The sequence below is a fragment of the Streptomyces sp. NPDC111656 genome (assembly GCF_055656965.1).
Map to the genome: position 1 here is coordinate 222,204 of NZ_JBVKCA010000016.1, position 48,427 is coordinate 270,630.

The following is a 48,427-nucleotide window of genomic DNA, read 5'->3' on the forward strand; positions in this document are numbered from 1 at the left end:
GTCGCCGACCGGGCCACCGGGCGTGCGATCACCACGACCGACCGGTTCCGCGTCGGCAGCGTCACCAAGAGCTTCTCCGCCGTGGTCCTGCTGCAACTGGTGGACGAGGGCAAGCTCGACCTGGACGCTTCGGTGAACACCTATCTGCCCGGGCTGCTGCCCGACGACCGGATCACCGTGCGTCAGGTGATGAGCCACCGCAGTGGGCTGTACGACTACACCAACGACATGTTCGCGCAGACGGTCCCGGGCTTCGAGTCCGTCCGCAACAAGGTCTTCAGCTACCAGGACCTGGTCACCCTGTCCCTCAAGCACGGGGTCACCAACGCACCGGGCGCGGCCTATTCGTACTCCAACACGAACTTCGTCGTCGCGGGCATGCTCATCGAGAAGCTCACCGGACGCTCCGTGGCCACGGAGTACCAGAACCGCATCTTCACGCCGCTGAACCTGACCGACACCTTCTACGTGCACCCCGACACCGCCATCCCGGGCACGCACGCCAACGGCTACCTCACGCCGGACGAGGCCGGCGGGGCCCTGGTGGACTCCACCGAACAGACGGTGTCCTGGGCGCAGAGCGCGGGCGCGATCATCTCCAGCACACAGGACCTGGACACGTTCTTCTCCGCGCTGATGAGCGGGCAGCTCATGTCCGCCACGCAGCTCGCGCAGATGCAGCAGTGGACGACGGTCAACAGCACCCAGGGGTACGGCCTCGGCCTGCGCCGCCGTGACCTGTCCTGCGGTATCTCGGTGTACGGGCACACGGGCACCGTGCAGGGCTACTACACGTACGCCTTCGCCTCGAAGGACGGCAAGCGCAGCGTCACCGCGCTCGCCAACACCTCGAACAACGTGAACGTGCTGAACACGATGGCCCGCACGCTGGAATCCGCGTTCTGCGGCAAGGCGACGACCGCGAAGCTGCGCAGTGCGACCTCCTCGGCGACCACCGTGGAGCGCCACGAGGACATCGCGCCGGGCATCGCCCGCGACTGACGCGCGAAGGTGCGGCCGGACCCACCCGTCCGGCCGCACCCCTCCGCGGACAGACCCTGGGCCTGGTTCATGACTTCTTCAGGTCCGCCCGGTAGGTCCGGTACAGGGCGCTGCCGTCGCCGCATCGCCGCGGGGGTTCGCTGCACTTCCGGCAGGCGAGCAGGTGGTCGAAATACGCCCGGTAGCTGTGGGGGGCGAGCGTAGGGCGTTGCTGCGGCATGACGTTCTCCCCGTGGACGGCGGCTGCGACGCCCGTTATTGACCAATATTCAACAGCTTGATGAGCATAGGCGGAATGACCGGTCCCAGACCCGAGGTCGCCGGAGCCTGGCCGAATCCGACTCTCGCAGCCTGATACTGGTGGCATGGGATTCGCCGTCTTCATGACCCTGCCGGGACTGGTCATCCTGCTGACTCCAGCGGCCTTCGCGGACCAGCTGTTGCTGCGCGCCGGACGGGCCGGCCTTCTGCCGTGGCGGAACGGCGTGCGCCAGGGCCAGATATCCGCGACCGGATTCGAGCAGTTGATCGACCTGGTGGGCAGGGCGGCCGTCGTGCGCAGGCCCGGCTCATGACCTTCGACGATCTCGTGGAGCGGGCCGCGGCGCTGGTGCGCCCCGGTCGGCGTGCGATTCTCGGGATCGCGGGAAGCCCTGGCGCGGGCAAGACGACGCTGGCCGAGCGCCTGGTCCGGGAGCTGAACGGCGACGCGCCCGGCCGGGTCGCGCACGTGCCGATGGACGGGTTCCATCTCGCGGACGTCGAGCTGGACAGGCTGGGCCGCCGAGACCGCAAGGGCGCTCCGGACACCTTCGACGCGGCGGGGTACGCGGCGCTGTTGGGCAGGCTGCATGACGAGGAAGAGGACGACATCGTCTACGCGCCCGGCTTCGAGCGGACCTCGGAGCAGCCGATCGCGGGCGCCGTCCCGGTCCTGCGCAGCGCCCGCCTGATCATCACCGAGGGCAACTACCTCCTGCTGGGGGACGGGGCGTGGGCGCGCGTACGGTCACGGCTGGACGAGGTGTGGTTCTGCGAGCTCGACGAGGAAGAGCGCGTACGTCGTCTCGTCGAGCGCCACGAGGAGTTCGGCAAGGACCACGACACGGCGGTGGCCTGGGTGCTCGGCACGGACCAGCGCAACGCCGACCTGGTCGCCGCGACACGGGACCGTGCCGACCTGGTCGTCGGCGCGGAGGTCACCGCCGCCGCAGTTCCAGCGCGGGTTCCCCTCGGTCATCACCCACGGGATTCCCGATCAGTGCGGTGAACGCCTCGGTGCGGATCGTCAGGCCCGCCGGTGTGTCCGCGAAGGTGGGGACGAGGGGGCCCGGGGAGCCGTAGCGCACGGCGAAGACGTGCAGGTCCTGCGGGGCGCCGGGAGCCGGTCCGGCTTCGAGTGCCGTGGAGGCGACGAGGTGGCGCCAGCCCTCGTCCGGGTTGCCGTAGCCGCGCGGGTCGGCGGCCAGGGCGAACGCCGCCAGCTCCTGGGTCGTCTCGGAGCGGGCGTCGAAGCGGTCGACGCCGTCCGCGCGTGGATGTGTCAGCGTGAGCGGGCCGGCGGAGGTCACGGCGGCCTCGGCGGTCCTGCGCACCCGATCCCCGTCGTCGGTGGCGTACGGCAGTCCGGCGAGCAGATACGGCGTCCCGTCGAGGCGTTCGACGGCGACCGTGGTCCACAGGCTCACGCCGTCGGTGACGTACAGCGACCGGACGTGGCGCAGCACGTGGTCGCGACCGACGACCGGCTTGGTGACGAGCTTGGCGCTCAGGCCGTCGCTCTCGACGTCGCGCACCCGTACCTCGCCCATGGGGCGGCTGAACACGAAGCCGTCGACGACCGGGCCGAAGCCGTGCTGTCGGTTGACCGCGGCGGGCAGGTAGTACGTGCCCGCCGCCTCGACCAGCGAAGGGGTCATCCGCTGGTCGAAGGCCACCGAGACCGTGCCCGCGCGCAGTTGATGCCGTGCGGGGTTCCTCGACGGCGTCCGGTGCCAGTGCGTGGCGTCCTGGATCTGCCAGACCAGCATGAACGCGAAGTGGCCGTCGAGCGCGCCGTCCGGCCCGACCGCGTGCCGGCCCCAGCGGGTGTCGCCCCGGTAGCGGCCGAGGTCGGCGCCGATCCGACGGCCGAAGTGGCGCAGGCCGAGCACGGCCTCGAAGCCGGAGTGCTGTTCGCTGTAGCGCGGCCCGCCGATGTCGAAGCCGCCCACCGTCAGACGAGCGTCGAGATACCGGGCGAGCGCGTCCCCGTCCTCGGCGAAGACCGGCTCCCCGCTGACCCTGTGGGCCTGGGCGAGGAAGGAGAGGGAGATCGGCCCGTAGTTGTTGTCGTACGCGCCCCCGTGCTCCGGGGGCAGCAGGGCACCCCGGTCGCGGACGCGGCGGGCGCGGATCTCGTCGGCGTACAGACGCATCGCCCGCGCACGGACCGACTCCCCTTCCTCCGTGGGGAGATGGCCTGCGAGCATCAGCCCACCGACGACACAGCCGATGGCCTGGTTGCCGGCCTCCTGCGGGTTGAAGAAGGTCGCGTCGGTCAGCCACAGCCAGTAACCGTGCGCCAACTCGACCAGTTCACGGCGGTCCTCGTCGGGGACGACCGGGGCGGCCGTGCCCAGGATGTTGAGCGCTTGGAGCAATGCCCACACCGTGCTCGGCCAGTCACCGATGGGGTGGGCGCCGTCCTCCAGTACGTAACGGGCGTACGGCAGTCCGGAGCCGCGCCTCCTCAGGTTCGGGTAGCCGGGGTTGTCCTCGGTGAAGACCCGCTCCCGCAGATGGAAGCGCAGACCGCGGCTGACGGCCTCCGGCAGGCGCGGGTCCTTCGTGCGCCGCCAGGCGAGCGCCAGCAGGGAGGTGACGCCGAGGGAGGTGTCGCCGACGTCGTCCACACAGTCGGGGTGTTCGAGATTGCCCTCGGGCGTGATGCGGGCCAGGGCCTGCTCCACAACGTCGGCGAGGACCGCGTCGTACGCGTCGGGGGTGGACGGCAGGTCGTGCAGCGGGCCGAGCTGGCGTGGCAGGTGCATGGGTGGATCGGCCCTTCATGCCGGAGGTGGCCATGGCGTGGTTCGTCGGAGTCAGACGACAGGCGAGGGACGGCGGGCGCGCAGTGCGACGGTCAGCGTGTGAGGGCCGTACCCACCGATGTAGACGCGGTTCCCGGTCGTCGCGTCGGTGCCGCCGACCACGGTCTGGTCCTGCCCCGGGTCGTACCGTAGTACGTCGCTCCGGTCCGGCCCCGCGAGCGGCTCGCCTGCCTCGACGCCGGCCTCGACCCGGATCTCGTCGTCGCCGACCCGGTAGGTCATCGACCCGGTCGTCAGGCACCAGCGTCCGTCGCCGATCGCTACGGCGCCCTCGGGCACGCCGCCCGGCCGGAAGGTCAGTTCGAGGGCCCAGGGCACCCTTGGTCCGCTGATGTCGATCCGCAGGTCGGCACCGTCCTCCCGCAGCTCCGCTTCGACGCGGGTCGTGTGGGAGACCTCGTCCCGAGGCCGGTCCGGGAAGGCCATCGCGGCGGAGAAGCGTCCCTCGTCCGCCATCCGGTAGGCGCCGTCGTCCCGCAGCAGGTCCGGCGGGAGCGGCTGGTAGTAGGCGGCCGTGAGGGTTTCGGTGAGCCGGTACCGGTTGTCGGCGAGCTGTTGCATGTCTGCGGCGCGGAACGGGCCCAGGTCGAAGAAGCCCCGTGAGAGGCGGACCGCGTCGAGGACGGCGTCACCGGCGAACAGGCGCAGGAAAGTGGGATTGCAGGCGAGGCCCGAGCGGATGCGCCGGTGCTCGGGCACGTCCGAGCCGCCGTACAGGACGCTGTGCGCGGTGGCGGAGGCACGTGAGGCGAGGCGGGCCGTGGTGATGTACCGGTCGCGGGGAAGGGCTTCCGGCGCCGGTTTCGGCAGCACACGGCACAGGTCGGGGGTGAGGAGGGTCGCGGCGAGCAGGTCGGGGTCGTCGATGCCGCCGGCTGCCGCCAGCCGCGCCGCCCGGCTGAAGTCGCCCCGGCCGGTGCGGATCGCGAGCAGCCGGTAGTGCGGCAGGTAGGGCGCCAGCGGGAACGGGTGGTTCTGGTCCTGCCGCCGCGAGTGGACGGTCTCCACCGTGCCGTCCGGTCTGATGAGGTCCAGGGTCGCGGTGAGGTTGCGTTCGACGGCGTCCCACAGGTCGGTGCGGCCGAGGACGTCGGCCAGGAGCAGCAGCGACGGGTTGGACACGTGGGCCGCGTAGTTGGCGCTCCGCTCCGAGTACAGGCCCTCCGCATCGATGTCGACGCCCTCGGCGAGCCACGCGTCGACACGGTCGAGCAGCCGGCTGTCCGGGAACGACCGGTGCAGCCGGGCCAGCGCCGCGCACAGCTCCCAGCGGTGGTTCGGGGTGTGCACCCCACCGGTCAGGAGACTGCCGGAGGCGGCCCCGGCGATCTCGGCGAGCGCGGCCGTGACGTCGCGCAGTTCCGGCCCCGCGCCCGCGGCGAGGACGTGCGCGTCGCACACGTCGTTGACGGTGAACGCGGAGTCCGGCGGTGACTGCACGTTGTCGCCGCCGGCGAAGAGGCCGGTGGTGGTCTGCGCGGCTCGGAGGGCGCCGAGGTGGGCCATCATGGCGGCGACGACCTGCCTGCTGCCGTGCAGTGCCGAGTCCGTGGAACGGTACGCCGCGACCAGGGTCTTCACCCGGCGTGCCAGAGCGCGGTGGGTCACACCGGCGGGTTCCTCGTCGGGGCCGGCCGCCGGCGGGGCGGCCAGCCGGTCGGCTGCGCCGGCCACCGCGCGGACGAACTCGTGGTCGAGCGGGGTGGGCACGGTCAGTCCTTCAGGCCGGCATTGATGTCGGCGCCCATGACGTAGCGCTGGAAGACCAGGAAGATGGCGATCAGAGGGATCATGGAGATGACCGATGCGCCGAGCAGGACCGACCAGTTGATGTTCTGCGCGCCGACGATGCTCTGGATGCCGATCTGCACGGTGAACTTGTTGGGGTCGTTCAGCATCAGCAGCGGCCAGATGTAGTCGTTCCACCGCCACTGGAAGGACAGGATGGCGAGGGTCAGCATGATGGGCCGGGAGAGCGGCACCATGATCCGCAGGAAGATCGACAGTTCGCGGGCGCCGTCGATGCGTGCGGCTTCCACGAGTTCGTCGGGAACCGTCAGGAAGAACTGGCGGAACATGAAGCATCCGGTCGCGGTGAGCACGGCCGGGAGGATGATGCCGGCGAACGAGTTGTAGAGGCCGAGGTTGCGGACCACCAGGAACTCCGGGGCGAGCATGACCTCGGACGGCAGCATCGTGGTGGCCAGGATGCAGATGAAGAAGACCTTGAGCCATTTGTTGTCGTACTTGGCCAGCGCGTACCCGGTGCAGCAGCTGACTCCCACCGTGAGGATCGTCGTGATCACGCACACGATGGCCGTGTTGATGAAGTACTGGGAGAAGTTGGCGCTTTCCCACGCTGCTTTGAAACCCGACAGGGTGGGGTTGTGCGGAACCAGTGTCAGCGGATAGGAGAACAGGTCGCTGGACGGCTTGAGGGAGCTGAGGATGAACCACAGCACTGGAAACCCGTACAGGCACGCCATGATCCACAGCAGTGTCGTCGGGGCCACCGCCCGCCGGAGCCCGCCACTGCCCGCCCCGCGGGGCCGCTTCTTGGCGACGGCTCGTTTGGGATCGGCGTCGACCGGACGTGGCAAATCTGTGGTTGTCATCGGTTCTCCACCCGCCGGTTGACGATCAGCTGGATGATCGCGACGGCCATCAGGATGAGCATGAGCACGAACGACGCGGCGCTCGCGTAGCCGATCTGGCCCCGTTTGAAGCCGGTCTCGTAGATGTACTGGACGAGCAGGTTGTTCGAGGTGCCGGGTCCGCCGTTGTTGAGGGCGACGAACACCGGGTATTCCTTCATCGCGTTGATCGTGTTGAGCAGGATGACGATGAACGAGGTGGGCGCGATGCTCGGCAGCGTGATGCTGAAGAACTGGCGCCATGGGCCTGCGCCGTCGAGCGAGGCCGCCTCGTAGTACGACACCGGTACGTTCTTGATGGCCGCGATGAACAGCAGCATCGAGAAGCCCGTCCAGGCCCAGGACGCCGCCATCACCACGACGATCAGCGACAGTTCCGCGTTCGACTGCCACGGAACGGCGCTGCCGCCGAACTTCTCGATGACGTAGTTGACCAGTCCGAAGTTCTCGCCGAACATCCACCGCCACAGGACGCCCACGACGATGGGCGACAGAAGCCATGGGATGAAGAAGATGACGCGCGCGACCGACCCGCCCTTGGCGTTCTTGCTCACCACCAGGTTGGCGGCGAGCAGCGAGACCGCGAAGTTCAGCGGTACGAACAGCACGGTGTACAGCAGCGTCCGGCTCAGCGCGTCGTAGAACGTGGAGTCCCCGAACAGGTTGTCGTAGTTGTCCAGTCCGATGAACTGGAACGCCCCCACGCCCGTGTAGTTCGTGAACGAGTAGACGAGCCCGATCACCGCCGGCCAGACGAAGAACAGCGAGAAGAGCACCACATTGGCCGCGATGAGGACGAGCGGCGCAAGGGTGTACTTACTGCGTCTCCTGGGCGGGCTCGCGGACACGTCCGAGGCGCGTTTTGTCATCTTCCTGACTCCGTGCTGGTGGAAGGGTTTGCTGTGGGCTCGGACCATGAGCCCCGGCTTCACGCGGGCGCCCGGGGCCGGGCGGCGGTGTCTCGAGCCCGCCGCCCGGCCCGTCGGCCTACGATCCGCCGCCGACCTGCTGGTTGTAGCCGGCCACGATGTTCTCCAGGGCCTTGTCGGCCGACTGCTGACCGTTGATCGCCTTGCCGAGCTCCGTCTTGGTCGGGTCCTCGGTGAGGCTCTTGCCCTTCAGCACCCAGTTCGTCTGCGCGCCGTTGAAGTAGCCCGAGATCGGGGCGTAGAGCGGGATCGACTCGTTGTACAGCTTGAACGCCGCCTGCGCCGCTTCGGACTTGAAGGGGTACGTCGGGTTCAGACCGCTCTCGACGGGCAGGAACCCGGACGCCTCACACAGCGCCTGGTAGTGAGCCGGCTCGTACAGCCAGGACAGGAACTTCGTCGCGGCGGTGGCCGCGTCGGCGTTGTTGTTGAAGCCCACCGTCATGCCGCCGCTGTTGACGTCGCTGGCCTGCACCGGCTGGGCGGGAGTCGGGACGCTCGCCCACTCGAACTTCTTGATGCTCTCCGCGAAGGCGGGAACCTGCCACACGCCGGACCAGTAGGCGACCACGTCACCGCTCTGGAACATGGCCGACGGGTCGGCGCCGCTGGTCCACACCGACTTCGGCATGGTCTTGTCGTCGTTCAGTCCGACGAAGTAGTTCACGGCCTTCTTGGTCGCCGCGTCCACCGAGAACTTGCCGGAGGAGTCCGCGTGGACGTACTGCCCGCCCATCTCGTACACCATGGCGCGGAGTCGGGACGGCGACTGGTCGAACGTCAGGGAGTACTTGGCGCCGGCCTTCTCCCGGACCTCGTCCGCCGCCTTGATGAAGTCGGTCCAGGTCCAGGTCTTGTCGGGCGAGGTCGGGAAGGAGACGCCGGCCTTCTCGAAGAGCGACTTGTTGATGTACAGGCCCGACGCGGTGACGTCCGAGGGGATGGACAGCACCTTCCCGGACGAGTCCTTGGCGAGGAAGTTGGCGTTGATCTTGTTGGCCTTGTTGTTGGCGATGGAGCTGAGGTCGATCAGCTTGCTCGACCAGATCGGGTCCAACGCCGGCACGGCCGCCACGTCGGGCAGGGAGTTCGCCTGCGCGGCGTTGTGCAGCTTCGTCGGGTAGCCGTCGTAGGGGATGTTGACGAGCTTGACGTTGACGCCGGTTTCCTTCTTGTACTGCGCCACCATCTTCTTCCAGCCCGCGTCCTGCCCCGGAACCGTGGAGATCCAGAACGTCAGCGACTTGGAGGTCCCGCCCGAGCCGGATCCCGACCCGCACGCGGAGAGCAGCAGGGCTCCTGCCGTGGCCACGGCAGCGAGAGGAACCAGGCGGCGCATGCCGCCGCGGCCGAGTCGGCGAGAGTGCCGCACACCCACACTGGTCATCTTCAATCCCTTTTCGTCGTAGCGGAAGAAGCACGGCGCCAGCCGAGGCGGCACGGGTGCGTTTTGAGGGAGATTTCGCTTTCCGGGGGCACGGCCTCGCCCGGCCGTGTCGCCTTGACGGGTGGGGTCCCCAGCCTCGAAGGCCGCCGCCCGCGAGCACGCCCTCGCCGGGCTGCCGTACGTCTGGGTACGGCCGGGACGCTCACCCCAAGTCGACGTCCCGGCCGACTTAGAAAGCGCTTGTCCGGACATTGGCAGACCGATAAGGAAGCCGTCAATCCTTCGCCTGCGCGCCTTCGGTCACGTTTTGGACTCCCTTGGCCACGGCGAGCCGGGCGGCACCCACGACGGTACCGAGATCCCCGATCTGGCTGCTGACCACCTCGGTGGGCCAGCTGAGCCGGCCCAGTTCGGCCCGCACCCCCGGCAGGAGCTGCGGATCGGCGCCCGTGCTGCCGCCCAGCACGATCAGCCCAGGGTCCAGTACGGCGGTCACGGCGGCGGCCAGCCGGCCCACGTCGGCGGCGTGCCGGGCAACGAGCCCACGGGCGGGTTCCCGGCCCGCGGCGGCCAGCGCGAAAAGCCGCTCGGCGGTACGGGGGCGCGGGCCGTCACCGGCCCGCCAGGCCCGGGCGGCCCGGCGCAGCAGGGCGTGCGAGCCGACATAAGCCTCCAGAGCCTCCTGACGCGGCTCCCGGTCGTCGTCCCAGGGATACGGCAGCCGGGCCAGCTCACCGGCCGCGCCGTTGGCGCCGCGCAGCACCTGGCCGGCGATGACGATGCCGAGACCGATACCGACGCCGATCCGCAGATAGACGAAGGTACGACGGCCCCGCGCGGCGCCCTCCTGCAGTTCGGCGAGGGCCGCGCAGTTGACGTTGTTCTCCAGGTGGACGGGCACGCCCTGCGGCAGCGCGACGGACACGGCGTCGAAGACGGGCCCGGCCTTGGCGGTCGCCGGGCGCATGCCGGTGCCGGCACGGTCGGGCTCGGTGACGTCACCGACGGCGACCACGATGGCCCGCAGCGGGGCGCCGGGGGGCAGCGCGGCCAGCGCCTCTCGGACGGCCTCGGCGGCCCGGGCCCGCGGGGTGGCCGCCTCGGCGAGCAGGGTGCCGTCCAGGGCGCAGCCGCGCACCCGGGTGCGGGCCGGGCCCAAGTCGACGGCGAGGACCGAGCCGGAGGCGGGCCCCAGGCCGTATACGGCCGCGGAGCGGCCGGTGCCGCTGGACGCGGTGCCGGAGTGGGTGGCCAGCCGGGCGCTCTCCAGTTCCGCGACGGCGGCGGAGACCGTCGGCTTGGACAGCCCCGCGAGGCTCGCCAGCTGCGGCCGGGTGGCGCTGCCGGCCTGGGCCAGGACGGCGAACACCGCGCTGGCGCTCTCGGTGAGGCGAGGGACTTCAGTCACGACGTGTTCCACAGTTCCCCCATGGGTCAGGGGCCGCGCTCCCCGGGTGACGGAATGCGGCGATGCGATGCCCTCGTGCCGCGCGGTCCCGCCCTCCGGCGGCGTCCCGTTGATCGACTGCGCGACAACTCTTGACGCACTGTACTTCGTTAGTTAACTTCCTAACGAAATCCGGTACTCGCCTGCCGCGCTCCGTAAGAAGCCCGTCCCGGGGCTTCCCGACTCGCTCAACTCCTCTTCGACCAGACACGGTTCGCCCGCCGTCTCAGCACAGTGCCATGTTCTTCGGCGCTCTTCGCCCAGACGACGAAAGAGGATCCGTGCAGGACACTCCTTCATCCCCGCTCGTGGTCGGTATCGACGTGGGTGGCACCAAGACCCATCTCCGCGCGCTCGTCGGCGCGGACCCGGTCGCCGATCACGTCCGGTCGAGCAGCGGCTGGCGGCCGCACGAACCGGCCGCCGCCGCCCGCTGGCTGACGGCACTGATCCACGAGGCCCTGCCCGTCGACACCCGCCCGGCCGCACTGGCCGTCGGCGGGCACGCCTGTGAGACCCCCCGTCAGTGCGCAGGCATCGCCGCCGCGCTGCGAGAGGTCCTCGACATGCCCATCCTGGTGGTGGGCGACGCCGAACTCCTCGTTCCCGCCGCGGGGCTGGACAAGGGGGTCGGTCTCGTGGCCGGCACCGGTTCGGTGGCGGTGGGGCGACTGACCGACGGGAGCGCCGTTCAGGTCGGCGGCTGGGGCGCGGCGCTCGGTGACGAGGGCGGCTCCGCCGGTCTCGTACGGGAAGCGGCGCGCGCCGTGTGGGCGGCGCACGACCGTGGTGAAGCCCCGGACGAACTCGCCCAGGGGCTCATCGCCGCGTTCGGGGTGAGTGAGGTGCCCGCCCTGGGCGCCGCGCTGGAGAGCGCCACGGACGTGTCGGCCGAGTGGGGCCGGCACGCGCCCGTCGTGTTCGCGGCCGCGGAGCGGGGTTCCCGGATCGCGCGGTCGGTGATCGCGGACGGCGGCCGGTCCCTCGCCGCGCTCGTCGCGCGGCTCGCCGAGCGCGGGGTCGCCGTCGACGACGTGGTGGTCGCCGGCAGCACCGTGCTCTCCCAACCCGCCCTGTACACCTCCTTCACGACGTCCCTCGCCGAGTCCCTCCCCGGGGCACGGCCCAGGCCGCTGCGGGCGGCGCCGGTCGAGGGGGCCGTGGCATTGGCACGTGCCCTCATATGAGGGGACGGGGTGGCGCGACGCTCGCGAGGCGACCGGCGCCCCGCGGGGCAGCGCGCGTCGCCGCGGTGTGGGCGCCGGACAAGTAGCTTGCGCCGGGGGCGCGTTCGCCCGCACAGCGGGCGCACAGGGTCAGCGCATTCGTCCGTACGACACTTCGCCGCCCCTCGCGCTTCGCAAGCGTGACATGAATCAGCCGTAGATCTTCGCTCGTATGACTCGTCCTCACCACAGGGGCACAGTCGCTTCACGACTTCACCCGGCTGTCGGAGGACCCCATTCCACTCAGGAGAGGCACATCCATGCCGTCACCAGCCGGGCAGCAGTCCGTCCCCTCGGTCCCCGTCCGTGAACGCGCCCTGAACCGACGGGTGTTCCTGCGCAACTCGCTCGGCGCCTCGGCGGGACTGCTGGCCGCTCCGACCGTCGTCACCTGGCTCGCCGCCGCGGACGCGAAGGCCGCGACGAGCCCCGCCGCCTTCGTGGACGACTACACCACCAACATCCTCGCCAATCTGACGCCCGAGACCAACGCGGTGGTCCGCATCCTCGGCGGCATGAGCAAGGTGTGGAAGACCGGCGGTGCCTGGAACACGGGCACGCCGCTCATGCCCGAGGTGCTGCGCGCCAACATGCGTTACTGCGCCCGCATCACACACGCCCGCACCGACGCACAGGCGAAGGAGGCGTTCATCTACGACCGGCAGCACCAGAGTTACGCGATGATCGCCGGCCTGGGTCCGCTGGCCGACCTGTACAAGACCGGCGCCAAGGCGGTCACCTCCATCACCAGCGCTCCTGACGGCACTCCTTCCGGCAAGATCAACGACGCCGTGCCGGCCGACGCTCCGGCGGGCTCCGCACAGGGCGCCGGTTCGCACGACTCGGCGCTCGGCAAGGTCGCCGAGCTGGTGGACACGGTGCGCGGCCCGTACGCCTCCGGCAACCCCGGCAAGTACGCCTTCCAGTACCCGCGTCCGTGGCGTATGAACGAGAACAGCGAGGTCGTCGACACCGGGAAGGTCGACGCGCTCGGCTTCCCGGTCTACGACTCCGACGTGATCGTCGCCCCGCAGCTGCTGTGGCAGCGCGGCACGACCGCGGTCGACGACGGCGGCTTCCCCAGCGGCCACACCAACGCCTTCCACCTGGCGGGGCTGGCGTACGCGTACGCGATGCCCGAGCGCTTCCAGGAGTTGGTGGCGCGCGCCTACGAGCTCAGCCACACCCGGATCATGGCGGGCATGCACTCCACCGTCGACGTCATCGGCGGCCGGATCATGGCCACGGCCCTGGCCGCCGCGACGCTGGCCGACCCGGCCAACGCCGCCCTCAAGGCCGCGGCGCGCGCCCAGGCCGCCGCGTACTTCCAGCAGCAGACCGGTTCGACGGCGGACACCCTGTACGCCTACGCGCACTCGGCGGGCGTCGCCACCGACTCGTACGCCGACCGGGCCGCCAACGTCCGCGCGCTCACGCCCCGGCTGACGTACGTCCTCACCCGGCACGGCCGCTCCGAGGGCATGCCCGTGCCCAAGGGCGCCGAGGTCCTGCTGGAGACGCGGCTGCCCTATCTCGACGCCGCCCAGCGCCGCGAGGTGCTCCGCACGACCGCCCTGCCTTCCGGGTACGTGCTGCTCGACGGCTTCGAGCAGTGGGGCCGGCTCAACCTGTTCGCCGCCGCGGACGGGTACGGGGCCTTCGAGTCCGACGTGAACGTCACCATGAACGCCGCCGACGGGGGCTTCAGCGCGGCCGACACCTGGCGCAACGACATCTCCGGGTGCGGCCGGCTGGTCAAGCGCGGTACCGGTGCGCTGACCCTGACGGGCCACAATGCCCACACGGGCGGCACCGTGCTGGCGGCGGGCGTGCTGACGGCCGGTTCGTCGGGTGCGCTGGGGTGCGGCGACGTGCGGGTGGACGGCGGGACCCTGCGGGTGAGTGCGGCGTCGTCCGTACGCGTGCGCGGCAGCTACACGCAGGCGTCCGGCGCGAGCCTGGAGGCGACGCTCCGTGCGGGCCGCGTGCCCGCGCTGACGGTGGAGCGACGGGTGGTACTGAGCCGGGACAGCGCGCTCACGCTGCGACTGGACGCCGACCGGCCGCCGGTCCCCGGCACCACCGTCCCGGTGCTCCGGACGTCGTCGCTGCGAGGCCAGTTCGCCCGTATCACGGTCGAGGCGGACGGATACCGGGCCGTGCCCGTGTACTCGGTGGACGGGCTGTCCGTACGACTCGTACGGCACTGATCCCCGCCCCGGGGACGAGCTGAGCGACAGGACCCGTGGACCGTGCGTGAACGGTCCACGGGTCCTCTTCGTTTCCGTGCGCCTTCGGTCCCGTGCGCTCTCGGTCCCGTGCGCCGCGTCCGATTTCCGCCAGCCAGGACGGCGGCCATGGCGCAGAGTGGGCAGCGGAGACACACTTCGAAAGGACAGGACCGATGCCGGTGTACACAATGTTCGACAGCCCTCTGGGCGAGCTGCTGCTGGTGGGCGAGGAGTCGGTCACCGCGAAGGGCGGCACGGCGCTGGTCTCGCTGTCCATGCCCGGCCAGAAGTCCGGCGCCGTCGTCCAGGACGGCTGGACCAGGGACGAGAAGGCGTTCGCCGAGATCGTCTCGCAGCTGCGCTCGTACTTCGACGGGGTGCTGACCGACTTCGACATCGAATACGTGAGCGGCGCGGGCAGCGACTTCCAGCAGCGGGTGTGGAAGGCGGTGGAGACCGTCCCGTACGGCATGACCGTCAGCTACGGAGAGATCGCCGCGCGGATCGGCGCGTCGAGGGCCGCCGTGCGCGCGGTGGGCACGGCGATCGGCGCGAACCCGCTGCTGCTCGTACGCCCCTGCCATCGCGTGATCGGCGCCAGCGGCTCTCTCACGGGGTACGCCGCCGGTCTGGAGCGCAAGCAGCAGCTCCTCGACCTGGAGCACGCGCGCCCGGCCACCACCTGAGGATCGCCACCATCATGAACACGCTCGACACCGCCCACCTGGCGGGTCCGGTCGCCGACCGCGTCGCGGCGAACGACTGGACCGCACTGACCGACGAGCTGAACGAGCACGGACACGCACTGACCACTCGACTGCTGACCCCCGACGCATGTCGCGGAATCAGGGCGCTCTACGACGAGACCGACCGCTTCCGCACCACCGTCGACATGGCCCGCCATCGCTTCGGCTCCGGCCAGTACCGCTACTTCACCCATGAACTGCCCGACTTGATAAGGGAGTTGCGCGAGTCGTTCTATCCGCGGCTGCTGCCCGTCGCCCGGGAATGGGCCGACAAGCTCCGGCAGCCCGCCCCCTGGCCCGAGGACCTGGAGGAGTGGTTGGCGATGTGCCACGCGGCCGGGCAGGCCAAGTCCGCTCAGATCCTGCTGCGTTACGGGCCCGGCGACTGGAACGCGCTGCACCGCGATGTGTTCGGCGCGATGGTGTTTCCGCTCCAGGTCGTCATCGGCCTCGACGCACCCGGAGTCGACTTCACCGGCGGCGAATTCATCATGACCGAGCAGCGGCCCCGGGCGCAGTCGCGGGGGTCGTCCACGACTCTCCCGCAGGGGCACGGGCTGATCTTCACCACCCGCGACCGGCCCGTCGCCTCCCGGCGCGGCTGGTCGACGGGACCGATGCGGCACGGCGTGAGCACCGTCCGTTCCGGGCGGCGTCACACACTGGGCCTGGTCTTCCACGACGCGGCGTGACCTCCGCGCCGAAGCGGCGGTGGCGGGTGACCGGACCGACACCCGGCGAGAGGCACGCTTTCGGCGAGCCCGTTCCGCACAGCGTGATGTTCAGCCGATGGCCGTCTCGCAAAAAACGCGGTGGTGCCCCACCGAACCCGCTGGTTAGGGTCGCCGGATGAGCACACGTACCTTCCGCGTCACCATCCGCGGCGTCTTCGACGGGCTCGGCGCGGAGCAACGCGCCGAGCTCCTTGCCCGCGCGTCCGAGCACGACGTGCTGCGTGCCGCCTTCACCCCCGAGGGGCACCTCAGCTACGACCTCGCAGCCCGGCCCGCCTTCACGTTCCGGTTCCTGGACTCGGGAGACGCGGAGGAGGACATCCTGGAGGCGACCGAGCGTGCCGAGACCGCCGCGCGGGCCTGGCTGACCGAGCGCGGCTACGGATACAAGAACCTCAGGTCGAAGGCCGAGGACCTGTCCCAGGCCCCCCTCGGCAAACGGCAGCGCCGCGCCGCCGCACACGGCTCCTAGGACGCGTTCGGCCGATCTTCGACGCGCCTCGTGACCACGGGGCCGGTTTTGCCGAATCGGCAACAGGCTTGGCTCGCGCCACACCGACCGCCGCATGATCGTCGGTAGTACCGGAGGCCGCATGCCGAACGGGCCGCTCCGGCCCCTTCACCGCAGCGGCCCCGCGTCGAGCCCTCTGGGAGGATCCGTGCCGCAGCCGTCCGCAACAGACCGCGTCCACCGTCTTGTCCCCTCGCCCGCCGGGCGGATCCACCTGGTGGAGCAGGGGACCGGCCCGCTGGTCCTGCTCGTCCACGGTTTTCCGGAGTCCTGGTACTCCTGGCGCCACCAGCTTCCGGCACTCGCCGCGGCCGGCTACCGGGCGGTCGCCATCGACGTCCGCGGCTACGGCCGCTCCTCCAGGCCCGAGGCGCTCACCGCGTACCGGATCCTCGAGCTGGTGGAGGACATCGTCGCCGTGGTGAAAGCCCTGGGTGAGGAGTCCGCGATCGTCGTCGGACACGACTGGGGTGCGAACATCGCCGCCGTCTCCGCCCTCGTCCGCCCCCACGTGTTCCGCGCGGTCGGACTGCTCAGCGTGCCCTACGCCCCGCGCGGCGGCCCGCGCCCCAGTGAGATCTTCGCGCAGCTGGGCGGGGACGAGGAGTTCTACGTCTCCTACTTCCAGGAGCCCGGCCGGGCCGAGGCCGAGATCGAGCCCGACGTCCGCGGCTGGCTCGCGGGCCTGTACGCGGCGCTGTCCGCCGACACCATGCCCGCGCCCGGCGCGCCGGACCCGCACTTCGTGAGCCCCGGGGGCGCGCAGCGCGACCGCTTTCCCACGGGGCGGCTCCCCCACTGGCTCGACGAGCACGACCTCGATCTGTACGCGGGAGAGTTCGAGCGGACCGGGATGACGGGGGCCCTGAACCGCTATCGGAACATGGACCGGGACTGGGAGGACCTGGCCGACCACGACGGTGCGCCCATCGCACAGCCCTCGCTGTTCATCGGCGGCGGTCGGGACGCGTCCACCACCTGGCTGGCCGACGCGATCGCGGCCTACCCCACCACCCTGCCCGGGCTGCTCTCCTCCCACCTCCTTGACGACTGCGGCCACTGGATCCAGCAGGAACGGCCCGAGGACGTCAACCGCATCCTGATCGACTGGCTCACCCGGGTCACGGGCGACAAGTGACGTTCCCGACCGGGGCAATCCCTCGATCGGGTGACTCACCTCGGGCGAGTAGACCGAACGCCACACCACGACCGCATCACCCAACGCCCCCTGGGCCCAAATGCGGGGCACCGAGGTGGGGGCATGACCGACTCGAATCCACTGCCGGGTCGAAGACACTGCCAGGCTCGAAGACACTTCCCGACGCCGTGCACGCGTGGGCCGAGAGCGCCCTCGGCTCATTCACCGTCGTACGCGATGCCTCACGCCCCCGGCCCGGATCCCGGGTGTGGGCCTGACTCCGGAAGGCAAGCCAGGCCCCGCCTGCTTCGGACTCGGCCTGAAGTCCGTCCCGCTGCCGGACGGCACCGAGCTCCGGGGCAAGGCCGGACACGACCGCCTTCTCCTCGCCGTGGTCGCACCGACCTCCACGTAACGGCCACGGGCGGAGAGGTGCGGCGGTGAGTGCGCCGAGCGCGGCGTCGCTAGGCGCGGGTCGATGCCCTGACGGTCAGTGCGACGGGCAGGGTGCGCACGGTTCCCGGTGGCGTCCGGCCGGACAGGATCTCGCAGAGCAGGCGGGCGCATTCGGCTCCCATCGAGCGGGGGCGCAGGTCGATCGCGGTGATCGCCGGCTCCGCCGTCCGCATCGCCGAGCAGTCCACGCAGGACGCCAGCAGCAGATCCCCGCCCACCGTGCGGCCCGCCGCGCGCAGTTCGGGCAGCACGGCCGCGGCGGCGCCGTCGGGAGCGCACACGACGGCGTCGGTCCCGGGTTCCTTGGCGAGCAGGTCCCGCGCGATACCTCGCAGTACCTCGGGGGTGGCACCGACGGGCGCCCTGCGCAGGACGCGGGGTACGCCGTGGTCGGCGCACCAACGGGCGTGGGTCCGTTGGAGGGTGAGGGACCAGTCGGAGGTGGCCTCGGAGGCGACGAGCGCGGGCCGCCGGGCACCGGAGTCACGCAGATGGTCGAGCAGTTCGGTCATCGACACCTCGTGGTCGGAACGGACCACCCCGGTCGGCTGCTCATCACCGGCGTACCGCTCGGCCGTCACGACCGGCAGCCCGGTGTTCATCAGGTGCCGGACCACCGGATCCTCGGGGGCCGGGTCGCACAGCACCAGCCCGTCCACCTGGGGGGACGCCGTGCCGTGCTGCGGCAGATGGCCGGAGGACAGCAGGGTGACATTCAGGCCCGCGCCCGCGGCACGCTCGACCACTCCGAACACGAACGCCATGGAGTACTCGGCGCTGGTCAGGAACTCCGGGAGGTAGAGCGCGACGGTGTCCGTGACGGAGGTGCGCAGGCTGCGGGCGCTGCGGTTGGGCGCGTAGCCCAGCCTCCGGGCCGCCGCCAGCACGGCATCCCGGGTCGCTCCCGACACCCGGCCGTGACCGCGCAGGGCGTCCGAGGCCGTGGTCTTGGAGACCGCGGCCGCCCGTGCCACGTCGGCGATCGTGGGCGGGGTGCCGGGGCGGGGCGCCGGCACGGCCGCGGATCCGGGGGTCGGCATCTCCCGTGTCACCAGCCGTGCGTCAGTACGTCGTCCAGCGCGTCGGCGAACACGTCGGCGCTCCGCCGGGTCAGACACAGCGGCGGCTTGATCTTCAGTACGCACTGCCGGTCCGAGGTCGGCTGGACGATCACCCCGAGTTCCCGCAGCCGGTCGCAGATCGCGGCCGTCTCCTCGGTCGCCGGTTGCAGGCTCTCGCGGTCCCGGACGAACTCGACGCCCAGATACAGCCCCGAGCCGTGCACCGCGCCGATCAGTGCGTGCCGCTCGGCCAGTTCGAGGAGCCGGTCCTTCAGGTGGGCGCCGATCTCACGGGCGTTGGTCTGAAGGTCCTCGTCGCGCAGGGCGTCCAGGACGGTGAGCCCGACCACCGAACTGACCGGGCTGCCGCCCGCGGAGGAGAAGAAGTAGCCCTGCGTACGGTAGGCGTCGGCGATCTCGCGTCGGGTGATCACCGCGCCCAGCGGATGCCCGTTGCCCATCGCCTTGGCGACGGTGACGATGTCCGGCACCACGCCCTGCTGTTCGAATCCCCAGAAGTGCGAGCCGAGTCGGCCGTAGCCGACCTGGACCTCGTCGGCGACGCACAGCCCGCCGACGTCGCGGGTGGCCTCGTACACCTGCCGGAGATATCCGTCGGGGAGGGCCATGCCGCCCGCGTTGCCGTAGTACGGCTCGCACACGAAGGCGGCCAAGGGGTGCCCCTGGGCGGCCAGTTCGCGGATCCTGGCGGCGGCTTCGGGAGCGTACCGCCGCGACTGCGGTCCCCGGTGGCGGCCCCGGTAGGAGTTGGGTGCCGCGACGGTGTGCACCCACGGGGGCCGTGAGGCGAGCGCGTTCGGGTTGTCGGCGATCGAGGTCGACACCGCGTCGCTCGCGTAGGTCCAGCCGTGGTACGCCTCCTCCACCGCGACCACGTCCTGTCGTCCGGTCGCCGCCCAGGCGAGCCGGAGCGCGAGGTCCACGGCCTCGGAACCGCTGTTGACCAGGAACACCGTGTCCAACTCGGCCGGAAGGAGTCCGGTGAGTCGCTCGGAGAGCTCGACCACCGAGGCGTAGTGGAAACGGGAGTTGGTGTTCAGCCGCTGCCACTGCCGGTGCACGGCTTCGCCGAGCCCGGGGTGGCCGTGGCCGAGGATGGTCACGTTGTTCAGCATGTCGAGGTAGCCGCGGCCCCGGGTGTCCACCAGGTGGTGCCGCCAGCCGCGTTCGATCTGGGGCGGCGTCTCGAAGTAGTGCTCCTGGACGGTGGCGAAGGAGTGCTCGCGCCGCTCCAGCAACTCCGCTTCCGTGGAGGCCTGTTGGGTGTCGCGGGCGGAGAGCGACGCGTCGTCGGGAGCGGAGGGCGGCGCGTCAGGGGCGTCAGGAACGTCAGGGGCGAGGAAGAGGCGGGTCGGGTCGGGGCACACCGCCAGCCATCCGGCGGCCAGTTCCGGCGGCGCGAACCGTGGCGGTCGGCCCCCGGTGGCGCACGGCCGGAAGAGCTGGATGCCCAGCACCCGTACGCCCTCGCGGGCGGCCACCGTCCCGAGCTGCTGACCGGAGACGACGGGACCCGGCTGGACCTCCGCGTCGACGCCGTCCAGCAGCAGGTCCAGGCCTCCGGTGTGCAGCGTCACGCCGGTGTCGCCGTGCCGGGTGACCGTGCCCGCCCAGGGTGCCCGTATCTCCGCCGGACCGGCGAGGTGGAGCTCCACGCCGAGTGCGCAGGTCGCGGCGGGGACGGGGTCGTCGACGGTGGTGCGGGTCAGCCGGAACTCGCCGTGCCGGGTCCGTACCGCCGCGTGGCCCGCCGTCAGGGCGGTCCGGGCCAGGGCGGTTTCGGCGTCGGGCGCCAGCCAGCGTCCCGTGTGCAGCTCCTCGCTCGACACGGACAGGTCGAGGCTCGCCACGTCGTCCGGCAGGCCGGGCAGCAGCGGATGTTCGGCCACCGGCAGGAGCTGCGCCGACGGGCGGCCGAGGGCGTGCCGCAGCTGGGCCGTCATCACCTCGGCCGGAACGGACACCGCGGCCTCGAACATCGCCCACTCGCGGTCCAGCGCCACCGAGGCGTAACTGTTGCCGGGGTCCAACAGGGTGTCGTACTGGCCGCTCACCACCATGACGGAGGTCCGCAGCACGACCAGCGGCCACAGCGCGTCCACCTCCTCGTTCGCGAGAGGTCGCACCGCGTGGAAGGCGTGCACGGCGGGCAGCACGGATGCCGGTCCGGCCCCGTGATGATGGAGCACGGAGGCGCAGGTGACCGCCAGTTCGGCCACCGTCCAGCCGAGGCCGAGGTCACCGAAGTCGATCACGCCGACCGGCATCCGGCGGCCGTCCGGAGCCGGTTCGCAGACCACGTTGTTGTCGGTGACGTCACCGTGGATCACCTGCGCCGGCAGGCGGTCCACGAACGGTTCCAGCAGGGTGTGCGCGGCCCGGGACGCCCGCAGTACCCGAGCGGCCCGTTCCTGGTCGGGCAGGTGGGGAGCGAGCGTCTCGACGACGGTGAGCGCGTTGCGCAGATCCCACAACAGGGGCCGTTCCTGCTCCACGCCCGCGAAGTCGGCGAGCCCGGCCACGACCCGTCCGGCGAGTTCGCCGAGCCTGGCCACGACCGGTGGTGCGAGATAGCGGCTGTCCATGATCGGCTCACCGGGTACGTAGTCCAGCAGACGGCATACGAGATCCACGCCGCCCGCACTCAGTCGCTGCACCATCTCGCCGTCGACGCCGGCGTGGGCTCGCGGCAGCCTCAGCCCGGACATCACGTCGGACAGGCGCTCCACGGCCGCGCACTGGGCGCGCAGCGCGGCCGGGTCCGAGGCCGGGTTCGCGATCTTGAGGACGTAGTCCCCCGTCCCCGTACGCACGCGGTAGTTGCGGTCCTGCTGGCTGCCCAGGTCGTGGACGGTTCCCGTCACCCCGAACCGCTTCGCGAGCACCGCCGACACCTCGGCCTCGTCGACAGGACCGATCGGCCGCACCAGCCAGTCGGCGGACGGGATGCCCATGGGGTCGCTCGCTTCCGTTCGGCACGCCGCACGCGCGCGGGGGCCCGGCGCAGGGGGTGCCGGAACGTTCCGGCAACCGTAGATTCGTCCGCTGAGGTGTGTCAACGGTCCCGTGGGCGATCGCATATCCGCCCCGTAGCCGCCCCCAAGGCTGCCCCGTAGCCGCCCCCATGACTGCTCCGTGGCCGCCCCCGCAGTCACCCCGTGCAGAACGGCCGGGAAGCGTAGCCCGGCCTCTCGGCGGGATGCCTTAGCCTGCGCGACTGAACCGGTTCAGCTTCCTCACCGGCATCACTGGGAACCCGGCAGCACGGGGAACAGGGAGGGCGCACATCCATGAATCGAAGATCGTCGATCGTGAGCCTGGTGGTCACGGGGTTGCTGGCGGCCGCCTTCGTGGTCGCCTCGCCCGCCGTGCGGGCGGCGGACGCCGGCCTCGGGTCGTCTCGCCCCACTGAAACGCATCAGCCGTCGATCGGGCATTGGGTGAACACCTGGGTCTCCATGCCACAGCTCACCGAACCCGCCAACATGCCGCCCGCGCCGTTCACGCAGGACGGCCGGGTACTCGCCGACGCGACCCTGCGGCAGACCGTCCATGTGTCGGTCGGCGGACGGCATGTGCGGCTGCGCTTCTCCAACGCGTTCGGCGGCGCGGCGCTGCCGATCACCTCGGTCTCCGTGGCGCTGCCGCTCGACGGGCAGGCGGGCGTCAGCGCGATCCGGCCCGGCAGCTCCCGGCCGGTGACCTTCGGCGGCCGCTCCTCGGTAGTGGTTCCGGTGGGAGCCCCCACGGTCTCCGACCCCTGGACTTCGCGCTCGCCCCGGGGGCCAACCTCACCGTGACGGCCTACCTGGCCGAGGGCCAGGCGTCCACCAGCATCACCTCCCACCCCGGATCCCGGACCACCTCCTACCTCCTGTCCGGCAACCACGTCGGAGACGAGGACCTGCCCGGAGCCACCCCCACCGACCACTGGTACTTCCTCAGCGGCGTCGAGACCTGGTCGCCTCGCACCGGCGCGGCGGCCGTGATGCTGGGCGACTCGCTGACCGACGGCCGCGGCTCCACGACCAACCTCAACAACCGCTGGCCGGACCAGCTGCTCAGGCGGTTGCAGGCCGAGGAGGGTTCGGCCGGGGTCGCGATCCTCAACCAGGCGGCCGGCGGCAACCGCGTGCTCCACGACGGTCTCGGGCCCAGTGCTCTCGCCCGACTCGACCGTGACGTCCTCGCGCAGAGTGGTGTCGCGTGGCTGCTGGTCTTCGAGGGCGTCAACGACATCGGCACCGCCGAGCCCACCGAAGCCGCTCAGAAACAGGTCACGGCGGATCTGATCGCGGCCTACGAACAGATCGTCGTGAGGGCGCACGCACAGGGCATCCGGGTGTACGGAGCGACCTTGACGCCTTTCGCGGGCAACACCGGGTACGAAGACGCGGCCGGGTACCGGGAGGCCTCCCGGCAGGCGGTCAACCGGTGGATCCGCACGAGCGGCCGCTTCGACGCCGTCGTCGACTTCGACCGGGCTGCCCGGGACCCCCGGCAACCGGCCCGTCTGCGGACCGCGATCGACGTCGGCGACCACCTCCACCTCAATCCGGCCGGTTACCGGCTCCTCGCCGACGCCGTCCCCGCTCGACTCTTCCAACTCGCCCCACTTACTGGGAACTTCGGCTTCAAATAGCACCCGGTTGGAATGTGGACGAGCGTTCTCGGGCCCGATGTCAGGGGCCGGCCAGCAGCGCCTCCAATGCCAGCGCCGTGTCCGGATGAAGACTGAGCAGCGCCGCCCCGGACGAGACGGGGGCCGCCGTCCGCCACGTACCGTCGCAACCCAGCAGACTCGCCACCGCGTCGCACGTCGCGGGGTGGGCGCCGAGCAGCACGGCACCGGGGCCGTCGTCCGCGCCGCGCGCCGAGGGCGGGGCCTCCGGCAGCGACTGCGCCCGCCACGGCGGTACCCACGCGTCCAGCGCCGCCAGCCGGCCGGGGAAGATCCGTCCGGCCTCCCGGATCAGCAGCGGGGCCAGCTCTGTGCCGCTCGCACGCAGAGTGGTGATCAGGGTGGGCAGCCAGGGCAGGAGCACCGGGTCCGGCAGCCGTCCGAACGCGTTCGACACCGCTTCCACGACGAAGTCGGTGAGGGCCGGGACGGGCTCCAGGGCGTGTACGAAGCCGCTGAGGTAGCGCGGATAGGCGGGCACCACCAGTGGGTTGCCGAGCAGCTCGTCGCACCTCGTCCGCAGGTCGGCGCGGGAGAGGTTCCCGAGCTGTGTCTGCGCCGCCCACAGCAGCGCCGTCTTCGAGGGGTCCGCCGGATGCGACTGGCCGACGGCCAGCTCCAGTTGGGTACGGTCGCAGCCCAGCGACAGCGCCAGGCTCTCCATGCTGAACAGGAAGCCCAGCATCGCCGCCACGTGACGGACGGTGGCGTCCTCGTCGGTGAACGCCGTGGGCAGCAGGGTGCAGTAGTGCGCGTACCCGGTCTTGACGAAGGACTCGATCCATGGGGGCAGCGTCGGTTCGCTGGTGCGGTAATACGCCAGCAGCCGGCGTACCCGGCGCAGCACCTCCGGCGCGCCGTCGACACTGCGTTCGGTCGCCAGCACCTCCAGCGCGCGGGTGCCCAGTTCGTCCGCGAGGCGGCGGCTGCGCAGGTAAAGCGTCGCGTCCTCGACGGTCCCCAGAACGGTCGCCGTGGTGGCCTGCGGGCCGTACGCCGTCCGGCGCAGACGCTGTTCAAGGACCTGTTCGATGCTGACGCCCTCGTAGCCCAGCTCGATGAGCGCCCGCTGGTGGGTGCCCAGCGCCAGGTCCCACGACTCCTGGATCGACCGCTCCCCCAGCGTGCGCTCGCCCATGATCGGCCGCGCGGCGCCCTGGGGCAGCAGATGGCGGAGCATCCACAGCACGTCGGAGCAACGCTCCAGTTCCGGCTGGGCGGCTATGTTCAGCAACGCCCTCTGTACGCCCCGCTGTTGGAGTTTCAGGTTCAGCGGAGCGAGCCGGTCGTGCACGTCGCGAGCCAGCGGTGGCAGCGCGTCGTAGCCGACCTGGCCGACCCGGTCGCCGCCCATCATGATCTCCACGAGCCGGCGCACATCGCGCCGGCCCGGCACGGTGTCCTTCTCGATGCAGGTGACGGCCGCGTCCTGGAAGTCGTACGGCGTCGGCCTGGCCCGGTCGCGCATCCCGGCCAGCAGGATCGACGTCTCGAACACGGCGATGGCGTCGGCGGTGGAGGCGAGGTAGCCGTTGCGGCGCGCTGCCCGCACGATCTCCACGCACCAGCCGAGCAGTTCGTCCTCGTCCAGCCGGTCGAGGACGGGCGGCCGCCGCAGGAAGCCGGTCAGCTTGTCCGCGGGTGGGAGCGCCGGTACCGCAGCCGCCGCGGCCACGGTCTTCTTCGCCCTCGACTTCTTCGCGCCCGCCTGTCCCGCCAGGCGGTAGGGCTTCACACGGGTGCGGCTGACGTTCTTCGCCCAGACGGTCGCGGCGATCGACACCGAACCGGCGGCGAGGCCGAACTGCGCCTCGATCGCCGCGTGGCTGGACGGGATCAGGCCGTGCTGCCACTTGGTCGCGCTGCGCGGGGCGATCTCGAAGGTGTCGGTGCCGTGGACGCCGAACTCCTCGACCCGGCTGGCCGCGTGGAAGGCTCCGCAGACATAGAGGCAGTCGTCGGGATCGGTGCCGGTCGCCGTCAGGTGCTCGCGCATCCTGGTCCACATGTAGCGCTCGCGGTCCTCGTCCACCCGCACCCGGTGCGGGTCGCCGGGTGCGAGGCGCCGGAAGAGGCTGCCGATCAGGAGCATCACCTGACGGTAGGTGTCGTGGTCGCTGTCGCCGAGCGGCAGTTCGACGTACTGGTGCCACCACTCCGACCAGTGCCGCACCCTGCCGTGCCGCAGCAGGTGTTCCTCCAGTTCGGCGAAGCGCGGGCGCAGGTCGCCGATCTCCACGCCGACCGCGTCGCCGTGCAGCGCGGCCTCCTCCTCGACGGGCGGGGCGTCGGGGTCGGCGGGCTCGCCCGTGTGCGTCCCGCGTGCGTCCCACTGGAAGACGTGGTCCGAGGAACGGTCGACGAGGACGAGTTCGACGCCGGGTGTGTCCAGTGCGTAGGCGATCGCCTGGTACTCGGCGGAGGCCTCGGTGATCGGTGCGACCACCGACAGCGGGGACCACTCGGCCGGGAAGCCGTCGATCTCGGTCGCGAAGGCCTGGACCGCCACCGGGAGCCTGCAGTTGCGCAGTTCGGTCAGCAGCGGCGCCATGTCCTCGCACAGCTCCAGGTACACGACCTTCGGCTGCTTCTCCCGCAGACGGCGTGCCATGGCCAGCGCCGAGGCGGGCGAGTGGTGGCAGACGGGGAAGATCTCCAGGGGCTCGCGCACCGCGCGGTCGACGTCCTCGACGATGCCGAGGAGGATGCCCTCCAGGGCGTCGGGCCCGTCGGCCAGCGTCGCGGCGGCCCCCTGCAACTGCGCGCGCAGCGCTTCGAAGGTGCCCTCGTGCGTGGTCTTGTGTGCGCCGCTCATGGTCCCGTCCTGGGTGCTCTCGTGCGCGCCGCTCATGACAGTGTGGCGATCGCGTCGCGGCCGCCCTCCAGGAACTCCGGCCAGGATCCGCCCTCTTCCTTGCTGCGCGGCTCGACCACGCCGTGCAGGTACTTGTTGAGGATGGCCAGGTCCTCGGGCTCGCGTCGGGCCAGTGACCCGACGAGCGAGGAGGCCAGGGTGTGGGCGGTCAGGGCGCGTTCGCCGAAGAAGTTGCTGTGCAGAATCGCGTCCTCGAGCACGCCGATCTGCTCGGCGGTGGACAGTGCGGACTCCAGCTTCTCGTCGTCGCTGCCGGCCGCGGCCGCGGAGGCGCGCAGGTCGGCGAAGCTCTGCAGCAGCACGTCGAGCAGGGTCGGCGGCACGTCCAGCTCGATCTGGTGACGGCCCAGCAGTTCCTCGGTGCGGAAGCGGACGATCTCCGCCTCGCTCTTCTTGTTCGTCACCACGGGGATGCGTACGAAGTTGAAGCGGCGCTTGAGCGCCGAGGACAGGTCGTTGACGCCCCGGTCACGGCTGTTGGCGGTGGCGATGATCGAGAACCCGGGCTGGGCGAAGACGATGTTGTCGCTGTCCAGCTCCGGGACGGAGATGTACTTCTCGGACAGGATCGAGATCAGCGCGTCCTGGACGTCGCTGGTGGAGCGGGTGAGTTCCTCGAAACGGCCGATCGCGCCGGTCTCCATCGCGGTCATGATCGGCGAGGGGATCATCGACTCCCGCGACTGCCCCTTGGCGATGACCATGGACACGTTCCAGGAGTACTTGATGTGGTCCTCGGTGGTGCCGGCCGTACCCTGCACCACCAGCGTGGAGTTGCGGGAGATCGCGGCGGAGAGCAGCTCGGCCAGCCAGCTCTTGCCGGTACCGGGGTCGCCGATGAGCAGCAGACCTCGGTCGGAGGCGAGCGTGACGATGGAGCGTTCGACGAAGCTGCGGTCACCGAACCACTTCTGCGAGATCTCCCGGTCCAGGCCGTCGGAACGCTCGGAGCCCAGGATGAACAGACGGACCATCTTCGGGGACAGCCGCCAGGAGAAGGGCTTGGGGTTGTCGTCGATGGACTCCAGCCAGTCCAGTTCCTCGGCGAACTTGATCTCGGCGGGGGCGCGCAACAGGTCGGACATCACGGGGCCTTTCTGAACGGAGAAAAGATGAGCGCGGAGTGTCTGAGCGAGCGGGACGCCTAGGCGAGGAACGTCTTGAGCTCGTGGACGAGCTTGCGGATGTGGCCGGAGAGCACCGGCGTACCGAGGTCCTTGAAGCGCTCCCGGAACCACGGGTTGACGCTGCCGCGGCCGGAGCTGGTCACCGAGCCGACCGGGATGAACTTGGCTCCCGAGCGGTGGATGGCGGCCATGCTGTCGAACAGCGGCTCGGACCGCCATTCGTAGAAGTCGGAGATCCACACCACGACGGTGTTGCGGGGCTCGGCGATCTTCGGCTGGGCCAGGGCCATGGCGACCGTGCCGTCGGTGCCGCCCCCGAGGTTGGTGCGCAGCAGGGTCTCGAAGGGGTCGTGCACCCATGCGGTGAGGTCGAGCGCCTGGGTGTCGTACGCGATCAGGTGGACGTCCACCTTGGGCAGCCCGGCGAATATGGATGCCAGGATGGTGCAGTTCACCATCGAGTCGACCATCGAGCCCGACTGATCCACGACGACGATCAGCCGTTGGGGCGTCGTCTTGCGTGCGGTGTGCCGGTAGTAGAGGCGGTCGACGTACAGCCGCTCCTCCTCCGGGCTCCAGTTGGTGAGGTTCTTCCAGATCGTGCGGTCGAGGTCGAGGTTGCGGAACACCCGCTTGGGCGGGACCGAGCGGTCCAGCGCACCCACCGAGGTCTTCTCCACCTGGGTGCGCAGTACTTGGGCGACCTCGTCGACGAATCGGCGGATCAGGGCCTTGGCGTTGGCCAGAGCCACACCCGAGAGGTTGTTCTTGTCCCGCAGCAGCTGTTCGATCAGCGACATGCTCGGTGTCAGCTGCGCGGCGAGCTTGGGATCGGCCAGCACCTCGCGCAGGCGCATCCGCTTGACGAGATCGGCCTCGATCGCGCCGAGTTCCGGGCCGATCGCCGGAATCAGCCGGCTGAGGTCGGGGGTCGTGCCCGGGCCGCCGGTACCGGTCGGGCTGACCCCGGACCCCGCGCCGGCGCGGCCAGCGCGCAGTTCGCCCGGCTTGCAGCCGAGTGCGCGCTCCAGCCAGCCCGCGTCGGACTGCCAGCGCGCCAGCTGTCCGGCGGTGACCGTGCCGGAGCCGGCGGTGAAGACGTTGAGCAGCACCTTCGACACCAGTGCCGCGCGCCGCACTTCGGCGGCCCGGTCCCTGGCCTCGTCGTCGGCCTCGGGCACCATCAGACCGTCGAACTCCTCGGCCAGGTCCGGATGGCGCTGCACGATCGAGTCGACGGAGGCGCCCGGGTCCAGCAGCGCGGACGGCAGGCCGATGTCCTCGACGACGGCGAGGCTCGCCGACTCCAGCGTCGCCTGCTCCTCGTGGTCGAAGAGCCGGGCGAGGAGCCGCCAGTACAGAACCTTACGACGGTTGTCGTGCGGGGTGTGGGGGTCGTGGGCGTCCGCTTCGGGGTGGGGTGAGGTCGTCGCGTCGGTCATTTGCGCAGCAGCCTTCCGGCACGCTCTCGCAGCACGGCCACGGCGTCGGTGGCGGCCTTCTCGGCCTTGACGCCGACCTTGTCGGTCGTGCCCCCGGCCCATGCCCCGGCGTGGAGCGCGACGGGCTTCTTCCGCACGGTCGTCTCGACGGCCAAAGGCTGGACGCGATACGTGCCGGCGTCCCAGCGGAGCAGCCCTATGCAGGCGTTCGATGTCGCGACGGCCTCGGGGGTGAGCGGGCCGGCGGTAGGAACGCGGTCGGTGTCGACGGCGAGCGGGTGCCCCGCGACCGTGAACGTCATCGTCTCGTCCTCCTTCTGGACGGCGTAGCCCTCCAGGAACACGGGGACGGCGATGCGCGTCGGGTGCCGGTCCAGCGGTGCGGTCGCCGGGTCGGCGGCGGTGGGCAGGGCGACGCGGGCGGTGGTGAAGGCGTCGGCGGGCTCGCTCGGACGGGCGTGCTCGTCGCTCCAGATCAGGTCGCCCTCGGCGGTGATCGGCATGTCGCTGAGCTCCATCGAGCGGCCTTCGCCGACGGCTGCCAGAAGCGACATGTGCGGCCGCAGCAGCTGCCAGAGGCCGGCTCCGACGACCGTGTCGGGCTTCGGCGCCGACACGGTGGCGCGCACCAGGCCGGGCGCGGAGCCGTCGGCTGGTTCGAACACCGCGTGGACCTGGGCCTGTGCCGCGGTCGCGTGTTCCTGCAGGTCGACTCCCAGGGGCAGCAGGCGACCGGTGGCGGTACCCGGCGCGGGCGCGTCGGCGGCACCGGGCAGCGTCAGCAGCATCCCGCGTGACCAGAGGTCGCCCCAGCGGCGTGCCGGGATCCTCTCGAGGGCGGAGCCCGGGCAGGACGCGGCGAGTTCGGCGGCGAAGCCGTCGAGGAGCGTCGCCGGTCGGCGCAGGGATGGGTCCGGAAGCATCGCGGAGACGACCTGCGCCGCCCCGGAGACCACCTCGTGGTCGATGCCCCGCCATCCGGCGCGTGCGAGATCGCAGAGCCAGGCGCGGGCGGCGGCGAGCAGGTTCGCCTCCTGCCGCCCACCGGTTGCCGGGACGGTCTCCTCGCCGCGGGGGCGACCGGTCGCCTCGGTGACGCGGGTCATCAGTGCGTCGTGGACGGAGCCGAGCAGTGCGGTGCGGGCGGCGGAGAGGGCGACGAAGTGGTCTTCGCCCGCCGCTCCGGCCGCCGCCTTCGCCGCTGCCTCGGAGACCCGGGCTGCCAGTGGTGTCCCCGCGACGGCGTGCGCGAGCTCGGTCAGACCGGCGGCCTGGGCGGGTTGCGGACGGAGCAGGCCCGCGACGAGAACCTGGTCGAAGGCGTCGACGGCCGCCAGCGCTTCGTCGAGGCCGGCGACGGGGTCGCAGAGCAGATCCGCGCGCATCACGCCACCGCCCTGGTCGGCGGGAACCACTGCATCTCCGGCAACGGCGCGGTGGTCGGGGCGAGTTCGAGATAGGCCAGGTGGCGCAGGAACCGGCTGAAGACGGGCGCGGCGGCCTTGGTGTCTCCCTGCGCGGGTCGTGTGTGGTCCATGACGTGGGCGATGGTCTGTCCGCTCGGCTCGCCGTCCGTGAGCTCGACCCTCAGATAGCGGGCGACGCGCTCGGCGCCGTACTGAAGCACCGCCTCGTTGATCAGGGCCCGGATGTGATTGCAGAACATGCCCCGCGCGCCACCGCAGGGGCGGTTGTTGTTGGTGCTGCAGGCGAACGCGTAGGTGCCGGCCGCGACCGACGAGACGTAGACCCGCTCGATGTCCGAACCGCTGGACACCACACCCTGGAGGCGTCCGTCGGCCAGCTCGACGAAGGGCACCTTGGCGAGCTTCCGCGGCCGCGCGGGCACGGTCACCCGTGCCGTACTCGACCTCTCCCAATCCGACAACGCACCATCTCCTATGCATCAGAGGGGACTTCCACACCACTTCGGCGGGACACGACCGAACATAGTGGCGACCACTGACAACGCCGTTTCGCGGACGACCACCAAGGTGGGGGGGCGATGCGCGGCCGCTGTCGAAGCCGGCCCGGATCCGACGGTCGGATCGTCGTGGTCCGGCGGCCGGATCATCGCGGGAGATCGGGCGGCCAAGCCACTTCAGCCACAGGTGGCAGCCGTCTGAAAGCCACACCTGGCACTCCTGGGCGGTCCACCCCGACGAATCCTGGAACGTAAGGCCAACTGACTCTGATGTCGTACGTGGCTGGCACGATGCTCCGCATGGAACTCGTACACCCGCTCGACGACTTGGACTCCCACCCCTGGTCCTCCTTCAGCCACGCCTACGGCAGCTCGGAGGACCTCCCCGATCTGCTGCGGGCCCTGGCCGACAGCGACGCGGGGGCGGCTGGGGAAGCGCTGTCGGAGTTGTACGGAAGCGTGCTGCACCAGGGGACGGTCTATGCCGCCAGTGCGGAAGTGGCGCCGTTCCTGGCCAGGATCGCGGTGGCCGGCCACCAGGTGGCTGACGTGTTGATGCTGCTCGGAGGCATGGCCGAGAGCGAGGACGAGCACGGCGTGACATCGGGCGCGGTCCGGGCGGCCGTGGCCGGACAACTTCCGCTGCTCCTGCCCCTGCTGGACGCCGCGGAGCCGGAGTTCCGTCGGACCGCCGTGTGGGCGGTGTCCCACACCGGTGCGACCGCGCTCGTGCTCCCCGCCCTCCGCAGGCGCTGGGAGGAGGAGGCCGAGCCGCTGGTGCGCGCGGAGGTCCTTTCCGGGATCTCGCGGCTCGACCCGCCGGCCGGTGCGGCGGCGGCCGCCACCGTCCTGGACCCGTCCCAGCCGGCCGGGATACGCATGGCCGCCCTCTTCGCCTGCCTCGATGCGGGCCTGCCCTGGACCGAGGCGCATCACACGACGATGCTGTCCCTTCTGCCGACCGAACGGCTCGGCGGCGACTGCCTCGACCTGGAACGCAACGAGCCGTTCACGGCCGTCGTGGAGGCCCTGCTGAGCAGGGATCGCCTCGCGGACCGGGAGGCGGCGTTCGCGCTGGTCGACGCGGCCCTGCGCGACGGCCGGGCCGAAGTGCGGGCCAAGGCCGTCTGGACGGCCGACCGCGCCTGCATGCTCTCCCGCGGCGCGCCACGGCGGTTGCTGGCCGGCCTGCGCGCGGCGGCCGTCGACGAGGAGGCAGTGGTCGCGATGGCGTCGCTGCTGGGCCGTCTGGGCACCGCCGCCGCAGCGGCCGCGGACGTCCTGGCCCCGCTCGCCGGCCGGAACCCGGACCAGGCGGATGACCACGCGGACCGTGCGCTGGCCGCGCTCGTCCTTGTCGCGCCCGCCCATGCCTCGCCGTTCCTGGCAAGCGGGCTCGGACGACGGCCGCGGGCGCTCGACGCCGCTGCCGGGTTCCTGCGTCCGGCGGGCTCCGCCTTCCCGTACGACGGTGAACTCCTCGGCGCGATCCGGCACCGCCTCCTCCGGCCCGAGGCCCTGAGCGGCAACGAACCTGGGCTGCTGACGAGCCTCCTGGGCGGGTGGGGCGCCCGGGCCGCGTCGGCGCTGCCCGAGCTGTACGAGGCACTCGTGCGCTTCCCGGGCCAGGTCGCCCCTGCCATCGCCGCCATCGCCCTTGACAGCGTGCCTGGCGAACGCGCTGAAGCGGTCGCGGTGTTGCGGGCGGTGGCCGGGGAGGGCTCACTCCCGGCGGCGAAGGCCGTGTACGACCTCGTCGCCGAGCACGAGCCCCTGGTGCACTGCCTCGACCGGGAGCTTCGCAGCGGTGGCCGCCGGCTCAGGGAGGCCGTGGGGACGGTCGGCGCGCTCGGTCCTCGGGCGGCGGCCCTGGCCCCGGTCCTGCGCGAGGCGCTCAGCGGCTCGGACGGCGAAACGGCCACACCCGCGCTGGACGCGGCCACGGCGCTCGCCGAGGCTCTGTGGCACGTCACGGAGGACGTCGCCACGGTGGTCGCTGCTCTGGACTCGGTCTTCGCCCGGGCCGAACAGAACTCCTGGTCCCAGTGGTCGGCGGTGCGGGCCGCTCGTACGACGGCCCTCCTCGGCCCGGCGGGGCGGCCGCTGACCTCCCGCCTGAAGACCCTGCTGGACCATCCCGTGCAGGTGCCGGCCGCGGTGCTGGCCCTCACGGCCGTGGCGGCACCCGCCTCGCTGGACCGCACTGCGCTCGCCTCGGCCGTCCTGCGGTCCGCCGAACAGGAAGCCGACCCGACGGGTGCCTGCGACGCCCTGGAGGCCCTCGGTGTCGCCGCCTTGACCGCCGACCACCTGCGCCGGCTGTCCGCCCTCGCCGACGGCGACGCGCGGATCATCCGCTCGGGAGTGGAAGACCGCATCATTCGCCAGGACGAAGCCTTCCGGAACCGCGCCCGGGCGCTCGTCACCACCTTCACGGCCCCCACTGCCCCGGCAGCTCCCACTACTTCCGCTGCCCCCTGACGCAACCGGGCAGTCAGCCGTTCGGGCCGCACTACGGCGCCCGGTCGCACTGACGACAGGAATCGTCAAGGCCTGTGGATCAAGTCAATTGGGCTGGTCCCGGTGTTGCAGCTGACGGCTCGCCGCGTTTCGTACGCGGCGGGTTCGTCCGTGTTCGGCCAGCAGCCTGAGGGCCTCGGGTGAGGCCACGACCTGCGTGGTTGTGGCCATGCGCTGGAACCAGTCGGATGCGCCGGTGAGATCCTCGGCGGCCCACGGCTTGCCCAGGGCGATGGTTCTGAGCAGGGTCCACTCGCGGAGACGGAGGGTGAGGAAGTCGCGATCCGCGATCACCTCGGTCATTGTCCGGGCCCAGGCCGTGAACGCGGGGCCGGTCAGCAAGTCGGCAGCCCGGCGATCCAGATGGCGGCCCACTGCGCTGTCCGCCATCGTCGTGTCCTGGTCGCGAAGGACGGCGGCCACCAAGTCGGCCTCGTCCGTCTCGGCGACGGCATCGAGGGCCTGCAGGTAGCAGGCGAAGCGCCGGTGCTCGGCGGGCTCCTCGTCTGGCTCTTCGTCGGTGTGGAGGCCGGTCATGCCGCGAGTCCTTCCGGCCGTTCGACAGGCTCGCCGCGCTCGGAGCGTGCACCGATCCGGACCAGGGATACCAGGCGGGGTGTGTTCACCGCGTGCCGACGGACCTGCGCGAATCGGCGAATAAACGTAAGAGCCACACCAGGGTCCCGGAGCACGTGCTCCGGGACCCTGACATACATCCTGGCCGCGAGGTCAGGCGGGCGTGATGTTCTCCGCCTGCGGGCCCTTCTGGCCCTGGGTCACGTCGAAGGTGACCGCCTGGCCTTCCTGAAGCTCGCGGAAACCGCTGGCGTTGATGTTGGAGTAGTGCGCGAACACGTCCGGTCCGCCACCGTCCTGGGAGATGAAGCCGAAGCCCTTTTCTGCGTTGAACCACTTGACGGTTCCGCTGGCCATGCTGGTGCCTTCCAGTCGATATCGGGCTCCGCACCGCGCGGACCCGGAGGTGATCGCCCTGGTCCTGCACTGCACAGCAAAACGCCCACGCCGGAGCGCGGGCAGATACTGCGAACCACGACATCTGACAACGACGCTACACGGCGAAACTGCCTACCGCCAGAGAGCAACCGTCATGATCCGCACGGGTCGCAGGGGAACCCACCGCAGGCCTGTGGCCGGCACACTACGAGCCGAGTGGCCGGCACAGGTCCAGGAAGCCATACCGCTGCGAACAGCCCGTTTGGCAGCAGCAGGTCGTGGACCTGGCGCAAAATACGGTCGGGGTCGGACATGTGGTGCACGGAGGCCGATGCGATGCCCACTCCAGATCGTCCGGCCCCCCGAGTGCGGTGCGAATCCAGCTTGGCGCCATGAGGACGAAGGCGCGCTGCGTCTCGGCCTGCCGGGTCGCGAAGCTGCGCATGAACATGTTCAAGGCCGCCTTACTTCCCCGGTGCACTGCGGATCGCTCCACGGGTTTCCTTCGCCTCGACAGCGGTCGCGCCCGGCCTCACCGAAGGCACGGTCAACCGCCGGTATCACCATCTGCGCGCCGATGGCATCATCCGCGTCGCCGGCGTGGTCAACCCGGGGGCGCTGGGACAGAGCAGATGGCTGGTGCGACTCCGCTGCCGCCCCGGCAGCGTCGTAGCGATCGCCGACGTCCTCGCCAGGCGCGCCGATGTCAACTGGGTGGCGCTGAGCACAGCCGGCTGCGAAATCACCTGCGCGACCCAGTCACGGACTCGAGAACAGCGCGAAGACCTGCTCGGTCAACGACTGCCGCGCACCGCGGCGGTGCTCGACATCAACGCCTTCGCCATGCTCCGTCAGTTCATGGGAGGGCGCGGCCACTACTGGGACCCCCTGCAAGGCGCGCTGTCCCGGAGCAGGAAGCCATGCTCGGGAGCGACGGTTCCGCTTTCGCTGAATCCCCGGTAGTCACTCGCGATCCCGTGCACCTCGCCGCTGAGGACGAGAAGATTCTCGACACTCTCGCGGCAGACGGCCGCGCCGGTCTCGTCGACCTCGCCGCAGCCGTTTTGGGCACCAACTCGCCACCGGGCGCCGCCTGGTAGAGCTGGGCGGCGCTGATGCTGTCCGGGTCGGCCCCGGTGAGTACGAGGCGTTGCAGCGTGGGTGCAGCCACAACCCGTATGCCACCGACCCCGTCTGCTCCTGCGTCAGATACTGCCGCCACCGCTTGATCCCGTGGTCGCACGAGGCCGTACAGACCTGCTCGGCCGGCCCGTCGGCGGGCGGCATCCGGAGCTGAGCCGCCATCTGCGACGGGATCAGCTCCACCACCTGCCGGTCCGCTTCCTCCTCACCGGGCGGGGGCGGGCGCAGCCGTAGGTGAGGGTGTCGTGACCGTACGACGTCAGCCGGGCCGCCCACCGCACGGGACGTTCCTCCAACACCGACAGCGCCCGCGGAAGGCCGCCCATCGGGGAGTCCGTCCGGCGCTCAGCGCGTTCTCGGCAATCCGACGGGTCCACGACGATCATGGTCTCGGGGCCGGGATAATTGGCGTAGGGTAGAGGAATCCGACGCGGGGTGGAGCAGCTCGGTAGCTCGCTGGGCTCATAACCCAGAGGTCGCAGGTTCAAATCCTGTCCCCGCTACTAAAATCCTGAGGGGCCGGCACGATGTGCCGGCCCCTCAGGCGTGTCCAGCTCCGGGGCGCGCGGCGTTGCAGCACGCGCGCCGGACAGGTGCCTCCGAGGGAAGAGCGGGAGCGACCGACGCCCTGTTCCGGGCGGCTGGACAAATCGCACTGCGATATGGGCTGCGCGTCTCCAGCTCGGCCATGCGCGCACGTGTCGATCACCGAAACGATGGTGGCCGGCGGTGTCCGTGAGGCCGGTGTCAGAGGCAGGTCCTAGCCTCGTCCTCGAAGGACTGACGCCTGTAACCGGAGGGCAGCACCATGGCCTCGATGCCACAGAAGATCACCACTTTCCTCATGTTCGAGGGCAGGGCGGAGGAGGCGCTGACCTTCTACGTGTCGTTGTTCGACGACGCCGAGGTCGTCGACATCTCCCGCTACGGCGCCGACGGCCCCGGCGAGGCGGGCACGGTCCAGCGCGCCACGTTCTCGCTCGCCGGACAGCGGTTCATGTGCATCGACAGCTACGTCAAGCACGCCTTCGGGTTCACCCCGGCCGTGTCGCTGTTCGTCGAGTGCGACACCGAGGCCGAGCTCAACCGCCTCTACGGTGCCCTCGCCGAACAGGGCACGGAGCTGATGCCGCTGGGCTCGTACGGCTTCAGCGCCAAGTTCGGCTGGGTGAACGACCGCTTCGGCGTCTCCTGGCAGCTGAACCTGCAGGAGTGACAGTGGTACGGCGCAGAGTCAGAAACGGAAGATCGTAAGCGGCTGTCAGTCAGCAACTACTGAACGTCACCGCCGCTCGTGATCAGCCCGATCCCCTGGTTCTTGATCGTCTCGGTGCGGGCAGCGAACCGGAAACGTGGGCGCCTCGGCCGGGCCGGAGGCGCCCTGGACTGCTGGACGCCGACCGAGCATGCCGGCGATGCGACCCCGTACGGCCTGCAGCATCCGTTGCCGAGGACGGAGTGGGATGCCGCCGTGTTCCGTGACGATCTCCGCGGCTTCGTCGTCGGACAACTGCACGATGAGGAAGCGGTGTTGGTGGTCGATGAGACCGGCGACCTGAAGAAGGGGGTCGCCACGGTGGGCGTACAGCGTCAGTACACGACACCGCCGTCACCGGCGTCCGAGGCCTCGGCCGACGGGTCGCCGCCGGGTCAGACGTACTTCGTGAAAGCCATCCCGCCATCGGCACCCTCCACCTCACCTTCGAAGCGATGGAACTCGTCGCCGACGCAGGCCTGACTCTCCTCGCCTACGGCGCCGAGGCCGGCACCTCCTCCGATGACGGCCTGCGCCTGCTGACCACCTGGGCGGCCACCCGCGATCATCAGCGGGCGGTTCCCACTGTCGACGAGACCTGAGCAATCGGCCTGGGCCCGTCCAGCGCACCGAGAGTTGACACCCTCGTGACGGCGTTCTCGCCGGGCTGTGCCCGCACCACCCACGAGACGACTTCTCGTGTCGGCGTGTCCGGGTGCGCTCTCGCCGGGTTCCCGCTTGCGCTCCTGGCCAGTGGCGACTTCCGATGACGGAGATCCGCCCCATACGATCTTGAGTCCAGACCATGGATGTCGGAGGGCGACGATGGAAGAGCCGCGGATACGCCTCGGCAACGATGATGTGTGACTGGCACTGGCTCGGACGCGTGCGGACAGCTGGCAGATCACCGCAGATTGGTCCGCCTGGCTGACAGCTGACTTCACCGCGGATCTCAGCGCTGCGGAGGTCGTGGACTTCGCGGCCCGCATGCTCGCTCATCTGCGCGCGCCGTCGGGTGGACGCTTTTCGGCGGCGGTGACTCCCGGTCGGAACAATCCGCTGACGTTGAAGGCGGAGCCCGTGGGGGACGGTTTCGCCCTTTTCGTGCGCCTGACTCCCAACGGCGACGACGACGTGTGCCATTTGCAGATGGAGATCGATCCGATCACCACGTCGGAACTTCGTGAGACATTCAGTGGGCTGTACGCGGCGCTGGTGGTCTGACCCCCGGAGCCTCTTGGTCAGGCTGCCGTCGTGAGCGCCGGGTCCGCACGGGGTGGCACGGGGTCGGTGGGAGTTGGCGACGGTGCACTGCCTCAGTGGTCCGAAGTGGGCTTCGACGGGGTTTGGTCGGGAAGCGGTGGAGGACCCCCTCGATCCGGTCCAGCTTCGCCTCGCGGTCCGGGTCTGGTCACTCCTTTGAAAGGGAGTCCCCACCCCACACGGTCCCTCCAGCTGATCTCCGCCCATCACGGGTCGCACACCGGCCGGCCGGGAGCTGGACGACGACGGTTACGCCGATGTACCGCGCCTGTCAGAAGGCCACCACCTCGGTGCGGGATCCCCCGGAGGGATGCGCCGCCTGCCGCGTGGGGACCGCTCGGGCGCCGCGCAGGACGGCCCGGTCGGCGAAGTCGGAGGGCGAGAGGGCGATGTCCCCGTCCAGTCCCTCGTCGTCGGTGTCGGTGATCGTGATGCGGCCGCCGGCTCGGTAGGACCTGAGATCCCATTCCGGCTGGGGCCAGGTGGTGTGCGCCGCCCAGTGTTCCTCCCGGTCGGGCGGGGGCATCTTCTTGACCTTGGTGTCACCGTTCACGGCCTGTCCGCTCGCTGCGGTGACGGTCAGCGTGTCGCCGGGATGCAAGGACCGGACACTGCCGAGCGGCAGCGGTGCCGGTTCGGCGGCGGAGGCCGGGCCGGCGGCCAGGAGGGGCAGCAGGAGCGGCAGTGCCACCACTGCCGCGGTGCGCAATCGGCCCATTGCCTCGCCTGTCTGCCTTATGACGCCACGTCAAGCCGCATGTGACGCTACGCTACCAACCGCCACGCTGAACATATGTGCGATTGCGTGAGATCGATATCGCCCTCCGTTCGGCTTCCTCCACGACGGAAAGACACCTCGTTGCGTTCCAGTTCCAGATGGATTCCGGCCCTGGCGCTCGGTCTGTGCGCGGGCATACTCGGCACGGGCCAGGCGCCTGCCGCGTCCGGTACTCCCGTGCCGTCGTCGCTTGCCCCCTCGGCGACGCCGACACCCGCGCAGCCCAGCCACCCGCCTGTATCCCCGACCTCCTCCGGCGGCCCGAGCCTGAGCGAGGAGGAGAAGTACTGGACAGCCAACCGCATGGACAACGCGGTGCCGCTCGACAGCGCACCCAACCGGACCCCCCTGGCGTCGGCGCCCCACATCGGCACGCGCAGCAGGCCGCCGGCCGGCACGCCCCGTCCCGAGCACTTCGGCGGCCACCCGATGGTGGGCACGTTCTTCTTCGACGGCAAGCCCTTGGGCGGCAAGAGCACGTACTGCACGGGCAGCGTGGTGCACACGGCCGCCCATGACATCGTCCTGACCGCCGGGCACTGCGGGCGCGGTCTGCAGAGGGCCACCCACCGCATCTTCGTGCCGCAGTACCGCGACGGGCTGTCCGCCGCGAACCAGCCGCGCGGCGTCTTCGCGGTGTCGCAGATGTACATCGATCCGCGCTACGTGGCCAACACCAAGAAGCCCACCTCCGACCTGGACCTGGCCTTCGCGCAGGTCGATCCCAACAGCCGGGGCAAAGTGGAGGACGTGACGGGCGCTCTGACGTTCACTCCCACCACCAAATACACCCACAAGGTCACGGTGATCGGGTATCCCAGCTCCGAGAGTGTCAATGTGAGGCACCAGGCGATCCGCTGCCCCGTCACCACCTCGCGCCTGCCCGGTTACCGGCAGGTGCGCATGACCTGCACCGGCTTCTACGGAGGGGTCTCCGGCGGCCCGTGGATCGAGGACTACAACCGCTCCACCGGTACCGGCAAGGTCGTCGGTAACACCGGTGGGTACAACGGAGGTGGCAACGACGCCAACGACGACTGGGTGACGTACGCGCCCATCTACGGCAAGGACGCCAAGGACCTGTTCAACGACGCCGCCGCCCATCGCACGGTGGGCGCGAGACCGCCCTACCACCCGTCGACGGACAGCCCGGTCCTGCCCGGTGCGGCGGGCACCGGGCAGCACGCCAGGCTCCTGGCCTCCGGCGACTTCCGCCTCACCGGGCGCAGCGGCACGATCGTGGTGTGGACCGACGGCGAGACCACCATGTACGCCGACACCGGCGCCACCCGGCTCGGGACCGAGCGCACACCCGTCGCCGCGACCCCCTGAGCCACAACCACCACAGCCCAGCGCCCCGCCCCACCGGGGCGCCACCACCACCGGGGCGCCGGACCACCCGCGACTCCGCCGGCGACGGTATGCCGACACAGATCGATGGGACTTGGTCCTGGACCGCCGAAGGCCCTGGGTCCCGGCAGCAGCAGCGGGCTGCCGGGACCGAGCGTCGTCCGTGCCGGGTCACCGGGATTCCCGGAGGATGCACCGGCCTTCAGGCCGGGGAGGAAGCCGGTTTCCCGCGGAGCGGGGCAGGGGAAGCCGGATCCCCGCTGGGCGATCCGGCGTCCGGCCAGGGAGCGGTGAGGGCGACCCCCAGGGGGTGCAGGATCTCGGAGTTGAGGGACCGCCGGTCCGCGGTGGCGCGGGCGGTCACCCGTTCGGGTAGGCCTGCCGGGATCCGGAGTGACAAACGAATCATGACGTCATGTTGGTGCCATGATGACACCCAGTGAAGCCGACAGGGCCGGGCACGCCCGGTACACGTACCGGCTTCGCGTGTCCTCGGGCGCCGGTACGGCGCTGCTGGCGGAGTGGGACCGGTGCCGGTGGATCTGGAACGAGTGCGTCGCCAAGTCCAAGGCGGTCCACCTGCACAACAAGGCCACGGGACAGAAGCGGACCTGTGGCCCGGCGCAGTTCGACCGGATGCTGACCCAGGCGCGGGAGCGTACGTCGTGGCTGCGTGGGGGCAGTTCGGTTGTTCAGCAGCAGCTGATCCGGGACTTCGGCAAGTCCCGCGCGAAGGCGCACAAGGACATTCGGGAGGGCCTGCCTCAGCGGCAGCGGGCCGGTATGCCGGGGTGGAAGAAGAAGCGCGAGGCGTTGCCGACGCTGAACTACACCCGGCGCGGGTTCCGGCTGAAGGACGGTCGCCTGCATCTGGCGGGTGGGATCGTGCTGAGGGGGGTGTGGTCGCGCAGCCTGCCGGGTGAGCCCTCCTCGGTGCGCGTGTACCGGGACAGCGTCGGGCACTGGTACGCATCGATCGTGGTCCGAGCCGAAGTGCAGCCGCTGCCGGAGACCGGCCGGGTGCGCGGCGTGGACTGGGGGGTGAGGGAGACCGCGACCACCACATCCAACGCCCATGATCTGCCGCACGCCCAGCACGGCCGCAAGGCGCAGGCCCGGCTGACGCGTTACGACCGGATGATGGCCCGCCGCCGGCCGAAGACGGGGCAGGCCGCCTCGAAGGGCTACCGCGAGGCGAAGAAGTGGCGGGCGAAGACCTAAGCGAAGATCGCCCGGCAGCGGCAGGGCACCGGCCGCAATTGGGCGAAGAAGGTCGTGACCGACCACGACGCCATCGCCATCGCCATCGCCATCGCCATCGAGAACTTCAGGCCGAAGTTCCTCGCCAGGTCCTCGATGGCGCGCAAGGCGGCGGACGCCGCGATCGGCGCCACGAAGAAGACCCTGATCGAGATGGGCCGCAAGCACGGACGGGACATCCGTCTCGTGCATCCTGCACACACCACCATGGACTGCGCATCGTGCGGAGCGAGAACCAAACACGCACTGCCGTTGTCCGAACGCACCTACACCTGCACCGCATGCGGAGTCGTCTCCCCCAGAGACAAGAACTCCGCCCGCGTGATGCTCGTCCGGGCAGGTCTGAACCCGGCTGGTGTCGAGGGCGTAAGACCACTGGGAGCGCTGCTCCCAGAGGCAGCCTGAGCCAGGAATCCCCGCTCGGCCCTGAAGGGATGGACTCCCCTCCCTTCAGGGAGGGGAGCAGTCAATTCATAAAGCGGTACTTCACGTGGGTGGCGAGGGGTGTGTCAACCACCCTGACCGGCTCAAGGTTCCGCCGCCCGGCGCCCAGTCCCTCGAAGAGCCGCAGTCCCTCTCCGAGGAGCACGGGCACCACGTGCAGCTGAAGCTCGTCGATGAGCCCCTCCCTGAGATACTGCTGCACCGTGCTCGCCCCGCCCGCGATGTCGACGTTCCTGTCCCCGGCGGCGGCCTTCGCCCGGTCGAGGGCGCTGTGGATGCCGTCGGTGACGAAGGTGAAGGTGGTGCCGCCCTCCTTGACCAGGGTCGGCCGGGGACGGTGGGTGAGCACGAAGACCGGGGCCCTGAACGGCGGGTTGTCACCCCAGAACTCCTCGCCCGTGTCGTACATCATCCGCCCCATGACCACCGCTCCGGTGGCATCGAACCACTCGCGCATCAGCGCGGAGTCACGGTTCTCCTCCCCGCCGGTCATGCCCTGACGCTGCCGCCAGCTCGCCAGGTTGTGGATCCACTCGAAGAGCGGCTCGGCGCCGTCGCCTGCCGGGTTGTCGATGGCGACGTTGGTGCCGGCGACGCACCCGTCGAGGGAGATGGCCATGTCCGCGGTTACGGTCACGATGAGTTGCTCCTGAAGTCCTGGGATGTGCTGCCTCTACTCTCACGTCGATCGGGAGCCGACGTATGCGACATGCCCGGCGACATTCGACGGCTCCGCCCGCCAGAGGGTGCCGTCCCGGCGGTTGAACGCCAGGTCGGATTCCCGCCAGCTTCCGACACGGGTCCCAGCAATGCTCAACGTCATGAACCGACTTGAAGGAAACGTGGCCTTGATCACGGGCGGAAGCCGGGGTATCGGTGCCGCTGTGGCATTACGACTGGCCGAAGAAGGTGCCGACCTCGTCCTGACCTATGAGAACAACGCGGAACGCGCCGGCGAGGTCGTGGAGCAGATCAAGGCCAGGGGGCACCGAGCCCTTGCCGTCCAAGCCGACAGCGCGGTCCCTGAGGCACTCACCGCCGCGGTGGACGAGGCCGCCGCACTGTTCGGCAGACTCGACATCCTGGTCAACAACGCCGGGGTCTTCCTCGTCGGCCCACTTGAAGACCTGGGGTCGGCAGAGATCGACCGCACTCTGGCGGTGAACGTCCGAGCCCCGTTCGCGGCGTCCCAGGCCGCAGTGCGTCACATGGACCGGGGCGGCCGGATCATCAGCATCGGCAGCAATGTCGCCGAGCGTGCGGTCTTCCCCGGACTGGCGCTGTACTCGATGAGCAAGACGGCTCTGGTCGGGATGACGAAGGGCCTGGCCCGGGAACTCGGCCCGCGTGGAATCACCGTCAATCTGGTGCACCCCGGCCCCACCGACACGGACGCCAACCCCGCCGACGGGCCGAACGCCGAGATGATCGCCGGGTTCACCGCTGTTGGCCGCTACGCGGAAGCGGCCGAGATCGCGGCCACCGTCGCCCACCTGGCAAGTGCGGACGGCGCGTACATCACCGGAGCATCGATCCACGTCGACGGCGGCTTCACCGCCTGACACGCGAGCTCTGCTCCAGCAACCAACTCTGCGCCGACCGCACCCACGACCACGACACCAGGCTGGACATCCCAGAAACGTTCCTCGAACGGGCCTGCCGCCTCATCACCCACCGACAACTGTCAGGATTCCGTGGTGTTTGACGTCGTCGCCGGCTTCTTCGTCGAACCAGAAGTCATCGGGATTTGCGAAGTGCCGAATCGCTCCGTCGCGGCGCGCAGCCAGCCGCGCGCCGCCTTCGTCCATGATGGGCAGCGGGACGGAGCCCGCAAGGTCCCGTCCCCTGGGGTCAGTTGACGCCCGTCGGGCGCCGTCCGACGCCGGACGGCGCTACCGAGCATCCCGTGTCCGTGTTCACGCGTCGAGTGTCTTCTTCAGTGCGGCCAGACCCTCGGCGTAGATGCCACGGAACAGGGTGATCGCTTCTTCTTCGCTTGACCCTGCCGGTGTGAAGGTGCCGGACCACTCCACACGGCTCTGCCCGCCGGACACTTCGTGCACGGTGAGGGTGGAGCGGTAGCCGGTGACGGGGAACGGGGCCTGGAGAATGGAGTAGCTGTACGTGCGCGCCCGGCTGTCGAACGCTTCGAGGCGTTCGACGATGACGCCGCCTTCCTCGTTCGCGAGGCTGCGGACGCGGCCGCCCTCACTGAGCGTGCTCGTGGGAATGTAGGGCAGCCAGTCGGGCAGGGAGTCGAAGCCGCCGATGAGCTGCCAGACGCGTGCGGCGGGCACGGGGATGTCGATGGTTGCGGTCGTAGTTGCCATGGTCGTCTCCTGAACAGGTGAGGTGGAGGTCAGGCGCTGGGTACGGGGGCGTCCTGAGCGATCAGCCCCTCCGCGCGCAGAGCCGTCCAGAAGGCCGCCGGGACCCTCTCGCCGAGTGCGGCGACGTCCTCCACGATGCGGCTCGGCCGGGAGGCACCGGGGATGGCCGCGACGACCGCGGGGTGAGCAAGGGAGAACTGCAGCGCTGCCGCCTTGATGCCGACGCCGTGCTGCCCTGCGAGTGCCTTGATGCGCTCCACCTTGGTGATGACCGGGGCGGGGGCCTTCTGGTACTCGAAGTGCTGCCCACCGGCCAGGACGCCGGAGCTGTACGGTCCGCCGACGACGATGTCGACGTTCTGGGCCTTCGCGGCCGGCAGCAGCCGCTGCAGGGCGCGCTCGTGGTCGAGCAGCGTGTAGCGGCCGGCGAGGAGGAACGCGTCCGGCTTCGGCTCGTCGAGGTCCAGCGTCAGCTCCAGGGGCTCGACCCGGTTGACCCCGAGGCCCCAGGCCCTGATGACGCCTTCGTCGCGCAGCTTCTGCAGCACCCGGAATGCGCCGGTACGGGCGGTCTCGTACGCGGCGAGCCACTCGTCGCCGTAGAAGTCCTGCGCGACGTCGTGCACCCACACGATGTCGAGGCGGTCCGTCTTCAGTCGCTTGAGGCTGTCCTCGATGGAGCGCAGCGTGGCGTCGGCCGAGTAGTCGTTGACGATCTTGTTGGGGCGTCCGTGCTCGAACAGTCCGCCCTTCTCGCCCAGGTCGCGGGCGGAGGGGTCCTCGATCTCGTCGAGGATGACGCGGCCGACCTTCGTGCTCAGGACGAACTCGTCGCGGGGGCGGCCGGCCAGGGCTTCACCGAGCCGGATCTCGGACAGGCCCGCGCCGTAGAAGGGCGCGGTGTCGAAGTAGCGGATGCCGTTGTCCCAGGCGGCATCCACGGTGGCCGCGGCCTCCTCGTCGGGTATGGCCCGGAACATGTTGCCCAGCGGTGCGGTGCCGAAGCCCAGGCGGCCGGGCAGGGAGGACTTGATGGCCATGGTGCGGATCCTTGCTGTACGAGTTGCGATGGATGTGACTTATGCGCTGTTCGCGCGGTCCGTCGGTCTGACTCGTTCGAGGCTAGGATCTAGACTTGAGACTGTCCAAGACTTACTTGGACACACTTGAGTCCCTAGAGGTCTAACATGCTTGACCTGCGGCAACTCCGCTACTTCGTCGCCGTCGCCGAGACCGAACACGTCGGCCAGGCCGCCGAGCGGCTGCACATGTCCCAGTCACCGCTCAGCCGGCAGATCGCGCAACTCGAGCAGAGCCTGGGCCTCACCCTGTTCGAACGGGGCCAGCAAAGAATCCGGCTCACCCGGGACGGCCAGGTCTTCCTGGCCGAAGCCCGTGCGCTCCTGCGGCATGCTGATCGTCTGGAGAACCTGGGCCGACGGCTGGGCCGCGGAGAAGAGGGCGGCCTGTGCATCGGCTACGTCGCGGACGCCATGCACACCGGCATCCTGCCCGGCGCACTGCGCGCTCTGCACAACGAACGCCCCGGCATCCACATCGCTCTGTACAACCTTCCGCCCATCGAGCAATTTGTAGGCCTGCGGCAGCGCAGCCTCGACATCGCGCTCGTCCACGAACCTCCGACCGCGGATGACCCTGACCTACTGGCCGCACCCCTGCTCGAGGACCCGCTGCTCCTGGCCCTGCCCGCGGGGCATCCACTCGCCGACCAGGAGAAGGTGACTCCCGGGGACCTCGACGGTCAGCCGTGGATCGCGGTCGAGAATGCCCAGGACCCCGCCTGGCGGGACACATTCGTCGCCACCTGCACGGCAGCCGGCTTCACCCCCGACATCCGCCTCGACGCTGCCGAGCCACTGACCGCGCTCGGTCTGGTCGCCTCCGGACTCGGACTCGCACTCGTGCAGAAAAGCATGGTGCGCGCCACCACCGAGGATGTCGCGGTGCGCGAGCTTCCCTGGTACGACACATGCATCCAGCTGTGGGCCGCATGGCACCGAGTCGACCTGCGGCCCCTGGTGACATCGTTCCGCGCCACAGTCCTGCGCACCGGCAGCACCGCCTAGTAGGACTCCGTTAGGTTGCTCTGGCTCTTGGGTCTGGGCTGGTGGTGGTTGTTCTGGGCAGGGGGCGGTGGCAGGTGGTGCAGGTGCCGGTCCAGCAGTTCAGCAGGTCTTGGATGGCGTCGAGGATCTGGTAGAGGGTGAGTCCGCTGTATCGGCTTTTGGGGCCAGACGCTGTTCGGTGAGGAACGCGTGGGCGGCGGTGACCAGGGTGACGTGATGATGCCACCCGGCCCAGGAACGTCCCTCGAAGTGGTCCAGGCCGAGGCCGTGCTTGAGTTCGCGGTAGTCGTGCTCGATACGCCAGCGGATCTTGGCCAGACGGACCAAGCCGGTCAGCGGTGTGCTGGTGGGCAGGTTGGACAGCCAGTAGCCGGTGGGTGCTTTCGGCTTCCTCGGGCCATTCGACCAGCAGCGTCACCTCGGGCAGGACACCGTCCCAGTGCCGGTGTTCGGCGGTGGTGGCGGCGGCCCGGGCCAGACGGCGGGCCCTGACTCCGGCGGGCCGCACCCGCACTGCCAGGAAGTGCGAGCGCATCGGCCCGCGGGAGCCTTCACGCCAGGTCACCTCAGTGAAGGCCTGCCGTCCGTGGCCGGCCGCCAGCGCAGACAGCGGGGACGGCTTGTCCCGGTAGCGGGGCTGCGGCTTGCGGCCGTTGCCCGACCACGCCGGGGCGGTGGGCTGCGCGTCGTGCGGGTGAACGGTCACATCCGAGCGGACAGCGACGACATATTTGATGCCCCGGCCGTCCAGGCCGTCTCGGAAGTCGGCGTTCTGCCCGTAGCCGGCGTCGGCCACCACCACCGGCGGCACCATTCCCCACCCGGCCAGCTCGTCGATGGTGTCCAGGGCCAGGCGCCACTTCTCCCGGTGTCCGACCTCTTCCGGTATTCCGGTCTTCTGCCGCCGCCCGGCATCGTGCGCCCACTCCTGGGGCACGAACAACCGCCACTGCAGCGGTCAGGAGGCGGTGCCGGAGACCGCGTGCACGCTCACCGCGACCTGGCAGTTGGCCTGCTTGCCCAAAGCGCCGCAGTACTGGGGAGCGACCGCCACCGACATCTTCCCGTCCTTGGGGAACGACAACTTGCACTGCAACTCGGCAGCGGGAAAGCGGACTTGCGAAGGCACAGTCATGTTCCAGCGTCCCCACTGATGACCGTCCCGCAGATCAAATCTGACAGTTGTTCATGGACAAGCCCCGGGCCGCACCGAGAACTGCCAAATCGGCGTGTTCGCCGCCTATGCCTCGTCGAAGGGACGGGCGTTAGTGGACCGCGAGTTGTATCTGCCCAGGTCCTGGACCGAGGATCCGGACCGGTGCCGGGCGGCGAAGATTCCCGCTGCCCGGGCGTTCGCCACCAAGCCGGAGCTGGCCCGCACGATTTTCTTGCGTGCCCTGGCGTCCGCTCTGCCCATCGCCTGGGTCACCGCGGACGCCGCCTACGGACAGGAGTGGCGTTTCCGCGACACGCTGGAAGAGGCGGGGGTCGGCTATGTCCTGGCAGTGCCGAAGTCTCAGCAGGTCAAGTACCAGAGCGGGAGCTGGCGCATCGACCACCTGCTGACCGGTGCTCCGGACGAGGCATGGGAACGACTGTCGTGCGGAAAAGGGGCCAAGGGCCCGCGTGTCTACGACTGGGCCGCCGCAAAGCTGCCCGAGGCAGAGGGCCCTGGCAGTGGGATGCCCACCCGTCGTCGCTGGGTGCTCGCCCACCGCAGCCTGAGCCGGCCCGATGAGATCGCCTATTACCTCGCCTACGCACCCTGCGAGACGAGCGTGGCAGAGCTGGTGCGCGTGGCCGGCTCCCGCTGGGCCATCGAGGAATGCTTCCAGGCCGCGAAGAACGAATGCGGCCTGGACCAGTACGAAGTCCGTCGTTATGTCGGTTGGTACCGGCACATCACACTGGCCATGCTCGCCCATGCCTTCCTTGCCGCCATGGCCGCCCGTGCCTTCGAAAGGGGGGCCGAAGAATCGGTTCGACCATCCTCACGCCCCTCACCGTGGCAGAAATCCGGCGACTCCTGGATCTTGCCCGTTCCCCGAAGGCACGACCACCGCGATCCTTACACCCGCACACAGACTCCGATGGTCCAACTGGCGACGACACCACCAAGCCATCGCCCGAATCTGCCACTACCGACACCGCACGCACCCCGATCAGGTGAGTAACGAACGACCGCCAACCTGACGAGACATCAGCCCGCTAGACTCCAAACGGGCACTCTGACCAGCACAGATGGAGAAACGCTGCTGGAGTACTAAGAACTCCTAACAGAATGGCCTTGATGGCCTTGGAATGTGTTGGCCCGTCAGGTTGTTGACTGGTGCATGCGCAGGGGGGAACGGCCGCCGTG

The 48,427-nt window shown here is 70.2% G+C and carries 39 protein-coding genes, 1 tRNA gene and 7 pseudogenes (1 of these 47 running past the window's edge); 23 read left to right on the forward strand and 24 right to left on the reverse strand.

Annotated features, from left to right (window positions below; all coding sequences use genetic code 11):
• Positions 1–1,002, forward strand: the 3' portion of a protein-coding gene (locus tag ACZ7M3_RS37530) for a serine hydrolase domain-containing protein (protein WP_472069454.1). 219 nt of this gene lie to the left of the window's left edge; 1,002 of the gene's 1,221 nt are visible here — the last part of the coding sequence; its start codon lies beyond the left edge, outside the window; its stop codon occupies positions 1,000–1,002.
• Between the two features lie 67 nt (positions 1,003–1,069).
• Here ACZ7M3_RS37530 and ACZ7M3_RS37535 read toward each other — a convergent pair whose 3' ends face one another.
• Positions 1,070–1,222, reverse strand: a complete 153-nt coding sequence (locus ACZ7M3_RS37535) for a hypothetical protein (RefSeq protein ID WP_472069456.1) — start codon at positions 1,220–1,222, stop codon at positions 1,070–1,072.
• Positions 1,223–1,367: 145 nt separating this feature from the next.
• Here ACZ7M3_RS37535 and ACZ7M3_RS37540 point away from each other — a divergent pair.
• Together ACZ7M3_RS37540 and ACZ7M3_RS37545 are read left to right on the forward strand one after the other, a co-directional pair.
• A pseudogene (locus ACZ7M3_RS37540) lies at positions 1,368–1,529 on the forward strand (DUF6191 domain-containing protein); the annotation flags it as partial.
• Positions 1,530–1,573: 44 nt separating this feature from the next.
• Positions 1,574–2,272, forward strand: a complete 699-nt coding sequence (locus tag ACZ7M3_RS37545; RefSeq protein WP_472069458.1) for a nucleoside/nucleotide kinase family protein — start codon at positions 1,574–1,576, stop codon at positions 2,270–2,272.
• Here the strand turns inward: ACZ7M3_RS37545 and ACZ7M3_RS37550 are convergent.
• The 6 genes from ACZ7M3_RS37550 to ACZ7M3_RS37575 all read right to left on the reverse strand — a co-directional run bounded on the left by ACZ7M3_RS37550 (position 2,202) and on the right by ACZ7M3_RS37575 (position 10,484).
• A complete protein-coding gene (locus ACZ7M3_RS37550; protein WP_472069460.1) occupies positions 2,202–4,034 on the reverse strand; it encodes a hypothetical protein in 1,833 nt (610 codons plus the stop codon). The two genes, ACZ7M3_RS37545 and ACZ7M3_RS37550, sit on opposite strands and share 71 nt — an antisense overlap.
• 51 nt (positions 4,035–4,085) lie before the next feature.
• Positions 4,086–5,804 (reverse strand): hypothetical protein, encoded by a 1,719-nt coding sequence (locus ACZ7M3_RS37555; protein WP_472069462.1) that lies wholly within the window; start codon positions 5,802–5,804, stop codon positions 4,086–4,088.
• 2 nt (positions 5,805–5,806) lie between these two features.
• Positions 5,807–6,709, reverse strand: coding sequence for a carbohydrate ABC transporter permease (locus ACZ7M3_RS37560; RefSeq protein WP_452979571.1), 903 nt, complete (start codon positions 6,707–6,709; stop codon positions 5,807–5,809).
• Positions 6,706–7,617, reverse strand: coding sequence for a carbohydrate ABC transporter permease (locus tag ACZ7M3_RS37565; protein WP_472069464.1), 912 nt, complete (start codon positions 7,615–7,617; stop codon positions 6,706–6,708). Before ACZ7M3_RS37565 ends, ACZ7M3_RS37560 begins: the two co-directional genes overlap by 4 nt.
• Before the next feature lie 118 nt (positions 7,618–7,735).
• Positions 7,736–9,064 (reverse strand): extracellular solute-binding protein, encoded by a 1,329-nt coding sequence (locus tag ACZ7M3_RS37570; protein WP_472069466.1) that lies wholly within the window; start codon positions 9,062–9,064, stop codon positions 7,736–7,738.
• Positions 9,065–9,338: 274 nt separating this feature from the next.
• On the reverse strand, positions 9,339–10,484 hold the full coding sequence (locus ACZ7M3_RS37575; protein WP_472069468.1) for an ROK family transcriptional regulator: 1,146 nt from the start codon (positions 10,482–10,484) through the stop codon (positions 9,339–9,341).
• 308 nt (positions 10,485–10,792) lie between these two features.
• On the opposite strand from ACZ7M3_RS37575, the gene ACZ7M3_RS37580 reads away from it, so the two are divergent.
• The 7 genes from ACZ7M3_RS37580 to ACZ7M3_RS37610 all read left to right on the forward strand — a co-directional run bounded on the left by ACZ7M3_RS37580 (position 10,793) and on the right by ACZ7M3_RS37610 (position 17,512).
• The gene (locus tag ACZ7M3_RS37580; RefSeq protein WP_472069470.1) at positions 10,793–11,698 is read left to right on the forward strand and encodes an N-acetylglucosamine kinase; all 906 of its coding nucleotides are present in this window, start codon (positions 10,793–10,795) and stop codon (positions 11,696–11,698) included.
• 299 nt (positions 11,699–11,997) lie between these two features.
• Positions 11,998–13,947 carry a phosphatase PAP2 family protein gene (locus tag ACZ7M3_RS37585; protein WP_472069472.1) on the forward strand — a complete coding sequence of 650 codons (1,950 nt, stop codon included), beginning with the start codon at positions 11,998–12,000 and terminating at the stop codon, positions 13,945–13,947.
• A gap of 194 nt (positions 13,948–14,141) precedes the next feature.
• Complete coding sequence (locus tag ACZ7M3_RS37590; RefSeq protein WP_472069474.1) at positions 14,142–14,654, forward strand: methylated-DNA--[protein]-cysteine S-methyltransferase; 513 nt, start codon at positions 14,142–14,144, stop codon at positions 14,652–14,654.
• Between the two features lie 14 nt (positions 14,655–14,668).
• Entirely contained in the window at positions 14,669–15,406 is a 738-nt protein-coding gene (locus ACZ7M3_RS37595) for a 2OG-Fe(II) oxygenase (protein ID WP_472069476.1), read from the forward strand.
• A 157-nt stretch (positions 15,407–15,563) separates the two neighbouring features.
• Entirely contained in the window at positions 15,564–15,920 is a 357-nt protein-coding gene (locus tag ACZ7M3_RS37600; RefSeq protein WP_472069478.1) for a DUF6204 family protein, read from the forward strand.
• Between the two features lie 187 nt (positions 15,921–16,107).
• Positions 16,108–17,097, forward strand: coding sequence for an alpha/beta fold hydrolase (locus tag ACZ7M3_RS37605; RefSeq protein ID WP_472069480.1), 990 nt, complete (start codon positions 16,108–16,110; stop codon positions 17,095–17,097).
• A gap of 268 nt (positions 17,098–17,365) precedes the next feature.
• Positions 17,366–17,512 carry a hypothetical protein gene (locus ACZ7M3_RS37610; protein ID WP_472069482.1) on the forward strand — a complete coding sequence of 49 codons (147 nt, stop codon included), beginning with the start codon at positions 17,366–17,368 and terminating at the stop codon, positions 17,510–17,512.
• Between the two features lie 49 nt (positions 17,513–17,561).
• Here the strand turns inward: ACZ7M3_RS37610 and ACZ7M3_RS37615 are convergent, their stop codons facing one another.
• Both ACZ7M3_RS37615 and ACZ7M3_RS37620 read right to left on the reverse strand, forming a co-directional pair.
• Positions 17,562–18,593 (reverse strand): LacI family DNA-binding transcriptional regulator, encoded by a 1,032-nt coding sequence (locus ACZ7M3_RS37615; RefSeq protein WP_472069484.1) that lies wholly within the window; start codon positions 18,591–18,593, stop codon positions 17,562–17,564.
• 8 nt (positions 18,594–18,601) lie between these two features.
• Positions 18,602–21,589 (reverse strand): aminotransferase, encoded by a 2,988-nt coding sequence (locus ACZ7M3_RS37620; protein ID WP_472069486.1) that lies wholly within the window; start codon positions 21,587–21,589, stop codon positions 18,602–18,604.
• 336 nt (positions 21,590–21,925) lie between these two features.
• Here ACZ7M3_RS37620 and ACZ7M3_RS37625 point away from each other — a divergent pair.
• Positions 21,926–23,277, forward strand: a pseudogene (locus tag ACZ7M3_RS37625) (SGNH/GDSL hydrolase family protein).
• Positions 23,278–23,317: 40 nt separating this feature from the next.
• Here the strand turns inward: ACZ7M3_RS37625 and ACZ7M3_RS37630 are convergent.
• The 5 genes from ACZ7M3_RS37630 to ACZ7M3_RS37650 are packed head-to-tail and all read right to left on the reverse strand — an operon-like array spanning position 23,318 to position 30,615.
• On the reverse strand, positions 23,318–26,131 hold the full coding sequence (locus ACZ7M3_RS37630; protein ID WP_472069488.1) for a DUF5682 family protein: 2,814 nt from the start codon (positions 26,129–26,131) through the stop codon (positions 23,318–23,320).
• A gap of 32 nt (positions 26,132–26,163) precedes the next feature.
• Positions 26,164–27,276: an ATP-binding protein gene (locus ACZ7M3_RS37635; RefSeq protein WP_075030117.1), complete on the reverse strand. Its 1,113-nt coding sequence runs from the start codon at positions 27,274–27,276 to the stop codon at positions 26,164–26,166.
• Positions 27,277–27,335: 59 nt separating this feature from the next.
• Entirely contained in the window at positions 27,336–28,760 is a 1,425-nt protein-coding gene (locus tag ACZ7M3_RS37640) for a vWA domain-containing protein (protein WP_472069490.1), read from the reverse strand.
• A complete protein-coding gene (locus tag ACZ7M3_RS37645; RefSeq protein ID WP_472069492.1) occupies positions 28,757–30,175 on the reverse strand; it encodes a hypothetical protein in 1,419 nt (472 codons plus the stop codon). Before ACZ7M3_RS37645 ends, ACZ7M3_RS37640 begins: the two co-directional genes overlap by 4 nt.
• A complete protein-coding gene (locus ACZ7M3_RS37650; RefSeq protein ID WP_472069494.1) occupies positions 30,145–30,615 on the reverse strand; it encodes a hypothetical protein in 471 nt (156 codons plus the stop codon). Before ACZ7M3_RS37650 ends, ACZ7M3_RS37645 begins: the two co-directional genes overlap by 31 nt.
• A 369-nt stretch (positions 30,616–30,984) precedes the next feature.
• Between ACZ7M3_RS37650 and ACZ7M3_RS37655 the strand changes: the two genes are divergently transcribed.
• On the forward strand, positions 30,985–33,165 hold the full coding sequence (locus ACZ7M3_RS37655; RefSeq protein ID WP_472069496.1) for a hypothetical protein: 2,181 nt from the start codon (positions 30,985–30,987) through the stop codon (positions 33,163–33,165).
• Positions 33,166–33,249: 84 nt separating this feature from the next.
• Here ACZ7M3_RS37655 and ACZ7M3_RS37660 read toward each other — a convergent pair whose 3' ends face one another.
• The 3 genes and pseudogenes from ACZ7M3_RS37660 to ACZ7M3_RS37670 form a co-directional block, all read right to left on the reverse strand.
• Positions 33,250–33,741, reverse strand: a complete 492-nt coding sequence (locus tag ACZ7M3_RS37660; RefSeq protein ID WP_472069498.1) for a hypothetical protein — start codon at positions 33,739–33,741, stop codon at positions 33,250–33,252.
• A 192-nt stretch (positions 33,742–33,933) separates the two neighbouring features.
• Positions 33,934–34,137 carry a cold-shock protein gene (locus ACZ7M3_RS37665; RefSeq protein ID WP_060899524.1) on the reverse strand — a complete coding sequence of 68 codons (204 nt, stop codon included), beginning with the start codon at positions 34,135–34,137 and terminating at the stop codon, positions 33,934–33,936.
• 373 nt (positions 34,138–34,510) lie between these two features.
• Positions 34,511–34,639, reverse strand: a pseudogene (locus ACZ7M3_RS37670) (3-oxoacyl-ACP reductase); the annotation flags it as partial.
• A gap of 496 nt (positions 34,640–35,135) precedes the next feature.
• On the opposite strand from ACZ7M3_RS37670, the gene ACZ7M3_RS37675 reads away from it, so the two are divergent.
• The 6 genes and pseudogenes from ACZ7M3_RS37675 (at position 35,136) to ACZ7M3_RS37700 (ending at position 37,780) form a co-directional block, all read left to right on the forward strand.
• Entirely contained in the window at positions 35,136–35,258 is a 123-nt protein-coding gene (locus ACZ7M3_RS37675) for a hypothetical protein (protein ID WP_472069500.1), read from the forward strand.
• A 472-nt stretch (positions 35,259–35,730) separates the two neighbouring features.
• Positions 35,731–35,804 (forward strand) — tRNA-Met (locus ACZ7M3_RS37680).
• Positions 35,805–36,118: 314 nt separating this feature from the next.
• Positions 36,119–36,517: a VOC family protein gene (locus tag ACZ7M3_RS37685; protein ID WP_472069502.1), complete on the forward strand. Its 399-nt coding sequence runs from the start codon at positions 36,119–36,121 to the stop codon at positions 36,515–36,517.
• A gap of 168 nt (positions 36,518–36,685) precedes the next feature.
• A pseudogene (locus ACZ7M3_RS37690) lies at positions 36,686–36,901 on the forward strand (transposase); the annotation flags it as partial.
• Positions 36,902–37,011: 110 nt separating this feature from the next.
• Positions 37,012–37,158 (forward strand): hypothetical protein, encoded by a 147-nt coding sequence (locus ACZ7M3_RS37695; protein ID WP_472069504.1) that lies wholly within the window; start codon positions 37,012–37,014, stop codon positions 37,156–37,158.
• 367 nt (positions 37,159–37,525) lie between these two features.
• Complete coding sequence (locus ACZ7M3_RS37700; RefSeq protein WP_472069506.1) at positions 37,526–37,780, forward strand: hypothetical protein; 255 nt, start codon at positions 37,526–37,528, stop codon at positions 37,778–37,780.
• 310 nt (positions 37,781–38,090) lie between these two features.
• Here ACZ7M3_RS37700 and ACZ7M3_RS37705 read toward each other — a convergent pair whose 3' ends face one another.
• A complete protein-coding gene (locus ACZ7M3_RS37705; RefSeq protein WP_472069508.1) occupies positions 38,091–38,537 on the reverse strand; it encodes a hypothetical protein in 447 nt (148 codons plus the stop codon).
• A 237-nt stretch (positions 38,538–38,774) separates the two neighbouring features.
• Between ACZ7M3_RS37705 and ACZ7M3_RS37710 the strand changes: the two genes are divergently transcribed.
• A complete protein-coding gene (locus ACZ7M3_RS37710) occupies positions 38,775–39,929 on the forward strand; it encodes a trypsin-like serine peptidase (protein WP_472069510.1) in 1,155 nt (384 codons plus the stop codon).
• A 220-nt stretch (positions 39,930–40,149) separates the two neighbouring features.
• Here the strand turns inward: ACZ7M3_RS37710 and ACZ7M3_RS37715 are convergent, their stop codons facing one another.
• On the reverse strand, positions 40,150–40,356 hold the full coding sequence (locus ACZ7M3_RS37715) for an Arc family DNA-binding protein (protein ID WP_472069512.1): 207 nt from the start codon (positions 40,354–40,356) through the stop codon (positions 40,150–40,152).
• A gap of 17 nt (positions 40,357–40,373) precedes the next feature.
• On the opposite strand from ACZ7M3_RS37715, the pseudogene ACZ7M3_RS37720 reads away from it, so the two are divergent.
• Positions 40,374–41,612, forward strand: a pseudogene (locus tag ACZ7M3_RS37720) (RNA-guided endonuclease InsQ/TnpB family protein).
• A 61-nt stretch (positions 41,613–41,673) separates the two neighbouring features.
• Here ACZ7M3_RS37720 and ACZ7M3_RS37725 read toward each other — a convergent pair.
• Complete coding sequence (locus tag ACZ7M3_RS37725; RefSeq protein WP_472069514.1) at positions 41,674–42,288, reverse strand: dihydrofolate reductase family protein; 615 nt, start codon at positions 42,286–42,288, stop codon at positions 41,674–41,676.
• 184 nt (positions 42,289–42,472) lie between these two features.
• Here ACZ7M3_RS37725 and ACZ7M3_RS37730 point away from each other — a divergent pair, with 184 nt between their 5' ends.
• Positions 42,473–43,213: an SDR family NAD(P)-dependent oxidoreductase gene (locus tag ACZ7M3_RS37730; protein WP_472069516.1), complete on the forward strand. Its 741-nt coding sequence runs from the start codon at positions 42,473–42,475 to the stop codon at positions 43,211–43,213.
• 105 nt (positions 43,214–43,318) lie between these two features.
• Here ACZ7M3_RS37730 and ACZ7M3_RS37735 read toward each other — a convergent pair whose 3' ends face one another.
• The 3 genes from ACZ7M3_RS37735 to ACZ7M3_RS37745 all read right to left on the reverse strand — a co-directional run bounded on the left by ACZ7M3_RS37735 (position 43,319) and on the right by ACZ7M3_RS37745 (position 45,021).
• A complete protein-coding gene (locus tag ACZ7M3_RS37735; RefSeq protein ID WP_472069518.1) occupies positions 43,319–43,459 on the reverse strand; it encodes a hypothetical protein in 141 nt (46 codons plus the stop codon).
• A gap of 108 nt (positions 43,460–43,567) precedes the next feature.
• Positions 43,568–43,981, reverse strand: a complete 414-nt coding sequence (locus tag ACZ7M3_RS37740) for an SRPBCC family protein (protein WP_472069520.1) — start codon at positions 43,979–43,981, stop codon at positions 43,568–43,570.
• A gap of 29 nt (positions 43,982–44,010) precedes the next feature.
• Complete coding sequence (locus ACZ7M3_RS37745; protein WP_095850646.1) at positions 44,011–45,021, reverse strand: aldo/keto reductase; 1,011 nt, start codon at positions 45,019–45,021, stop codon at positions 44,011–44,013.
• Positions 45,022–45,168: 147 nt separating this feature from the next.
• On the opposite strand from ACZ7M3_RS37745, the gene ACZ7M3_RS37750 reads away from it, so the two are divergent.
• The gene (locus ACZ7M3_RS37750; RefSeq protein ID WP_472069522.1) at positions 45,169–46,068 is read left to right on the forward strand and encodes a LysR substrate-binding domain-containing protein; all 900 of its coding nucleotides are present in this window, start codon (positions 45,169–45,171) and stop codon (positions 46,066–46,068) included.
• Between the two features lie 99 nt (positions 46,069–46,167).
• Here ACZ7M3_RS37750 and ACZ7M3_RS37755 read toward each other — a convergent pair.
• Positions 46,168–47,152: pseudogene (locus ACZ7M3_RS37755) on the reverse strand (IS701 family transposase); the annotation flags it as partial.
• Positions 47,153–47,270: 118 nt separating this feature from the next.
• Between ACZ7M3_RS37755 and ACZ7M3_RS37760 the strand changes: the two are divergent.
• Positions 47,271–48,116, forward strand: a pseudogene (locus tag ACZ7M3_RS37760) (IS701 family transposase); the annotation flags it as partial.
• Positions 48,117–48,427 lie beyond the last annotated feature (311 nt).

Excerpts from the sequence above, each read along its gene's own strand:
- ACZ7M3_RS37535 (WP_472069456.1), bottom strand. The coding sequence starts at position 1,222 with ATGCCGCAGCAACGCCCTACGCTCGCCCCCCACAGCTACCGGGCGTAT.
- ACZ7M3_RS37545 (WP_472069458.1), top strand. The coding sequence starts at position 1,574 with ATGACCTTCGACGATCTCGTGGAGCGGGCCGCGGCGCTGGTGCGCCCC.
- ACZ7M3_RS37550 (WP_472069460.1), bottom strand. The coding sequence starts at position 4,034 with ATGCACCTGCCACGCCAGCTCGGCCCGCTGCACGACCTGCCGTCCACC.
- ACZ7M3_RS37560 (WP_452979571.1), bottom strand. The coding sequence starts at position 6,709 with ATGACAACCACAGATTTGCCACGTCCGGTCGACGCCGATCCCAAACGA.
- ACZ7M3_RS37565 (WP_472069464.1), bottom strand. The coding sequence starts at position 7,617 with ATGACAAAACGCGCCTCGGACGTGTCCGCGAGCCCGCCCAGGAGACGC.
- ACZ7M3_RS37570 (WP_472069466.1), bottom strand. The coding sequence starts at position 9,064 with ATGACCAGTGTGGGTGTGCGGCACTCTCGCCGACTCGGCCGCGGCGGC.
- ACZ7M3_RS37585 (WP_472069472.1), top strand. The coding sequence starts at position 11,998 with ATGCCGTCACCAGCCGGGCAGCAGTCCGTCCCCTCGGTCCCCGTCCGT.
- ACZ7M3_RS37590 (WP_472069474.1), top strand. The coding sequence starts at position 14,142 with ATGCCGGTGTACACAATGTTCGACAGCCCTCTGGGCGAGCTGCTGCTG.
- ACZ7M3_RS37595 (WP_472069476.1), top strand. The coding sequence starts at position 14,669 with ATGAACACGCTCGACACCGCCCACCTGGCGGGTCCGGTCGCCGACCGC.
- ACZ7M3_RS37600 (WP_472069478.1), top strand. The coding sequence starts at position 15,564 with ATGAGCACACGTACCTTCCGCGTCACCATCCGCGGCGTCTTCGACGGG.
- ACZ7M3_RS37615 (WP_472069484.1), bottom strand. The coding sequence starts at position 18,593 with ATGCCGACCCCCGGATCCGCGGCCGTGCCGGCGCCCCGCCCCGGCACC.
- ACZ7M3_RS37620 (WP_472069486.1), bottom strand. The coding sequence starts at position 21,589 with ATGGGCATCCCGTCCGCCGACTGGCTGGTGCGGCCGATCGGTCCTGTC.
- ACZ7M3_RS37630 (WP_472069488.1), bottom strand. The coding sequence starts at position 26,131 with ATGAGCGGCGCACACAAGACCACGCACGAGGGCACCTTCGAAGCGCTG.
- ACZ7M3_RS37635 (WP_075030117.1), bottom strand. The coding sequence starts at position 27,276 with ATGTCCGACCTGTTGCGCGCCCCCGCCGAGATCAAGTTCGCCGAGGAA.
- ACZ7M3_RS37640 (WP_472069490.1), bottom strand. The coding sequence starts at position 28,760 with ATGACCGACGCGACGACCTCACCCCACCCCGAAGCGGACGCCCACGAC.
- ACZ7M3_RS37655 (WP_472069496.1), top strand. The coding sequence starts at position 30,985 with ATGGAACTCGTACACCCGCTCGACGACTTGGACTCCCACCCCTGGTCC.
- ACZ7M3_RS37660 (WP_472069498.1), bottom strand. The coding sequence starts at position 33,741 with ATGACCGGCCTCCACACCGACGAAGAGCCAGACGAGGAGCCCGCCGAG.
- ACZ7M3_RS37665 (WP_060899524.1), bottom strand. The coding sequence starts at position 34,137 with ATGGCCAGCGGAACCGTCAAGTGGTTCAACGCAGAAAAGGGCTTCGGC.
- ACZ7M3_RS37685 (WP_472069502.1), top strand. The coding sequence starts at position 36,119 with ATGCCACAGAAGATCACCACTTTCCTCATGTTCGAGGGCAGGGCGGAG.
- ACZ7M3_RS37695 (WP_472069504.1), top strand. The coding sequence starts at position 37,012 with ATGGAACTCGTCGCCGACGCAGGCCTGACTCTCCTCGCCTACGGCGCC.
- ACZ7M3_RS37705 (WP_472069508.1), bottom strand. The coding sequence starts at position 38,537 with ATGGGCCGATTGCGCACCGCGGCAGTGGTGGCACTGCCGCTCCTGCTG.
- ACZ7M3_RS37715 (WP_472069512.1), bottom strand. The coding sequence starts at position 40,356 with ATGATTCGTTTGTCACTCCGGATCCCGGCAGGCCTACCCGAACGGGTG.
- ACZ7M3_RS37730 (WP_472069516.1), top strand. The coding sequence starts at position 42,473 with ATGAACCGACTTGAAGGAAACGTGGCCTTGATCACGGGCGGAAGCCGG.
- ACZ7M3_RS37735 (WP_472069518.1), bottom strand. The coding sequence starts at position 43,459 with ATGGACGAAGGCGGCGCGCGGCTGGCTGCGCGCCGCGACGGAGCGATT.
- ACZ7M3_RS37740 (WP_472069520.1), bottom strand. The coding sequence starts at position 43,981 with ATGGCAACTACGACCGCAACCATCGACATCCCCGTGCCCGCCGCACGC.
- ACZ7M3_RS37745 (WP_095850646.1), bottom strand. The coding sequence starts at position 45,021 with ATGGCCATCAAGTCCTCCCTGCCCGGCCGCCTGGGCTTCGGCACCGCA.
- ACZ7M3_RS37750 (WP_472069522.1), top strand. The coding sequence starts at position 45,169 with ATGCTTGACCTGCGGCAACTCCGCTACTTCGTCGCCGTCGCCGAGACC.